At 59.0% G+C, this 57671-nt stretch carries 46 protein-coding genes (1 of these 46 running past the window's edge); 24 read left to right on the top strand and 22 right to left on the bottom strand.

What is annotated here, in order from left to right; genetic code table 11:
* Positions 1–596, bottom strand: the 5' portion of a protein-coding gene (cheR, locus tag ACIPY9_RS23110) for a protein-glutamate O-methyltransferase CheR (RefSeq protein WP_400707093.1). The gene continues 232 nt to the left of window position 1, outside the view; only the first 596 of its 828 coding nucleotides appear in the window; it begins with the start codon at positions 594–596; its stop codon lies off the left edge, out of view.
* A gap of 42 nt (positions 597–638) precedes the next feature.
* Positions 639–1571, bottom strand: a complete 933-nt coding sequence (locus tag ACIPY9_RS23105; protein ID WP_400707090.1) for a chemotaxis protein CheV — start codon at positions 1569–1571, stop codon at positions 639–641.
* 79 nt (positions 1572–1650) lie between these two features.
* Between ACIPY9_RS23105 and flgA the strand changes: the two genes are divergently transcribed.
* The 4 genes from flgA to ACIPY9_RS23085 all read left to right on the top strand — a co-directional run bounded on the left by flgA (position 1651) and on the right by ACIPY9_RS23085 (position 4233).
* A complete protein-coding gene (gene flgA, locus ACIPY9_RS23100) occupies positions 1651–2409 on the top strand; it encodes a flagellar basal body P-ring formation chaperone FlgA (protein ID WP_400707087.1) in 759 nt (252 codons plus the stop codon).
* 160 nt (positions 2410–2569) lie between these two features.
* On the top strand, positions 2570–2887 hold the full coding sequence (flgM, locus tag ACIPY9_RS23095; protein ID WP_400707084.1) for a flagellar biosynthesis anti-sigma factor FlgM: 318 nt from the start codon (positions 2570–2572) through the stop codon (positions 2885–2887).
* Positions 2888–2936: 49 nt separating this feature from the next.
* Positions 2937–3404 carry a flagella synthesis protein FlgN gene (locus ACIPY9_RS23090; RefSeq protein WP_400707081.1) on the top strand — a complete coding sequence of 156 codons (468 nt, stop codon included), beginning with the start codon at positions 2937–2939 and terminating at the stop codon, positions 3402–3404.
* Positions 3405–3486: 82 nt separating this feature from the next.
* The gene (locus tag ACIPY9_RS23085) at positions 3487–4233 is read left to right on the top strand and encodes a flagellar brake protein (protein WP_400707078.1); all 747 of its coding nucleotides are present in this window, start codon (positions 3487–3489) and stop codon (positions 4231–4233) included.
* 94 nt (positions 4234–4327) lie between these two features.
* Here the strand turns inward: ACIPY9_RS23085 and ACIPY9_RS23080 are convergent, their stop codons facing one another.
* From ACIPY9_RS23080 to pobA, 5 genes are all read right to left on the bottom strand, one after another.
* On the bottom strand, positions 4328–5698 hold the full coding sequence (locus ACIPY9_RS23080; RefSeq protein ID WP_400707075.1) for an MFS transporter: 1371 nt from the start codon (positions 5696–5698) through the stop codon (positions 4328–4330).
* A gap of 54 nt (positions 5699–5752) precedes the next feature.
* A complete protein-coding gene (locus tag ACIPY9_RS23075) occupies positions 5753–6994 on the bottom strand; it encodes a glutamine synthetase family protein (RefSeq protein ID WP_400707104.1) in 1242 nt (413 codons plus the stop codon).
* A 225-nt stretch (positions 6995–7219) separates the two neighbouring features.
* The gene (locus tag ACIPY9_RS23070; protein ID WP_400707072.1) at positions 7220–10744 is read right to left on the bottom strand and encodes a glycosyltransferase; all 3525 of its coding nucleotides are present in this window, start codon (positions 10742–10744) and stop codon (positions 7220–7222) included.
* A gap of 426 nt (positions 10745–11170) precedes the next feature.
* Positions 11171–12040, bottom strand: coding sequence for a class I SAM-dependent methyltransferase (locus tag ACIPY9_RS23065; protein WP_400707069.1), 870 nt, complete (start codon positions 12038–12040; stop codon positions 11171–11173).
* A 539-nt stretch (positions 12041–12579) separates the two neighbouring features.
* Positions 12580–13764 carry a 4-hydroxybenzoate 3-monooxygenase gene (pobA, locus tag ACIPY9_RS23060; RefSeq protein ID WP_400707066.1) on the bottom strand — a complete coding sequence of 395 codons (1185 nt, stop codon included), beginning with the start codon at positions 13762–13764 and terminating at the stop codon, positions 12580–12582.
* A 151-nt stretch (positions 13765–13915) separates the two neighbouring features.
* Between pobA and ACIPY9_RS23055 the strand changes: the two genes are divergently transcribed.
* A complete protein-coding gene (locus ACIPY9_RS23055) occupies positions 13916–14785 on the top strand; it encodes a helix-turn-helix domain-containing protein (RefSeq protein ID WP_400707063.1) in 870 nt (289 codons plus the stop codon).
* 36 nt (positions 14786–14821) lie between these two features.
* On the opposite strand, the gene ppnN is transcribed toward ACIPY9_RS23055, so the two are convergent.
* Positions 14822–16195, bottom strand: a complete 1374-nt coding sequence (gene ppnN, locus ACIPY9_RS23050; RefSeq protein WP_400707060.1) for a nucleotide 5'-monophosphate nucleosidase PpnN — start codon at positions 16193–16195, stop codon at positions 14822–14824.
* A 341-nt stretch (positions 16196–16536) separates the two neighbouring features.
* On the opposite strand from ppnN, the gene ACIPY9_RS23045 reads away from it, so the two are divergent.
* The 13 genes from ACIPY9_RS23045 (at position 16537) to ACIPY9_RS22985 (ending at position 31723) form a co-directional block, all read left to right on the top strand.
* On the top strand, positions 16537–17211 hold the full coding sequence (locus ACIPY9_RS23045) for a TIGR04211 family SH3 domain-containing protein (protein ID WP_400707057.1): 675 nt from the start codon (positions 16537–16539) through the stop codon (positions 17209–17211).
* A gap of 371 nt (positions 17212–17582) precedes the next feature.
* Positions 17583–19184 carry a response regulator gene (locus tag ACIPY9_RS23040; protein WP_400707054.1) on the top strand — a complete coding sequence of 534 codons (1602 nt, stop codon included), beginning with the start codon at positions 17583–17585 and terminating at the stop codon, positions 19182–19184.
* Entirely contained in the window at positions 19181–19873 is a 693-nt protein-coding gene (locus ACIPY9_RS23035) for a sensor histidine kinase (RefSeq protein ID WP_400707051.1), read from the top strand. The genes ACIPY9_RS23040 and ACIPY9_RS23035 overlap by 4 nt, the downstream gene beginning before the upstream one ends.
* A 223-nt stretch (positions 19874–20096) precedes the next feature.
* Positions 20097–21425 (top strand): MFS transporter, encoded by a 1329-nt coding sequence (locus ACIPY9_RS23030; protein WP_400707048.1) that lies wholly within the window; start codon positions 20097–20099, stop codon positions 21423–21425.
* Between the two features lie 136 nt (positions 21426–21561).
* Entirely contained in the window at positions 21562–22950 is a 1389-nt protein-coding gene (locus tag ACIPY9_RS23025; RefSeq protein ID WP_400707045.1) for a Bd3614 family nucleic acid deaminase, read from the top strand.
* 159 nt (positions 22951–23109) lie between these two features.
* On the top strand, positions 23110–23982 hold the full coding sequence (gene dapA / locus ACIPY9_RS23020; protein ID WP_400707042.1) for a 4-hydroxy-tetrahydrodipicolinate synthase: 873 nt from the start codon (positions 23110–23112) through the stop codon (positions 23980–23982).
* A 15-nt stretch (positions 23983–23997) separates the two neighbouring features.
* Positions 23998–25167 carry an iron-containing alcohol dehydrogenase gene (locus ACIPY9_RS23015; protein ID WP_400707039.1) on the top strand — a complete coding sequence of 390 codons (1170 nt, stop codon included), beginning with the start codon at positions 23998–24000 and terminating at the stop codon, positions 25165–25167.
* The gene (locus tag ACIPY9_RS23010; protein ID WP_400707036.1) at positions 25164–26423 is read left to right on the top strand and encodes a four-carbon acid sugar kinase family protein; all 1260 of its coding nucleotides are present in this window, start codon (positions 25164–25166) and stop codon (positions 26421–26423) included. The genes ACIPY9_RS23015 and ACIPY9_RS23010 overlap by 4 nt, the downstream gene beginning before the upstream one ends.
* Complete coding sequence (pdxA, locus tag ACIPY9_RS23005; RefSeq protein ID WP_400707033.1) at positions 26416–27438, top strand: 4-hydroxythreonine-4-phosphate dehydrogenase PdxA; 1023 nt, start codon at positions 26416–26418, stop codon at positions 27436–27438. Before ACIPY9_RS23010 ends, pdxA begins: the two co-directional genes overlap by 8 nt.
* A 67-nt stretch (positions 27439–27505) precedes the next feature.
* The gene (locus ACIPY9_RS23000; protein ID WP_400707030.1) at positions 27506–28921 is read left to right on the top strand and encodes a sodium:solute symporter family protein; all 1416 of its coding nucleotides are present in this window, start codon (positions 27506–27508) and stop codon (positions 28919–28921) included.
* Positions 28908–30032 carry an exo-alpha-sialidase gene (locus ACIPY9_RS22995; RefSeq protein ID WP_400707027.1) on the top strand — a complete coding sequence of 375 codons (1125 nt, stop codon included), beginning with the start codon at positions 28908–28910 and terminating at the stop codon, positions 30030–30032. Before ACIPY9_RS23000 ends, ACIPY9_RS22995 begins: the two co-directional genes overlap by 14 nt.
* Positions 30033–30080: 48 nt before the next feature.
* Positions 30081–30767 carry an SDR family NAD(P)-dependent oxidoreductase gene (locus tag ACIPY9_RS22990; protein WP_400707024.1) on the top strand — a complete coding sequence of 229 codons (687 nt, stop codon included), beginning with the start codon at positions 30081–30083 and terminating at the stop codon, positions 30765–30767.
* Positions 30768–30946: 179 nt separating this feature from the next.
* Entirely contained in the window at positions 30947–31723 is a 777-nt protein-coding gene (locus ACIPY9_RS22985) for a DeoR/GlpR family DNA-binding transcription regulator (RefSeq protein WP_400707021.1), read from the top strand.
* A 9-nt stretch (positions 31724–31732) separates the two neighbouring features.
* Here ACIPY9_RS22985 and araD1 read toward each other — a convergent pair whose 3' ends face one another.
* Together araD1 and ACIPY9_RS22975 are read right to left on the bottom strand one after the other, a co-directional pair.
* Positions 31733–32725 carry an AraD1 family protein gene (gene araD1, locus ACIPY9_RS22980; RefSeq protein ID WP_400707018.1) on the bottom strand — a complete coding sequence of 331 codons (993 nt, stop codon included), beginning with the start codon at positions 32723–32725 and terminating at the stop codon, positions 31733–31735.
* 12 nt (positions 32726–32737) lie between these two features.
* On the bottom strand, positions 32738–34054 hold the full coding sequence (locus tag ACIPY9_RS22975; RefSeq protein WP_400707015.1) for an MFS transporter: 1317 nt from the start codon (positions 34052–34054) through the stop codon (positions 32738–32740).
* A gap of 214 nt (positions 34055–34268) precedes the next feature.
* Here ACIPY9_RS22975 and ACIPY9_RS22970 point away from each other — a divergent pair, with 214 nt between their 5' ends.
* Together ACIPY9_RS22970 and ACIPY9_RS22965 are read left to right on the top strand one after the other, a co-directional pair.
* Complete coding sequence (locus tag ACIPY9_RS22970; protein WP_400707012.1) at positions 34269–36011, top strand: IlvD/Edd family dehydratase; 1743 nt, start codon at positions 34269–34271, stop codon at positions 36009–36011.
* A gap of 99 nt (positions 36012–36110) precedes the next feature.
* Positions 36111–36827, top strand: a complete 717-nt coding sequence (locus tag ACIPY9_RS22965) for a FadR/GntR family transcriptional regulator (RefSeq protein WP_400707009.1) — start codon at positions 36111–36113, stop codon at positions 36825–36827.
* A gap of 47 nt (positions 36828–36874) precedes the next feature.
* Here the strand turns inward: ACIPY9_RS22965 and ACIPY9_RS22960 are convergent, their stop codons facing one another.
* The 8 genes from ACIPY9_RS22960 to ACIPY9_RS22925 all read right to left on the bottom strand — a co-directional run bounded on the left by ACIPY9_RS22960 (position 36875) and on the right by ACIPY9_RS22925 (position 47202).
* Positions 36875–39268 carry an RND family transporter gene (locus ACIPY9_RS22960; RefSeq protein ID WP_400707006.1) on the bottom strand — a complete coding sequence of 798 codons (2394 nt, stop codon included), beginning with the start codon at positions 39266–39268 and terminating at the stop codon, positions 36875–36877.
* 27 nt (positions 39269–39295) lie between these two features.
* Complete coding sequence (locus ACIPY9_RS22955; protein WP_400707003.1) at positions 39296–40342, bottom strand: WD40/YVTN/BNR-like repeat-containing protein; 1047 nt, start codon at positions 40340–40342, stop codon at positions 39296–39298.
* 336 nt (positions 40343–40678) lie between these two features.
* Positions 40679–43339, bottom strand: a complete 2661-nt coding sequence (pepN, locus tag ACIPY9_RS22950; RefSeq protein ID WP_400707000.1) for an aminopeptidase N — start codon at positions 43337–43339, stop codon at positions 40679–40681.
* Positions 43340–43352: 13 nt separating this feature from the next.
* Complete coding sequence (locus tag ACIPY9_RS22945; RefSeq protein ID WP_400706997.1) at positions 43353–44186, bottom strand: DUF2797 domain-containing protein; 834 nt, start codon at positions 44184–44186, stop codon at positions 43353–43355.
* The gene (locus ACIPY9_RS22940; RefSeq protein ID WP_400706994.1) at positions 44183–44443 is read right to left on the bottom strand and encodes a YeaC family protein; all 261 of its coding nucleotides are present in this window, start codon (positions 44441–44443) and stop codon (positions 44183–44185) included. Before ACIPY9_RS22940 ends, ACIPY9_RS22945 begins: the two co-directional genes overlap by 4 nt.
* A gap of 28 nt (positions 44444–44471) precedes the next feature.
* On the bottom strand, positions 44472–45344 hold the full coding sequence (locus ACIPY9_RS22935; RefSeq protein ID WP_400706991.1) for a rhomboid family intramembrane serine protease: 873 nt from the start codon (positions 45342–45344) through the stop codon (positions 44472–44474).
* The gene (locus ACIPY9_RS22930; protein ID WP_400706988.1) at positions 45341–46312 is read right to left on the bottom strand and encodes a metallophosphoesterase; all 972 of its coding nucleotides are present in this window, start codon (positions 46310–46312) and stop codon (positions 45341–45343) included. The genes ACIPY9_RS22935 and ACIPY9_RS22930 overlap by 4 nt, the downstream gene beginning before the upstream one ends.
* Positions 46312–47202 (bottom strand): NAD(+) kinase, encoded by an 891-nt coding sequence (locus ACIPY9_RS22925; protein ID WP_400706985.1) that lies wholly within the window; start codon positions 47200–47202, stop codon positions 46312–46314. The genes ACIPY9_RS22930 and ACIPY9_RS22925 overlap by 1 nt, the downstream gene beginning before the upstream one ends.
* 404 nt (positions 47203–47606) lie before the next feature.
* Here ACIPY9_RS22925 and ACIPY9_RS22920 point away from each other — a divergent pair, with 404 nt between their 5' ends.
* Positions 47607–48590, top strand: a complete 984-nt coding sequence (locus ACIPY9_RS22920) for a DUF1853 family protein (protein ID WP_400706982.1) — start codon at positions 47607–47609, stop codon at positions 48588–48590.
* Here ACIPY9_RS22920 and ACIPY9_RS22915 read toward each other — a convergent pair whose 3' ends face one another.
* The 4 genes from ACIPY9_RS22915 to ACIPY9_RS22900 form a co-directional block, all read right to left on the bottom strand.
* Entirely contained in the window at positions 48591–49799 is a 1209-nt protein-coding gene (locus tag ACIPY9_RS22915; protein ID WP_400706979.1) for an MFS transporter, read from the bottom strand.
* A 276-nt stretch (positions 49800–50075) separates the two neighbouring features.
* Positions 50076–51419, bottom strand: a complete 1344-nt coding sequence (locus ACIPY9_RS22910) for an MFS transporter (protein ID WP_400706976.1) — start codon at positions 51417–51419, stop codon at positions 50076–50078.
* A gap of 106 nt (positions 51420–51525) precedes the next feature.
* Positions 51526–52434 (bottom strand): 1-aminocyclopropane-1-carboxylate deaminase/D-cysteine desulfhydrase, encoded by a 909-nt coding sequence (locus ACIPY9_RS22905; RefSeq protein ID WP_400706973.1) that lies wholly within the window; start codon positions 52432–52434, stop codon positions 51526–51528.
* Positions 52435–52592: 158 nt separating this feature from the next.
* Positions 52593–54629, bottom strand: a complete 2037-nt coding sequence (locus ACIPY9_RS22900; RefSeq protein WP_400706970.1) for an FAD-dependent oxidoreductase — start codon at positions 54627–54629, stop codon at positions 52593–52595.
* 201 nt (positions 54630–54830) lie between these two features.
* On the opposite strand from ACIPY9_RS22900, the gene ACIPY9_RS22895 reads away from it, so the two are divergent.
* The 3 genes from ACIPY9_RS22895 to ACIPY9_RS22885 all read left to right on the top strand — a co-directional run.
* The gene (locus ACIPY9_RS22895) at positions 54831–55976 is read left to right on the top strand and encodes a nitrilase-related carbon-nitrogen hydrolase (protein WP_400706967.1); all 1146 of its coding nucleotides are present in this window, start codon (positions 54831–54833) and stop codon (positions 55974–55976) included.
* 3 nt (positions 55977–55979) lie between these two features.
* The gene (locus ACIPY9_RS22890) at positions 55980–57020 is read left to right on the top strand and encodes an AraC family transcriptional regulator (protein ID WP_400706964.1); all 1041 of its coding nucleotides are present in this window, start codon (positions 55980–55982) and stop codon (positions 57018–57020) included.
* A gap of 527 nt (positions 57021–57547) precedes the next feature.
* Positions 57548–57671 (top strand): hypothetical protein (locus tag ACIPY9_RS22885; RefSeq protein WP_400707101.1); only part of this gene is annotated, 124 nt, incomplete at its 3' end.

Genomic DNA, 57671 nt, shown 5'->3' with positions numbered 1-57671 from the left:
GAGCGAAACTCGACACGGCTTCTGATCGGCGGCTTCACCACCCAGCGACCCGGGCTTTTCACATCGAAGTAGCGCTGCAGACGATCCGGCGAAAGACCCCGACCGATTGCCAGGCTGTCGTATTCCCCGGTCTTGCAGTTGGTCAGCATCAGGCTGGACAGGTCGGTGGCCACGATTTGTGCGCCGCCCTTGAGCTGCCCCGGATTGCTTCGCTCGAACTCGTCGATGGACATCGACAGCGAATAGGGTTCCTGACCGGATGAACAGGCCGCCGACCAGATACGCAGACGCTGACCGGGACTGGCCTTGATCTGCTCGGGCAGCACCTTGCTCTTGAGTACCTCAAAAGGATAGGTATCACGAAACCACAAGGTTTCGTTGGTAGTCATTGCATCGACCACCTGCTCGCGCAGACCACTGCGTGGCTGAGACTGAATACGCTGAACCAGCTCCCCCAAGGATTTGATGCCCTGCTGTTCCATCAGCTTGTTGAGACGGCTGGATACCAGGTACTGCTTGTTCTCCCCCAGCAAGATGCCACAGGCCTTTTCCAAAAAGCCCCGGAACTGCTCAAAATCCAAATTACCCGTAGACAAGGTGCCGCCTCTCAATCATGTGAACCACCAGGAACAACGCTCCTAGCTATTATCTGCCGCTTTGATCCGCGCCACGACCCTGGCCGCGAGGTCATCAGGTCGAAATTTCGCGAGGAAGTCGTCAGCACCAACCTTCTTTACCATCGCCTGGTTGAATACCCCTGACAACGAAGTATGCAAGGTGATGTGGAGCTTCTGCATCCGTGGATCATTACGTATGGCAGTTGTAAGGGTATAGCCATCCATCTCCGGCATTTCAATGTCGGAGATCATCATCAGAAACTCTTCGTCAGGTTTCTTGCCCTCTTCGACCATCGCTTTCAGGTAATCCAGCGCCTGGCGACCATCGTTCAAGGCAACCACCTCGACCCCGACCGTTTCCAGGCAACGACTCACCTGCTTGCGCGCAACCGACGAGTCATCGACCGTCAGCACTCGCAACGAAACAGCCTTTTGATGAACCTCTTCGTCCACTACCCCTTGGGACACGCCCTCGGTGATAGGTGCCACCTCGGCGAGAATCTTCTCGACGTCGATGATTTCCACCAACTGGTTATCGACACGCGTCACGGCCGTCAGGTAGTGATCGCGCCCGGTCCCCTTGGGTGGCGGATGAATCTCTTCCCAGTTCATGTTCACGATGCGTTCGACCGAATGCACCAGAAAGCCCTGAACCTTGGTGTTGTACTCGGTGATGATGACGAAGGAGTTCACCAGCGAAATCATACCGGTCGAGCCCGTCGCCATTGCCAGATCCATGATCGGGATCGTGCCACCGCGAATATTGGCCACCCCACGCACAATCCGGCTGGATTTGGGCATGATGGTCAGCTTTGGGCACTGCAGTACTTCTTTGACCTTGAATACGTTGATCCCGTAGAGCTGCTTGCCATCCAGACGAAACAGAAGCAGCTCAAGGCGATTCTGACCCACCAGCTGAGTTCGCTGGTTTACCGAATCCATTACACCTGCCATGCCCGACCCCCCTTACCAAAGCCACCGTTCACCACGCACCAGATTTGGTAAGCGGCACGGGCCTTGCTTTTTATACGCCATGAACGCAAAGACGACAATTTTTCGACACCTGGCATTAGAAACCCGCAGGCTTCTGTGCATGATTGCAGTGCTCTGCCTCGCAGGCACTGCCAACTACGGCCGCGCCGAGAGTTTCACACTGCCTGAACAGCTTATCGGCGTCACTCAAGGGTTTCTTGAGTTCACAGTTGAAGACTATTTATCGACCAACCAGATCGAAGGGCGATATGAAATTCAGGTCCGTCAATTAGATCCTAGGTTACGCATGGGTTTTTGCGACAAGGATTTGACAGCGAAACTGGAAAGCGCAAGGCCAGTGGGCCGAGTGACCGTGCGCGTACGCTGCGAAGGTTCGTCCCCCTGGACCGTGTTCGTGCCGGCAGAGGTCAAACTGTTTCGCAACGTGGTTGTTTCAGTCCGCCCCTTGAGGCGCGACAGTTTCGTGTCGGAGGAAGATGTTGCACTGCGCGAAAGAGATATCAGCAGCCTGGGCCTGGGGTTTCTCTCATCCCTGGATCAGGCCGTCGGACAAAAAGTTGTCCGACCAACGGTCATCGATCAGGTCATGTCACCCGTTTTCCTGGAGCAACCACAGATGGTGCGCAAGGGTGATCAGGTGGTCATCACCGCCCGAAGCGGCTCGCTGTCCGTGCGCATGCCGGGCGAAGCGCTGTCCGATGGCAGTTACAACGAACAGATACGGGTGAAGAACCTGAATTCCAATCGCGTCATCAAGGCCAACATTACCGGCCCGGGTCAGGTGGAAGTTGCCATGTAGATAGATTGAGGCTGGCGTCGAACGCGCGTTTTTCCTAGACTGCGGTGCATATTCCCGCGGTGGAAAGCGCGTTCCGCATGCTTTTCACACAACGCCTAAAGTTTTTTCGTATTGGGCCGAAAACAAGGCAAGCGTCCAATACACCCAGAGGTTTTTCATCATGCCCATAGATTTCAGTCGCCTTGGAAATGCACAGTCCGTCGGGAGCACTTCACGCACCGGGACCGCAAAGGAAGCCGGCAAGACCGATGCCGCCACAACTGCAGCGACTCCTGCAAACATCAAAGGCAGCGGTGAATCCGTTCATCTCAGCAGTGAGGCTCAACAGTTGCAGAAAATCACTGACAAGCTGGGCGAACTGCCAACCGTCAACAGCTCTCGCGTAGCCGAGCTGAAGCAAGCGATTGCAGACGGCACCTACACAGTGGACAGCAACCGCGTAGCCAGCAAATTGCTGAACTTTGAGACCCAACGCTAGCCCTGTGCTCGCGGTGGATATTCTGGACGCTTGAAAACCAGAGCATGCGATGCAAGATACTACTTTGCTTCAGATGATCACCGACGACATGGTCCCGACCCGGCAACTGCTTGAAGTATTGCAGGCCGAGTCACTGGTTCTGCATGGTCGCGACATGAACGAGATGGAACATATCCTGGCGCAGAAACAGGCGCTGGTGATCCAGCTTGAACAGCATGGTCGCAAGCGCAGCCAGGTGCTCACGGCGCTCGGACTGCCTGCAAACCGCAAGGGTCTTCAGGAACTGGCCAGCCACTCTTCAGTCGGCGAGCAGCTTCTCGCGGCTGGCGACGAACTGAACGCGCTGATCACTGAATGCCAGGCTATCAATGAGCAGAATGGTAGCCTTATACAGCTGCAGCAGGTGAACACAGCTCACCAGCTTCGCATCTTGAACGGTGTTGATACCCCGACGCTGTACGATAACCGCGGATCAACCGCAGGAAGAGCAAAACCGCGCCCGCTCAGTCAGGCGTAACTTCCTGTTTCAAGGTTTCATGCGTAGTGGCAGAATGCCTGTTGTTGCGTTGCCGTAGTATTTTGCCTGGAGATGGAAAAACGTGAATGGCTCAAGCGCGGATGATGCTCCGCAGCCCCCAAAGGTTCTGAATACACCTTTGGAAATCGCCGCTAACCTGCGGTTGCTACTTGAACATAATGATCCGCTGATCATTACCTTTCATGAGCGTTCTCAGCGCTTCCAGAGCTACCTGATCGAAGTCGATCGCGACAATAACGTCATGGCACTTGACGAGATGATCCCCCGGGACGGCGAACGTTTCCTGGCCAATGGCGAATCATTTCGTGTCGAAGGCTTCCACGATGGCGTGCGCATCGCCTGGGAAAGCTCGGAGCAGATGACCATCGTCGACACAGAAGGCCAACGCCTCTATCGCGGCGCACTGCCCACCGAAGTCATTTATCACCAGCGTCGCAATGCCTTCCGTGCCGCTCTCAAGCTGGCTCAACTGGTCGACATTGAAATCGGCGGCGACAAGCTCAAGGCCCCGATTGCCGGCAAACTGCTGGATATCTCGGCAACCGGCTGCAAGCTGCGCTTCGACGGTGACGTCTCCGAACGCATGCAACTGGGTCAGGTCTACGAACGCTTCATCGCCAAGCTGCCTTTCGGGGCAATGACCGCCCCCGTCGAACTGCGTTACCTGCACTTTGAAGAGCGTTTCAACACCACCTTCGCCGGCGTACGCTTTCACAACATGAGCGGCCTGGTACAACGCCAGGTGGAACGCTTCGTCTATCAGTTGCAACGTGAAGCCCGCCGCTTCGACAAAGACGACGATTTCTGATTGCCCCCCCGCAGGAGCCAATTCATTCACGAAAGGCCGGTAGATCTGGAATGCCTTCTCGCGAATGAATTCGCTCCTACCGTCCCACCCTCTGTCAGGGCCGGTCGATTTCCTCTTCTTCAGCCACCTTTGCCGGTTTCACCGGCTGTTCGGCGCTGACTTCCTGCTCAGGTTCTGGCTCAGGCTCCGCTTCAGGCTCGACCGTGGCCTGCATCTGTTCCTGAACCACTTGCTCATCGACCCGTGGGTCCAGTGCGACCACCAGAGGCGAGCTGGACATGCTGTCCGGCATCGCCACGTGATGCAGGGGCGCATCGTCCACCTGATGCTTGTGCGTGACGGCCTTGGGCCGGGTAAGCAGGGTCAGCACCAGGGCGATAAAGCTGACAAACGCATAGAGCATGTTGCTGCCCAGCAGCTTCATCAGCGCACCGGCGACCAAGGGACCGATACTGGCGCCGATACCGAAGGTCATCAACAGCATCGCCGTCAGCGACACCCTGCGCTCTCCCTCGACGTGGTCATTGGCAAAAGCCACCGCTAACGGATAGAGGCTGAACTGCACCAGCGACGCGATGAAACCCACCACCACCAGCATTTCCAGCGGCATCTCCGGCAGGACCGCAAGCGGCAAGGCCGCCACCACCAATACTCCCGCAAAGGCTCGCATCAGATGTGCCCGGTCATAGCGGTCGGAAAGCAGGCCCAGTGGCCACTGCACCAGCAGACCGGCCAGAATGCAGAACCCCATGAACATACCGACGTGCTCGGTAGACAGCCCCTGCTGCGCCGCATACAGCGGCGCCAGACCGTAGAAGGCCCCGACAATCAGCCCGGAAGCCAGCACCGTGGTCAGCGACTGCGGCACCCGACTGATGAAAAACCGCGGCTCCAGCGGCGCAGGACGCAAAGGTGCCGGGTGAATGCTGCGGGTCATGGCCACCGGCACCAGGCACAAGGCAAAACACATGGCGATCAGCATCAGAAGCTCCGGACCGAGGCCGGGATGAATCACCAGAATCAGTTGTCCCAACACCAGCCCCAGATAAGACGCAATCATGTAGCCGCTGAAGACCATCCCCCGCTGCCGCGCCGCCGCCTGCTCGTTGAGCCAGCTCTCGATGACCATGTACTGGCACATCATCCCGAGCCCGACGATCATCCGCAGGAACAGCCAGGCCGGCAGCCAGTTGATCAATCCCAACCCCAGCACCGCCGCACCGACAATCCCGGCACAGGTCGCATAGGCACGAATATGCCCGACACGGCCGATCAACCGGTGTCCGACCTTGCCCCCCAGCACCAGCCCGAAATAGTTGGCCGCCATCAGCGCACCGATCCACAGGCCGTCCACCTCATCGGCGGCCAGCCGCAAGGCCAGGTAGGTACTTAACAGACCCGAACCGATCAGCATCATCAGCGTAGCGAAATAAAGACCCTGAAAAGACTTCCAGATTTGGCGCATGGACGTTCCAAAAATAAAGAGCCGCCCGGACAGACGACTCCAAAACAACGGTTCTTAAACCTGGGCACCCAACACACGCCGCTCCCAGGGAGTTATTTCATCAAAAAAGCTGGTCAGCTCCATGTTCTTCGAGGCGATGTAGCCTTCGATGAACTCATGACCAAACAGTTCCTTGGCCACTTTGCTCTGCCTCAGACGCTCCAGCGCGGCATGCAGGGTACAGGGTAACCTCAACGCTTCAGGCACCTCGATCTCGCCTTGAGCCGGAGCAGTGGGTTCCAGTTGCCGCTCAATCCCGTACAGACCCGACGCCAGACTGGCCGCAATGGCCAGGTAAGGATTGGCATCAGCACCCGGCAAGCGATTCTCCACCCTTCTAGCTTGTGCTGCACTGGCAGGAATCCGCAATCCGGCACCGCGGTTGTCATGAGACCAGCACGCATTGTTGGGCGAGGCATAGGGATGACACAAGCGCTGATAGGAATTCACATTGGGGGCAAACAGCGCGGTGAAATCAGCCAGGCAGGCCTGTTGCCCGCCAATGAAATGCCGAAAGGCTGCCGTCGGTTGACCGTGCTCATCACTGAACACGTTACGTCCCGAAGCTGAATCCACCACGCTTTGATGAATGTGCATCGAGCTGCCCGGCACCTGCGCCAGCGGCTTGGCCATGCACACCACCGTCAGGCCATGTTTGAGCCCCACCTCCTTGAGCACGTGCTTGAACAGGAAGGTCTGGTCGGCCAGCAGCAACGGATCGCCGTGCAACAGGTTGATCTCGAACTGGCTGACGCCCATCTCATGCATGAACGTGTCACGCGGCAGCCCCATAGCCGCCATGCAGCGGTAAACCTCATTGAAAAAGGGACGCAGGCCGTTATGGGAGCTGATGCTGAATGCCGATTGCCCCTGCTCGCGGCGACCGTCCAGCCCCATGGGCGGCACGAATGGCTGAACAGGATCGGGATTGGGAGCAAACACAAAAAACTCGAGTTCGGTCGCCACGACCGGCGATAACCCATGCCTGGCGTATCGGGCAATGACCGACTTGAGTTGCGCCCGCGTCGACAGCTCACAACGTTCGCCGCTCAGATCATCGGCATCACAGAGCGCCAGCGCCCGGGGCTGCTCGCTCCAGGGCAGGCGATGGATCTGTTTCGGGTCAGCGACCAGAGCCAGGTCGCCATCATCATTGCCATAAAACCGCGCAGGCGGATAACCGCCCATGATGCACTGCAACAACACGCCGCGCGCCAGTTGCAGACGCCTGCCTTCCAGAAAGCCGGCAGCGGTCATCACCTTGCCGCGTGGTACGCCATTCAGATCCGGCGTCACACACTCCACTTCGTCGATGCCTGCCAAGTGTTGTGCAAGAGAATGGGGGTCATGGCAGGTCATCGTTCAATCCTTTGATTGTCATCGAGCCGTCAGGCGGCAACTCGTACACAATACTCACCGGGCGTTCGGGATATCAAGAATCAATCGTCTCCCCGAAACGCCCGTCACACGCTCCCGACACGCTCAGTCAGGTAGCCAGACAGAACGCCAGGCGTCCATGGCATTTTCGTCCAGCATCCAGTCACGCTGCACCTGCGCCCGAAATGCATCGCCCAACAAGGCGACTGAATCAAGGTCACCCAGATATGCTCGAATCGCCTTCATCCAGCCCTCGAATGTGTTCTTGACCCGAGTCACCGGCAAGTCACCCTGGAACGGCTCCAGATCACTGCAAATAACCGGCACGCCACATGCACCGAACTCCAGCAACCGCAAGTTGCCTTTACAGCGGTTGAACACCGTATCCTGCAAGGGCACCAATGCCAGATCAAGATTCAGCGAAGCCAGCCTGGCCGGATAGGCGCAAAGCGTAACTTCCTTGTGGACCTCATGGAAATGAGGCCGCAGGGAATCCGGACAGGCCCCCAGGCAAACCATTTCCACCTCGCTGCCCAACGTCTTGATGACATCGGCAATCAGATTCAGGTCATCCCACTGCTCATGCCCGCCCACCCAACCTATCCGTGGCCGGGAAGAACAACGACGCTCACCGGCCAATGCAGACCAGCGATCCGGTGCAAGACGAGTCTGCATCACTCGAATATCCGGGTGCAGGCCATCGAAGACTTGCGCCAGGACAGCACTCGACACCACCACGCGGTCCATGCAGGCGAAGGCTCCCCCCATCAACTGCAATGCCAGTTCCGGCGTTTTCTTGTGCCTGCTGAATTCCGGCAAACCCGGCAGATATGAATCGAGGTCATAGACCTTGAAGGCCTGTGAAAACTGTTTCATGCGCTGCATGGACTGCAACTGCGGAGCCTCAAGCTGGCGCTGCAGCACGATAGCGTCGGGAGAATAGCGCTCCAGCTCAACCACAGAGAGCAGACTGGACGACTGTGTGCCGTCGACAAGCCCCGCCGTACGCAAGGCATTGAACGGCTCGATGATCCGCTGCTGCCCACAGGCCGCCTTTTTCACGGGGTGCACAAGCACCGTCGGCAGAGGCGCCCAACTCATGGTCGGGCGCCAGGACAATGCGGTATCACCGAGTCTGAAGGCTCTGCCCGACTCAAGAGAGAAATTGCGATTGTATGCAGAATCCCGTGCCAGCACTGGCAGCCAGCGCTCATACATCCGCTCTTCCTGAGCAGCAACAGGGGGTGCAACTTCTCGATCGCTGATCAGCAATTGAACTCTGGGAGTCCACACATTGAGGTATCCGCCCTGCTGAAGCTTGAGGCACAGGTCGACATCCGACCAAGGCTCCAGTTGCTCGTCAAACCCACCGACGGCCATGAAATGTTCGTGGCGAACCATCAGACATTTATCACTCAACGCCGAGCAGTTCTGGTCAACAAGCAAACGCTGCATATACCCCGCAGCGTCAGCCGGCATATTGCGATAAGGCATCCCCACGGGCCCACCCAACCCCAGCAACATGGCCGCGTCACGTATCTTGCCATCGCCCCCAAGCAATTTCGCACCGACACATCCCACTTCCGGTCGCATGGCATGGTTCAACAATTGCTGCAGCCAGTCATTGCTCATGACGCCGATTCCGGAATCCAGAAACAGCAGGAACTCACCACGACTCTCATGGGCAGCATGATTGCGCACAGCCTGGACAGACTCCTCAGCACCGTACCTGAGGACACGCAAATGATCGGCGCCTAATTGCTCGATACCCGACAGCCAGTTGACGATCATAGGATCGTCATTGCCCTTATCCAGTATCAGCAACTCATAGTTGTTGTAGGGGGTGTGTTCAAGCAGGCTTTCCATGCAACGCTGCGCTTCAGCAAGATGCCCGTCGACAGTGACGAGAATACTGACGGGCGGTTGGCTGGCATGGCCGTAGTTCACTTCATAGCAGCCGGGTAAACGTGAACCGACTCCGGCCTGCTCAAAACCCCGGGAGCGTAAATGGCGCTCGATGACCTGCCGATCCTGCAAGCTGTCCTGCAAATTCAGCGCGCAGCTGGTAATGAACGGTTCACTGACATGCCCAACGCCCTCAAAACCGGCCTGCTCGATCAAGCGCAGGATGTAATCGAACTCAAACGCCTCGGGGTATTGAGCCGCAAAACAGCCCATGGCATCCCAGGTTTGGCGATTGAACCACCAGTGCCGCGTCATGCTGGACGGACAACTCAACAACAAGTCCAGATTCAGGTCGGGACGCAGCAACGGGCTCTGGCGGCCATTGTCGAAACGCATGGTCTCATCGGCATAGAAAGCCCGGGAGTCAGAGGCCTCGGCCAGTTCAAGAGCCAGCATGAGGAAACCGCTCGGAATCACTTCTTCGCCCGCATCCAGCAGCATGAACCATTGAGCAGCAGACTCTTTCAAGGCCGTATTGAGCATCTCCACTCGCTCAACAGCCTCCATTTTCATGACCATCACATCAGCGTGCGGCTCGACAACCAGCGGATCACGAGTCAACACACGAAGCCGGATGTCGGCGGCGACAACACCCTGCAAGGCATGGATGCTGTCGATGGTTTGACTCAACTTGCCCTGGCTGCCTTCGACATCCGTAATCACAAACTCCAGAATGGGGATGTTCTTATCATGAACACGATTCTGGACCAGTCGACGCTGAACACTCGTCAAAACCCTGTGCGAAAGCCATTCAGTGACTTCACATACGTCTGGCCGAGCCTTGTATTGGACAACGGCTTGCTGCGTCACCTTGATGAAACCGTCCAGCGCCGTCCAGAACTCGGCCTCCTGCTGGATCATTCGTTCACGTAGCATCGGCAGGGTCTGGCGAGCCCACTCAAGCTGTTCAGGGGATTGCCCCCACGCGATGCCATACCCCTTGGTTTCACTCTGGCCAATAATCTTCGGTGCATGTTCGTTGGGCAGAATGACACCGATACACCCACACAATGCAGCCTCTCCCGCGAGCGCCGAAGACTCCGTGGAATAAAAATACTCGCACTGCTGAAACACATCGGCCAATTCTTCCCACGAAGCAGGCCAGGTCGACGTGATCTCTATAGAGTCAGGCGCCAGCAAGGCGGGGTCGACTCTGGCCTGGGATCCTCGCCCCTGGTAATAGCAGATTTTTCCCGGAATACGCTTGTCGGCCTGCTCAGGCAAACGGAACACACGCCTGTCGAAAGGCGGCATGAACAAGAGCTGATCATCCGGTTGACCTGGCAACTGCAGGTCATGCGTATATCCGTAGAAGATATCGTCATCGCCATAGCCGTCCACATCAACGGCATTGAGAAAACCCGGCTGGTTGAGGAGATACCTGACCACGACATTTCCGCCCAGTGGATTGCCCGGCACCACCTCGGGGTAAACAACAATGGGTTCTACGCCCTGCTCACGATGCAAGGCCATGATTTCAGAGGTCAGACGGGGGGTCATCAGGCCCGGGTGGACAACATTGGCGCGGACATAAGCCTCATGGCCGGAGCGGATCAAGGCATCGCACAAGGCATGCAGTACGCGAATGCCGGCAGAGTTACGACGATAATCGAATGCAAAGATGTAATAGGGACTGGGTCGCGGGGCATACAAAGAACGGGTCACGAACGTACTCCTGAAAAAGATAGAGGGGCGCCCGATTTTTCAAGCACATAATCGGTCATTTCTTTTGCGCCCACTGGCCCTGCCTAAAATCGACTGCTCCTGTCCCGATGCCTCTGTCTTCAGGATGCCCGGGGCAATGCAGGCAATGAGCTGCGCGCCTGCCAGGTTCTGTACGAAAAGTTTTGAGACGAAGGTCAGGCAAGGCGAAAACGGTCGAGGAACGGTCGGAGTCGCGCTCGACTTTACGGGTTGTAAATGAGCATTCCGATCGGACTCGCGCACGAGACCGTTTTCAACGCAGCATCACCGAGTACCAAGACATTTCATACAAAACCCAAGCAATCGCTATCCCCTGTCCGGGCCTCACGTTACAAGCCTGTTGCCCTCGATTTCAGCACCCCTCAAGAGATTCCGGAAAACCTGTCATCACTTGATACGTTTGGCAATCAACCCGACCAGATTCCCGGTGCGCCATCCCAGGTTGACGTCCAGGTTCATGATTTCATGCACCTGCAAGCCCGCGTACTGAACCAGTTCGCGCAGTGATTGCTCGGTAAAGAAGTTCACATGCTCATGCCAATGCCGCTTAAGGCCGGCCAGCTTCTTGTTGCCGGGGTTTTCACGAATCAAGACCTCATTCGGAACCTCCAGATACAGCAAGGTATGCTCATCAAGAGCCCCGGCTATCTGCTTGAGCAGCTCATGAGGGTAAGGCACATGCTCCAGCACCTGGCTGCATATCACCAGGTCATATTGATGCTGCTCGATCGTTTCCAGACTCACAGCCTCCACACCTTCAACCGTCGCGACCGACGAAATGTCGTAAATGTGAGTGAGTTTGCTGCGGCCTAAAAACAGTGTATTGAGGCCGCTACCACCGCCCCAGTCCAGCACGGAGGGATTGTTCGGCACACGGCTTGCGAGCCAGTTTTCAACATCCCCCACATACTCCGCACGGCCCTCATAATGGGGGCTGGCCTTACCGTAGTTGGGTTCATAATATTGACGCTCCCGGTTATATCGCTCATCGCGGTAACCATGATAAAGCTGCGTCATTTCCTGATCGGAAAAGCGATAGTCCAGAAACAGCACGCCGCACTGCTGGCATTGCAAGGAAGCACACAAGGTATACGCCATACCCTGTTGCAGATCCCTTAACCCCCACTCTTCAGTAATCTCGACAGGCTCATGACCAAATACACGTTTGGCGACAAAAGGCATCAGCACAGCGGGTGAACGGTCAAGCTCAATGCTGGCGCAACAAATGCAACGCTGGGCAATCCGGTCGTTAGTCATGAATTGAGTCTCGATACAAACAAAGGGCTACAAAAGCAATATTCAGTTCTGGACTTAGCGGACACGACATCCACCCTCCACAACCTGATGCCAACCATTTATACAAGGAGAAGAATCGGGAGACAGAACAGCAATTACGTCAGAATGTTTATCTTTGCCCCCTCTGTGCAAGGGCAGCATCGGCCTGATCCGATTGTTGACGCGGGCAGCACACCTCCCCCTTTGTCGACGCAGCTTGAAGCAAGGCTCATCGCTGCTTCTGATCGCCGGTCTTCCCGCCAGAATTACTGCCTTCATGCTCTTCTCTCAGAAAGTCCGAACTGCATCAATATCGACATAATGAGAGCTGCCTGCTTACGCATGCAGCTCTCCGGAACGAGGTGATAATCGCCTGCAGACCTTGTATTACGTGACATCGGAGGCCTGACAAAGAAACGTCAACAACTCGACACATACCCCGATAACAGGGCTGTCAGGTATAGAAAGGCAATACTCATGCCATGGTGGGGAACCATGAGCTCAGTCCATTACTCCGCGCTTTACTCGATCACTTCGTAAGGCAACCCCACATAATTCTCGGCAATGGTCCTGCGCCCGGATTCCGAGCCCACGTAGTAGTCCAGTTCGGTCTGCTGGATCCGCTGGCTGAAATCATCCATGTCAGGAAAGCGGTGCAGCGCAGAGGTCATCCACCAGGAAAAGCGCTCGGCCTTCCACACCCGCCGCAGGCAGATCTGTGAGTATTTTTCCAGCAGGTCGGTGCGACCTTCCCGATAGACGCGGACCAGTATCCGGTAGAGCGTGCTGACATCGCTGGCCGCCAGGTTCAGCCCTTTGGCACCGGTAGGCGGGACGATATGCGCCGCATCGCCGAGCAGAAACAGACGTCCGTACTGCATGGGCTCCACGACAAAACTGCGCAGCGGCGCGATGCTTTTTTCGATGGAGGGGCCGGTCACCAGGCGTTCGGCCAGATGTTCGGGCAAGCGTGTTTTCAGTTCATCCCAGAAGCGTTCATCCGACCAGTCTTCGACGTTTTCATCCGCGCTGACCTGCACGTAGTAACGGGTGCGGGTGGCCGAGCGCATGCTGCACAGGGCAAAGCCGCGAGAGTGGCTGGCGTACACCAGCTCTTCGTTGACCGGCGGAGTATCGGCCAGCACACCCAGCCAGCCAAAGGGGTAGACACGCTCGAAGATCTTCAGGGTATCGGCGGGAATGGACTGCCGGGAAACACCATGGAAACCATCGCAACCCGCCACGTAATCGCAGTCCAGGCGCTGGGTTTCGCCGTGCCGACTGAAGGTCACGTATGGGTGATCGGTGTTGAGTCCATGGAGTTGAACATTCTCGGCGTCATAGAGGGTCACGGCACCTGACGCCGAACGGGCCTGCATCAGGTCGCGAGTGACTTCGGTCTGGCCGTAGACGGTGACAGTCTGGCCCCCCGTCAGGGCTTTCAGGTCGATACGTTCACAACGCCCGTCGAAAGCCAGCTCGAATCCATCATGAATCAGGCCTTGGGCATCCATGCGTTCGCTGACTCCCGCCTCGCGCAGCAGGTCGACCATGCCTTGCTCAAGCACGCCTGCACGGATACGGGACAGAATGTATTCAGGGTCCTTGCGTTCGATGATGACGTTATCGATACCGGCACGTTGCAGCAGTTGGCCCAGCAGCAGCCCGGACGGGCCTGAGCCGATGATTGCGACTTGGGTTTTCATTGTATTTATCCTGTCGTGAGTCTCTGTTAACCATTGGCCAACGAGACGTTTTTGTTTTTGTCTCCTGTATTTTTAATGGATGCATCAGGCATAAGAAGGCACTATCCAGTGCATTATCTGGATTTTTCGAGGTTTTTACGCGGATCCGACCATGCCCAGAACAGCCCCTGCTGCAATTCCGGTCTTCAAGCTGTATGGCGAAACCTCAGCCTGGCCGACGCCCGACCTGATCCACTGCGAGTCGATTCCCGAGCGCAGCAAGATGCATGAGTGGGAAATCAAACCCCATCGGCACAGTGATCTGGTGCAATTGCTGTATGTGCAATCGGGGCGGGCTGCGTTGACGGTCGAAGACACGCTCAGCCAGGTCGATACACCTTCGCTGCAGGTGGTACCGGCATTGAGTGTGCATACGTTCAGGTTTGCCGAAGACATCCAGGGCCACATCCTCAGCCTGGCCCGGCCTCTGGTGGAGCAACTGGAAACAGCGCTGGAGGGTTCGGTACTGGGGAAAGCGCATTGCTATACGCTGGGCATCGACAGCCATCACGTGGAAACCCTGTTCAGCGCAATTGCCACGGAATACCGACAGCGTCGGCCGGGGCGTGACCTGATGTTGCAGTCACTGATCAATGTATTGATGGTCTGGCTCAGCCGACGCGGTCATGACCATGAGCATCGTGACACGCAGGCCCCGGATCGTGGACGCGAGCATCTGCACGTGTTCATGCATCAACTGGAGTCGAGTTTTCGAGAGCACTGGCCCATTGATCGCCATGCGCAGACGATGGGCATCAGTGCCGCGCATCTCAATGCCTTGTGCCGTCGCCTGTGCGGCCAGTCGGCCCTGCAGATCATCAACCAGCGATTGCTGCTGGAGGCCAGACGCAATCTGGTTTACACCACCATGACCATCCATCAGGTGTCCGACAGCCTGGGATTCTCGGAGCCTGCGTATTTTTCGCGCTTTTTCAAACGGGAAACGGGCCTGTCGCCCAGGCAGTTCCGTGCACGGCGCTGAAAGGAAACGGGGCGCTTTGCGAGCGCCCCGAAGGTCTTACGCCACCACCTGATAACACGGCACATAGGCCGCACCACCGGGCAGCTTCATGCGGTGTTGTTCGACGAACGCCTGAAGCAGTTTGTCCAGCGGCTTCATGATCGCCGGGTCGCCATGGATCTGGTACGGGCCATGCTCCTCGATCAGACGGATTCCCTTGTCCTTCACGTTGCCGGCCACGATGCCGGAGAACGCACGACGCAGGTTGGCTGCCAGCTCGTGAGGCGGCACGTCATGGGTCAGTTGCAGTTTCGCCATGTTTTCGTGGGTCGGATCGAACGGATGCTGGAAGCTCTCCTCGATCTTGAGCAGCCAGTTGAAATGGAAGGCATCGTTGCGCTCGCGACGGAACTGTTTGACATCCTTCAGGCTGCGGGCCATCACCCGCGCCACTTCTGCCGGGTCATCGACGATGATCTGATAATGCTTCTGCGCAGCTTCACCCAGGGTCGCGCCGACAAAGGCATGCAGTTGCTGCAGGTACGGCTCGGTGTTTTTAGGGCCGGTCAGGATCACCGGGAACGGTACATCCTTGTTGTCCGGGTGCATGAGGATACCGAGCAGGTACAGGAACTCCTCGGCCGTGCCTGCACCGCCCGGGAAGATGATGATGCCGTGACCGACACGCACGAAGGCTTCCAGACGCTTTTCAATGTCCGGCAGGATCACCAGTTCGTTGACGATCGGGTTAGGCGCTTCGGCGGCGATGATGCCCGGTTCGGTCAGACCCAGGTAGCGACCGCCAGTGATACGTTGTTTGGCATGGGCGATGGTGGCGCCTTTCATCGGGCCTTTCATCACGCCCGGACCGCAGCCGGTGCAGATATCCAGGCTGCGCAGCCCCAGTTCATGGCCGACTTTCTTGGTGTATTTGTATTCTTCGGTGTTGATCGAGTGGCCACCCCAGCACACGACCATTTTCGGTTCTACGCCAGCGCGCAGGGTGCGGGCGTTGCGCAACAGATGAAAGACGTAGTCGGTGATGCCCTGGGAGTTGCTCAGGTCAATGCGCTGGCTGTCCAGCTCGCTTTCGGTGTAGACGATGTCGCGCAGGGCACTGAACAGCATTTCGCGGGTGCTGGCGATCATCTCGCCGTCGACGAAGGCATCTGCCGGTGCGTTGAGCAGTTCCAGGCGAACGCCGCGGTCCTGTTGATGAATGCGGACCTCGAAGTTCTCGTAGGCTTCAAGAATGGTCTTGGCGTTATCGACATGGGCGCCGGTATTGAGAATGGCCAGGGCGCACTGGCGGAAAAGTGTGTAGGTACTGCCTGAACCGGCAGCGCTGAGCTGCTGCACTTCACGTTGAGAAAGGGTTTCAAGGCTGCCTTTTGGGCTGACCGAGGCGTTAATCACTTGTCTTGGGATCATTCTATTTTCCATTAGAGCGATGCAGCCGAAGTTGCATCAGGATGGTGAGCATCGATGACGTTCACGCCTGATGGGTATTCTCTACGGCACTTGGACGGGAAAGCAAACACTGAGCGCCACAGTCGTTGTGTTCAGCATAGTCGCACGGCTGAAACTGTTTGAAATCAACAAATAACGGGCCTTTTGCCATATGGCTGAATTTTGACGCTGCAGGGGGCAAGAGTGAACCTGACCCCTTTCAGAGGGTCTGTTAGCTGATGGACTCACTCGACGGACCCGGACCACAAGGTCAGGAGCCTCAGGGTCTTAATTTCTTATTTCAGACAAAGATAATCATTGCCATGTCTCGTCATCTTTCTGCACTTGTTTCTCGTGCGCCTGTCTTCCTCCATGTTTCTCGTCGGGTGATCGGTACCGGTCTGCTCGGTGCGCTGTTTAGCGTCCTTGTTCCTCTTCATGCCCAGGCGGCCGAAAACGATCGCTGGGTCAGCGATACGCTCAGCACTTATGTGCGCAGTGGCCCTACTGACGGGCACCGTATCGTCGGGACCTTGAAGTCCGGGCAAAAGGTCGACCTGCTCACCACTCAGGGCAATTACAGCCAGGTCCGGGGAGAAGGCGGCGATACGGTCTGGATTCTCAGCAGCGATCTGCAGGAGGTCGCCGGCCCGGCCGAAAGAGTGCCGCAACTGACCCAACAGGTCGGCCAGCTCACCGAACAGTTGACGAGTATCGACAACACCTGGAAAACCCGCGTGCAGGGCATGCAGGAAACCCTGGATTCACGCAAGAAACTGATCGATGAACTGGAAGCCCGCACCCAGTCGCTCAACACCGAACTGGCCGATACCCAGGCGGAGTTGCGTACGACCCAGGCTCGTCTGGGGGATGAGAACAAGCAGGTCATGATGCGTTACATGGTCTACGGCGGCAGCATTGCCGGGATCGGCCTGCTGGTGGGTCTGATCCTTCCTTCCATGACCCGCAGCCGCAAGCGTAATGATGGGTGGGTTTGAGCGCGTCGATATATTGATGGCGGCAGGGAGGCCGCTTTCGCGAATGAATTCGCTCCTGCCAGTCGACATGTGGGAGCGAATTCATTCGCGAAAGAGCCCCCCCTTATTCATCAAAACTTCTCATCCAGAGCCTTTCGTCCGTGCTTAAGTGAATGATCGGACTATAGTTTTCCCATCTTCGGTCGACAAACTAAAGCGTCTTGTCAACTTGCCTGATAGATAGCGGAAAGAACTCCGCGCATGGAAAAACGTTTAATGGCATCTTGCCATTAGTTATCATGCGCACTCCGATAGTTGATGATGAAGCCCGAAATAAAGCATTTTCAGGTTTTTAGACGCACATTTTCACCCTCTGCAAGACAGGAATCTGGATGCTGGCGTACAACCAAAAACGCTTTCTTATCGTCGATGACTTCTCCGACTTCCGCAGTTCGGTAAGGTCGATGCTGCGTGAGCTGGGTGTCAAGGACGTGGATACTGCCGACACCGGCGAGCAAGCCCTGCGCATGTGTTCACAAAAGCGCTACGACTTTGTCTTGCATGATTTCAATCTGGGTGATGGCCGCAAGAACGGCCAGCAAGTGCTCGAAGACCTGATGGTCGAACGGCTGTTGAGTTACGAAAGCGTCTTTATCATGGTCACGGCCGAGAACAGCCAGGCCATGGTCATGAGCGCCCTTGAGTGGGAACCCGACGGTTACCTGACCAAGCCCTTCAACCGCGCCGGTCTGGCCCAGCGTCTTGAAAAGCTGGTGCAGCGCAAGAACCTGCTCAAACCGATCCTGCAGGCGCTCGACCGTCGCAAACCCGCCGAAGTGCTGGCGGCCTGTAATCAACTGATCCAGCAGGACCCTCGTTTCGCACCCCTGTGCCTACGCTACAAGGCCGACGCCCTGCGCGACCTGAATCAGAACGAGCCGCTGGAAAGCTTCCTCAAGACCATCCTGGCCGATCGCGCCACGCCCTGGGCCTATGGCGCCCTGGGCAATCTGCTGCTCAAGCGTGGCAAGGTGAGCGAAGCTCAGGATGTTTTTGAGCAGGCCATCAAGGCGTTTCCGACCATGCCGGCCTTGTTTGACGGTCTGGCCGAGGTGCTCGTGGCCCGTGGCGATGTCAAGCGCGCCCAGAGCGTACTGGAAAACGCCGTGCGCCTGTCGCCGCTGGCAGTGCGTCGCCAAAAACTGCTGGGCAAGCTGGCGCTGGGCAACGAGGATTTCGAGAGCGCTTCCAAGGCCTATCGCCAGGCCGTTTCCCAAGGCCAGCATTCGCGCTTCAAGGACCCTGAAACCAACCTCGGTCTGGCTCATGCCCTGATCAGCAAGGGTGGCGATCAAGGGCTGGATGCGCGGACCCGGGTCGAAATCAATAATGCCCTGGGCGACGTTGCCAAGGAGCACGGTGAGGATGAAGGCCTTCAGGTGCGTACCCGCTTGATGAAGGCTGCCAGCCTGCAGCATTCGGACCCTGAAACCGCCGCCAAACTGACCGAACAGGCCATGACACGCCTGGACAGCATGGGGCAGTTTCTCAGTGCGGAAGCCGCCATGGTCGTGGCGACCCAGCTCAAGCAACTGGGGCAGGCAGACGCTGGCGCCGGCGTGCTCAAGAACTGCGCGGAAATCTACGGCGATGATCCGGTCGTCATGAAAAATATCGCGGCCATGACCGACGATCCTGAAATCCTGGGAGCCAACAAGGCAGCCATCGATCTCAATATCCAGGGCGTGCGCAGCTACAAGGCCGGTAATCTGACCGAGGCGCAGGACCTGTTCCGGCGTGCGCTGGCCTTGCAGCCCAAGAACATCAGTATTGCCTTGAACATGGCCCAGTCCTTGTTGCATCCAGGCCAGAGCCTGGGCGAAGCGGGGCTTGAAGAATGTCGCGCCAGCCTGAAAATGGTCGGCAAGATGCCCGATAGCGATCCACGGTACGAGCGTTACCAGAAACTCAAGGAAAGGGCATTTGGCGCATGAGTGATAAAGAGAACGGACTCGATTTCTCGATGGTGATCGCTTCCACCGTCCATGACATGAAAAACTCTCTGGCAACGTTGACCCAGGCCCACAGCGAGTGGCTGGCACAACTTTCCAGCGAGCAACGCGATGTCCCCGAGCACGGCGTCATCGATTATGAATTTGCCAACCTCAACGGCATGCTGGTGCAACTGCTGGGGATCTACAAGCTGGGCGTCAATCAGCTTCCCTTGCGCCCCGACTATCACGAACTGGATGATTTCATCGAAGCGCAGCTGGCGCATCACCAGGAAGTGCTGTCCAGTCGAGGTATTACGGCCAGCTGTGACATTGATGCCCTGAGCCCGCTGGGCTTTTTCGATCGTGAACTGATCGGTTCGGTGGTGGCCAATATCATCGTCAACGCGATTCGATTTGCCCGTGAGGAAATCGTGATCAGCGCGAGCGAGGAAGACGGGCAACTGAAGATCGTCATCAACGACGATGGCCCGGGGTATCCGGCACATATGATCGAGAACCAGACCGACTACGTTCAGGGCATCAACCAGGGCACCGGCAGCACAGGGCTGGGTCTTTACTTCGCTGCACGTATCGCCCGGCTGCATGGGCGCAATGGCGTACAGGGGCGTATCGAGATTGCCAATGGCGGTGTGTTGGGGGGCGGGAAGTTCAGTCTGTATCTACCGTGAACTCTCTTCGCGTCCTGGCGTAGGAGATTTTCCGAAAAGGCTGGTTTTTTACTGGCCGTCATGCAGCCTTTCGCGAATGAATTTGCGCCCCCAATTGTGCAATTTCACAGTAACGCCACGTCCTGACAGTGCAAATCACCAAAGAGTTTTTGTTGTCGTCCCCCTAAGATCGGGAGTCAGCTGCACGCTGTATAAAAACAACAAGCTCCGAGGATTCACCGCCATGTCCAACCCATCGATTCGGGATGCCGGCGACGTCGAAGGCAATCATGTCTACCGTCGCATTACCCTGCGCCTTATCCCCTTCATCTTCATTTGCTACCTGTTCAACTACCTGGACCGGGTCAATGTCGGCTTCGCCAAGCTGCAGATGCTCGATGCCCTGAGTTTCAGCGAAACCGTCTACGGCCTGGGTGCCGGGATTTTCTTCATCGGTTACGTGCTGTGCGGCCTGCCCAGCAACCTGGCGCTCAACCGCTTCGGCCCGCGTCGCTGGATCGGGCTGATGATGATCACCTGGGGCACGTTCTCCACCTGCCTGCTGTTCGTCACCACGCCGATGGAGTTCTACGTCCTGCGCTTCCTGACCGGCATGGCCGAAGCCGGTTTCTTCCCCGGCATCGTGCTCTACCTCTCGCGCTGGTACCCAAACCAGCGTCGCGGCCGGATCATGGCGCTGTTCATGTCCGCCATTCCGGTCTCCGGCCTGCTGGGCGGGCCGTTCTCCGGCTGGATTCTCAACCACTTCGCGGCAGGCCAGGGCGGCATGGCCGGCTGGCAGTGGATGTTCCTGATTCAAGGCTTGCCGACCGTGGCACTGGGCCTGCTGGCATTCCTGCTGCTGTGCGACAAGGTCGAAGATGCACGCTGGCTGACACCCGAACAGCGTCAGCGGGTCAAGTCCGACATCACCGCCGATGAGCTCAGCCGTCCGGTGATCGCCGAAAAGACCTCTCCCCTGTCGGTACTGACCATGCCGTTTGTCTGGGTGCTGGGCTTTATCTATTTCTGTATCCAGAGCGGCGTGTATGCCATCAACTTCTGGCTGCCCTCGATCATCAAGAACCTGGGCTTCAGCGATGCGCTGGTGATCGGCTGGATCAGCGCCGTGCCGTACCTCATGGCGGGGGTGTTCATGATTCTGGTGGGGCGCTCGGCAGACCTGCGCAATGAGCGTCGCTGGCATCTGGTGGTGCCAATGCTGATGGGGGCAGCCGGTCTGATCATCGCCGCCAACTTTGCCACGGTGCCGGTCATCGCCATTCTGGGCCTGACCATCGCCACCATGGGTGCCTTGACCGGCCTGCCCATGTTCTGGCCACTGCCCACCGCCCTGCTCAGCGCCAGCGTCGCAGTCGCGGGGCTGGCACTGATCAACTCGATCGGACAGATGGCGGGCTTCCTCAGCCCCTATCTGGTGGGCTGGATCAAGGACCAGACCGGCTCAACCACCATGGCACTGTACTCCCTGGCCGGCCTGACCATCGTCGGCAGCCTGGTCGCCCTGCGCATCAGCCGCCAATCGAATGCCAAGGCACCGGCCACCGCGTAAACCTTGCCTGCGATGCCAAAAGCCAGACTCAGTGTCTGGCTTTTTTATTTTTCAGACTTGCTCAACCCAGAACCGATGGCTATGTAGAATCAAACGGTTTCGTCCTGTGTGCTCATCTCGGATCTGGAGAGCTTGAATGGATGTGTCTCGTTATATTCTGTTACTGGCTTTGATGGAGAAAGTCAGCACAGGCAAGGATGTGGCGTATCTGGTATCGAATGAAAGAATCGTTGCCAAGGGCGTCAAAGGCGACAAGGCATACGAAGAGCCGATTGTGAACATGTTGCACAATCATTCATCTCCTAAAGGCATGATTGTCGCATCCTATATTCCTACGGACATGTGCTTGGGTCTGCTTTGGCAAAAAGGACTGCAACAGGTAATCTACGTAGAAAACTTTGTTGCCAAAACTATTTCACTGAAAGATGACGTAATTTCCGACCCTGTCCTTCTAGAAGTAGACGAGGACGCTTCATTTGATATTGCTTCTCGGATAGAAGGAAAAAACTGGAGAGCTTTGAAACTAAAACTCAATACTTTCCCAACAACTCAGTCGTTATTCAATCAATGGCGCAACTTGCTCAACGATCCACAGACACAACGCAGCCTTAAAGCAGAGGCTATCTACGTCAGCCGTCGCTGCAACAATATTTATAAAAAACGTGTGAGTAAGAAAGCTGAAATCAACATGCTCACACGCATATCCACCAGCATTCCGATGCAGCCAGGAAACGACGACACAGAGCAGGAAAAGAAGGATCGGGTATGGATGAAAATTGCCTATGCCCTGGCCGCGGCGGCACTGCCTGACCACAGAACCAAGCTAGAAGAAGACAAAAAACCTTCTTTGTTACCGCATGGTCATAACGTTGCCGCCATCATGGTAAGCCCAACAGACCTCATTCTTGGCTGGGGCGTCAATATCAAAGACCTGAATGGCTGCTTCCATGCTGAAACGTCGATGATTCTGGCCTACTTGGCCAAGAACAATGCCAGCAAACTACCAGAAGGAGTACGTATCTACTCCACTCTGGCACCTTGCCACATGTGTGCAGGCCTGATCACCACACTAGGCGTAAATATACCGGTTGTTGTAGGCCATATGGACCCACGTATTAAAGACAGCACACTCGACAAGAAAAAGAATGGCTCCATACAACGTATGACTAACATGATGCCAATCACCGAGAAACCTGTTGTGGAACGCTTTGATCCAAGAAGAGGACCTCCTTCTCCTTCTGAGCATGCTGTATGGGTCAAGAAATTCCTTATCGAGAAAGGCCAATTCCCCACGGCGGCGGACTGGCTTGCTTCAGAGCACACAAAGGCAGAAGAAGAAAAAAAGAAAGGTATCGGTGTCACTACATTCCTGAGGACAGCCCCTCCCAAACAACTCTTTAGCTACAACCTGACCAGCCTTCAAGAGCTCCTAGATGCATGTGTAGGAGACCCCGGCGAAAACAAAATCCTGAAACGCGGCATTGACCTGATCGAAAAAATCAAAACGAGCGGTCTGATTCGCTAAACCACTCCTAGCAGGCGATTGTTCAATCGCCTGCTCCCCCATCTCCCCGCTCGTCCTCGTCCCACACCTCACCTTTTGAAAAAACCGATCAAAACCTCTTGCCACAAATGATCGATTCAATCACTATCAAGCCACTAACAATAAAACGAGAATATGGCCATGCAATTTCGCGGCATCATTCCAGCTCTGGTCACGCCCTTTACCGATGATCAGCAACTCGATGAACAAGCCCTTCGCGGCCTGATCGAAAACCTTCTACAAGCCGGTGTCCACGGGCTTTTCGTGCTGGGCACCAACGGTGAATTCTTCACCCTTTCCGAATCCGAAAAACTGAAAATCGCCCGCATCACCGTCGAAGCGGCAGCCGGACGTGTGCCTGTAGTCGTGGGCACTGGCGCTTTCGCCACCCACGAAGTGATTGAAATGAACAAAAAAATGATCGATGTGGGCGCTGACGCCCTGTCGATCATCACGCCGTACTTCAATGCCATCAGCCAGTCAGAGCTGATCAAGCATTACACCGCCATTGCCGACGCCTCCGAGCTGCCGCTGATGATGTACAACATTCCGGCCAAGACCGGCATGTCGATCGGCATCGGTGCCGTGGCGACCCTCAGCCAGCACCCGAAGATCAAAGGCATCAAGGACAGCGCCGGAAACTTCGACGCGCTGGTGCAGATGATGAAATACCGCAGCGATGACTTCGCGGTGTTCGCCGGCACCGACTCGCTGATCTACTGGAACCTGCTGGCCGGTGGCGATGGGGCCGTGGCGGCCACCGCCAATGCCGTGCCGGATGTGGTCATGTCGATCTGGAACAACTTCCAGGCGGGCAATCACGAAGCCGCCCGCGCTGCACAGGAAGCCCTGCGTCCGCTGCGCGATGCCTTCGCGCTGGGCACCATGCCCGTGGTGCTGAAAACCGCGACCCGACTGCTCAATGTCCCGGTCGGGCCTTGCCGTGCCCCGGTCCAGCCGCTGGATGCCGCCGCGCTGGAAAAACTCCAAGGCCTGCTGGCCGTGTACCGCTAAGCCGGAGGAAATCCCATGTCCGCCACTTATCACTTCCAGACCGTGAAACATGTGGTTCACGGGCCGGGCAGCCTCGATCTGCTTGCCGAAAAACTGCCGCTGCTCGATACACCGCTCAAATCGGTGGTGCTGGTCACCCAGAACGCCATGCACAACCTCGGTGTCACCCAGCGTGTCACGGAACAGCTCCGTGCGCAGAACATCGCCGTGCATATGCTCGATAACGTCGAAATCGAACCGACGCTTGAGAACATCGAGCGTGTGTTCCGGGAAGACGTTGCGCCCCACGCACCCGATGCGTTGATTGCCATTGGCGGCGGCAGTGTGCTGGATGCGGCCAAGCTGTTTTCGGTGATGCTGACCAACGACACACCGCTCAAGGAGCTGCTGGGCATCGACAAGATCAGTCATCCGGGCAAGCCCATGGTGCTGGTGCCGACCACTTCGGGTACCGGCTCGGAAGTCACGCCCAATGCCATCGTCACCCTGCCGGATGAAGAGCTGAAAATCGGCGTGGTCAGTCGCCATCTGCTGCCGACGCTGGTGATACTCGACCCGTTGCTGACCCTGAGCCTGCCACGCCCGATCACCGCCGCCACCGGGATGGATGCCTTCACCCACTCGCTGGAGTCCTTCATTTCCACCAAGGCCAACCCGATCAGCGATGCCTTTGCGCTGGAGTCCATGCGGCTGATTGCGGGCAGTATCGTCGAGTCCTATCAGCAACCGGAATCGATACGGGCACGCGGCGACATGCTGCTGGGTTCGATGTACGGAGGCCTGGCACTCACCGCGGCCGGAACCGCCGCCGTGCATGCGCTGGCCTATCCGCTGGGCGGCAAGTTCCACGTCACCCATGGCGTGGCCAACGCCATGCTGTTGCCACATGTCATGGCTTTCAACCTCGACAGTTGTGCCGAACGCCTCAAGCGCGCCGCGCTGGTGTGCGGCCTGGCCAGCCATGAAGACAGTAACGAAGTGGCGGCCCACAAACTGATCGAGCAGATCCGTCAGTGGACCCGGGTCCTGAACATCCCTCAGAACCTGCGGGACTTCGGTGTGGCAGAAGAGCATCTACCGGACATGGCAGTAGCCGCCTCCAAAGTCACTCGCCTGATGATCAACAACCCCAAGCCTCTGAGCCTGGACGATATCCAGCAGCTGTACCGGTGCCTGCTGCCATGATTCGCGCCGACTTTCCCGGCCTGTTGATCCTCGCCGACGATCTGTCGGGAGCCGCCGACTGCGCAGCGGATTTTGCCGCACGCCTCGATACCCGAGTGGTGCTGACGCCCGAAGGGTCGCTGGCGGCCAAGGTCGTCGCCATCGATGTGGACTCCCGTCGCCTGCCCCCGCATCAGGCGGCCGAGCAGCACCGCATCGTGTTGCGTCAACAGCATGCGACGACCATGGCGCTGTACAAGAAAATCGACTCGACCCTGCGCGGCAATGTCGCCAGCGAAATCGATGCACTCCAGCAAGTGCGAGGCCTGGCGCTGGTGGCACCGGCCTTTCCGGACATGAAGCGCACCACCTGCCAGGGTGTGCAATTGCTCGATGGCGTGCCGGTGGATCAAAGCGATGTGTGGCGTAACGAAAACCTGCAAGGCACCAGCAACCTGCTGGAACTGTTGATCAAGCAGGGCCTGCGTACCCAATGGCTGGGCCTGGACGAACTCCGCGACACCGAGGCCCTGAAAATGGCCCTGCGGACCGCGCTGGAAAACGGTGTACAGGCACTGGTCTGCGATGCCGAGCGGGACAGCGATCTGCAACAGTTGGCCGAAGTGTCGGCCCCGTGGCATGACCGGCTGTTCTGGGTCGGTTCGGCAGGCCTTGCCCGGCACTTGCCGCAGGCATTGGGTTTGCCAACGGCTCGACCGATCCAGGTAACGCCGCGCTCTCCCGTGCTGACCGTGGTCGGCAGCATGTCCCGGCACTCTCAGTTACAGGCCGACACACTGGCGCAATCCAGCCCGCAATACAGCCTGACGATAGCTCCGGGCACGTTGCTGGACGGCAGCGCACACGCCGAACGCGATGCACTGCAACAACAATTGAAAGATCGGTTGAGTGCAGGTCACGACGTTCTGGTGCGTCTGGATCAACAACAGCGTAACCCGACGCAGGCCGTAGCGCTGAGCGACGCTCTGGCCCACTGGCTGGCACCGGCCCTGCCCCATGCCGGTTCGCTGATCGCCACCGGCGGCGAAACGGCCCGGGCGATTCTGGTCGAGGCCGGTATCGATCACATGACCCTGTCGGGCGAGCTTGCCACCGGCGTGGTGCTGTCCCGGGCGCAACTCGGCGAACACACGCTCAACGTGGTAACCAAGGCCGGAGGTTTCGGCAACTCCGACACCCTGCTAGCGGCCTGGCGACAACTGCACGAACCGGTTTCGACCGGCACCCCTTTCAAAGAGGAAGCTCCCTATGTCTGAACGTCCTGTCATTGGCATCACCATGGGCGATGCCGCCGGGGTGGGTCCAGAAATCATCATGAAAACCCTGGCTCACACCTCGGTCTATGAAACGTGCCGTCCGCTGGTCATCGGCGATGCCAGACGCCTTGAAGATGCCAACCGCATCGTCGGCGGCAACCTGCGCGTCAACAGCATCGCCAGCCCGGCACAGGCACGTTTCGCCCAAGGCGCGGTGGACTGCATCGATCTGGGCCTGATCCCGTCCGACCTACCTTACGGCAAGTTGTCGGCCATCGCGGGGGACGCAGCCTTTCGTTACATCGAGCGCACGGTGCAACTGACCGAGGCCGGTGAGCTGGACGCCATCTGCACCGCACCGCTGAACAAGGAAGCGCTGCATGCGGGCGGGCATATCTTTCCCGGCCATACCGAAATGCTCGCGCACCTGCTGGGTGTCGAAGAAGTGTCCATGATGCTGATGACCCCGATTCTGCGGGTCATTCACGTCACCACGCATATCGGCATCATCGATGCCATCGCCCGTATCGAACCCGGCCTGGTGAAACGCACCATCGAGCGTGCCCGGGAAACCCTGACCCGCGCCGGTATCGAGAACCCGTTGATCGCGGTGTGCGGCATCAACCCGCATGCCGGGGAAAACGGCCTGTTCGGCTATGGCGAAGAAGCCACCAAGATCCAGCCCGCCATCGACGAACTGCGTGCCCGTGGCTGGCGCGTCGAAGGCCCTCTTCCCGCCGACACGCTGTTCTTCCGCGCCGGTCGTGGCGACTTCGATGCCGTGGTCGCCATGTACCACGACCAGGGTCATGGCCCGGTCAAGGTCATGGGCCTGGAAGCCGGCGTCAACGTGACCATCGGCCTGCCGGTGATCCGCACCTCCGTCGACCACGGCACCGCGTTCGACATCGCCGGCAAAGGCATTGCCGACGAACGCAGCCTGATCGAAGCCCTGCGCCAGGCCGTGGAGCTGGCCACCCGTAAACGCGACACCCGCAATTCCATCGCCGTCTGAGTACAGAACCGGACCAAGACGAGCGGCACCCATAACGCGCCAAAAAAACAATAATGGAGCGATACCGATGGATACCTTCAACGCGCAAGACACCACGATCATCGTCAGCATGGTGATCGTCTATATCGCAATCACCACCTGGATGAGCATGCGCATGCGCAGCAAGACCAGCGAGCAATACATGGTCGCTGCCAGGACCATGCCTGCCATCATCGTCGGCATCCTGATGATGTCCGAATTCATCGGAGCCAAATCCACGGTCGGCACCGCACAGGCCGCCTTTGAAAGTGGTTTTGCCGCCTCATGGTCGGTGATCGCCGCCGCCATCGGCTTCCCCTTGTTCGGCCTGCTGATGGCCCGCAAGCTCTACAGCTCCGGGGAATTCACCATCTCCGGCTTCATTGCCAAGAAATACGGCACCTCCACCAAGCTCGCGGTGTCGATCATCATGATCTACGCACTGTTGCTGGTGAACGTCGGCAACTATGTCAGCGGCGCGGCGGCCATCGCCACGGTGCTCAAGATCAACCTGACCACCGCGGCCTTCATCACGGCCATCATCAGTACCCTCTACTACGTGTTCGGCGGCCTCAAGAGCGTGGCCTACATGAGCATCCTGCACACCGCCGTGAAATACGTCGGGGTCATGATCGTTCTGGGTGTCGCGCTGCACATGACCGGCGGGTTCAAGCCGGTGATCCAGAACATGCCGGAACACTACTTCACCTGGGATGGCACCATCGGCGGCTCGAAAATCATGGCGTGGATCATCGGCACCGTCGGTGCGATCTTCTCCACCCAGTTCATCATTCAGGCCATTTCCTCCACCCAGAGCCCTGACGCCGCCCGCCGCTCGACCTTCTACGCCTCGCTGCTGTGCATTCCGATCGCGCTGGCGCTGGGCTTCATCGGTGTCGCTTCCAAATACCTGCACCCTGACATGAACAGCCTCTATGCGCTGCCGGTGTTCCTGCAATCGATGAATCCGCTGATGGCGGGTGTGGTCACCATCTCGCTGGTCGCCTCGATCTTCGTCAGCGTCAGCACCGTGGCGCTGGCCATTGCCTCGCTGGTGGTCCGCGACTTCTATGTACCGTGGCGCAAGCCCTCGGTGGATCAGGAGTTCAAGACCACACGCCTGATCGCGCTGGTGATCGGTTTCGTGCCCCTGATCTTCGTGTTCTTCGTGCCGGAAATCCTTAACCTGTCGTTCTTCACCCGTGCCCTGCGTCTGTCGATTGCCGTGGTTGCCATGGTCGCCATCTACCTGCCCTTCTTCGGCTCGGGCCGTGGCGCGACACTGGGCCTGATCGCATCGTCCATCACCACCAGCGCCTGGTACCTGTTGAACAACCCGTATGGCATCGACAACATGTACATCGCTCTGGTGACACCGGCCATCGTGATTGCCATCGAACACATGCTGCCCAAATCCGCCCAGGTCAAACGTCAAGACGCCGAGGTCCCCAATGCCAATCAATGACATTCGCCAGGACGCTTTCCTGCCGACGCCCTACGCCCAGAACCATGCCGCCAACCTGCATGAACTGGCCGACGGTACGCTGCTCTGTACCTGGTTTGCCGGCACCCAGGAAGGCATGGCCGACATTTTCGTCCTGCTGTCGCGCCGCGACCCGCAGACCGGCGTGTGGAGCGAGCCGGAAAAGATGTCCGAAGACACGACCCGCTCCGAGCAGAACCCGATCCTGTTCCAGGCACCCAACGGGCCGCTGTGGCTGATCTGGACGGCGCAGGTTTCCGGCAATCAGGAGACGGCGATCATCCGCCGTCGCCTCTCTCGGGATCAAGGCAAGACCTGGGGCGCCATCGAGACCTTGTTCGACGAAGCCGGCACCTTCGTACGCCAGCCGCCCGCCGTACTGGACAACGGCGACTGGGTACTGCCGGTCTGGTACTGCATCACGGGGCCGGGCGAGAAATGGATCGGCAACCATGACGTCAGCGCCGTGATGATCTCCAGCGATCAAGGCGCGACCTGGTCGCGGCATGACGTACCGGACAGCACCGGCAGCGTTCACATGAACGTCCATCAGCTACCGGACGGCACTCTGCTCGGGCTGTTTCGCAGCCGCTGGGCCGACTTCATCTACAGCAGTCGCTCGAGCGACCGTGGCCGCACCTGGAGTGTGCCGACGCCCACCGAACTGCCGAACAACAACTCGTCGATCCAGTTCGTCAGGCTGGCCACCGACGAGCTGGCACTGGTCTACAACCCGGTGAGTGCCGAAGGCCATAACCAGCGCCGTGCTTCGCTGTACGACGAGATCGAGGACGAAGGCGATGATCGAGTCACACCGGGCGCACGCAGCGACGGCCGAACCGCGATCTGGGGAATCCCCCGTGCGCCGATGAGCCTGGCGGTGTCGCGGGACGGTGGTCACAGCTGGCCGACCCGCCTGGATATCGAGCTGGGCGACGGCTTCTGCCTGACCAACAACTCACAGGAAAAACTCAACCGCGAGTTCTCCTACCCCAGCATCATCCAGTCTGCCGATGGTAGCCTGCATGTCGCGTTCACCTACTTCCGGCAGAAGATCAAGCATGTGCACCTGCCGCTCAACGCCATTCGCTGACAGTCCTGCGCCGGCTTTCGGGTCGGCGCCCCTGTGGAAAACCTGACCATGCCCGACCCGATCGAATCCGTACTTGTGACCGGTGCCAGCTCCGGCATCGGCCTGGCCATTGTCGAGCGCCTGCTTGAACAAGGCTTGCAGGTCACCGGCCTGAGCCGACGCACACCGGACCTGCAACACCCGAACTTCACCTGGATCGAGTGCGACCTCAATGACTTCAATGCACTGGACAAGGCGCTGGAGCAGACGTCACGCATTGACGCGCTGGTGCATGCCGCCGGCTTCATGCGCACCGCGCCGCTGGGCCAACTCAACGATGCCGATGGCCAGGCCATGTGGCATCTGCATGTGAGCGCTGCCAGCCATATGGTCAATACGCTCTACCCCAGGCTCAAATCCGGTGCCCGACTTGTGCTGATCGGCAGCCGTACCATGCAAGGCGCGGCCGGGCGCAGCCAGTACGTCGCCACCAAGGCCGCACTGCAAGGCCTGGTCCGTTCCTGGGCCATGGAGCTGGCGCCACGGGGAATCACCGTCAACCTTATCGCCCCTGGCGCCACCGAAACCCCGATGCTGCTCGACCCCGCCCGCAGTACAACGCCCCCCAACAAGCCACCCTTGGGACGCTTTGTGCAGCCCCATGAAATTGCCGGGCTGACCGCCTTCCTGCTCGGTCCGGACGCCGGGGCCATCACTGGTCAAAGCCTGGTGGTATGCGGCGGTGCGTCGTTGTAAGGTTGCATCTCGTTTTCATGTGTTAGGCTCTGTACGAAATGTATCTGCGCTCGGTGATGCTGCGTTGAAAACAGACTCGGAATGCTCATTTACACCCAGTAAACTCCGCTTCCTCGCCTGTTTTCGCCTTGCCTCACCTTCGCTCGAAAACATTTCGTACAGAACCTAGAAGAGCTTGAATGAAAGTCGCCAATCGTCGCCAATCGATACTCGAACTGGTTCTCTCCGGAAAATCCAACGTGGATGAACTGTGCGCCCAGCTCGGCGTTTCGGAAGCCACGGTACGGCGCGACCTGACAGCCCTGGCCGAAGACGGCCTGATCGTCCGGACCTACGGCGGTGCCGCGCATATCGGCCAGCGGGAGCCGGAAACCTCGATCGAGGAGCGCAGCCGCCAGCACAGCCGGGAAAAGATGGACATCGCCCTCGCCGCGCTGGCGCACATCAACGATCACGACACCCTGTTTCTCGAGGGCGGCACCAGCACCAGTGCATTGGCCCACGTGCTCAATCAGCGGCGTGGCCTGCATGTCATCACCAACAACCTGACAGCACTGAGCGATCTGGCGCTGATCCCCGAAGGCCGGGTCACGGTGCTGGGGGGCACGTTGCGTCCGTCGAGCATGTCGACCTACGGCGTGGCTGCACAGGCGGCACTGGAACACCTCAGCGCCGACAAGCTGTTCGTCAGCGCCGATGGTGTGGTGGCGGATCTGGGCCTGTGCGAAGCCAGCGCCGAGCAGGCCTATCTCAAGGAGAACATGCTGGCTCGCGCTGCGCAGATCTTCGTGCTGGCCGACTCCACCAAGCTGGGGCGCGCCCGTCAGCAGCACTGGACGCCATTGCGCCAGCCCTGGACGCTGATCACCAACCCGGTGGACGACGAATCCCTGCTGGCACCGTTCAGGGCACGCAAGTCGATTCAGGTGGAAATCGCCCTGCCACAAAAGGCCTGATGTCCTCCCTCAAAGCTTGCCGATGGCACCCGGCTCGAACACCGCTTCGCTGGTGGCCAGCCCGTTGATCAGTGACTTGCCAAACTCCGGCTGACTGATCTCGAAACGATCCCCCGGTCGTGTCCGCACACCATCGGCAAAGGACAGCGTCGCGGTGCCGAAGAAGTGCACATGCACATCGCCCGGACGCAGAAACTGGTTGTACTTGAAGTGGTGATATTCCAGGTTTTCCAGGCTGTGGCACATATTGGCCTCGCCGCTGAGAAACTCCTTTTCCCACAACAGCTCGCCATCGCGCCAGATCCGGCTGGTACCCGCCAGGTGTTGCGGCAGATCACCGACCCGCAGCTCAGGCCCGAATGAGCAGGCCCGCAGCTTGGAATGGGCCAGATACAGGTAATTGCGGCGCTCCATAACATGGTCGGAAAACTCGTTGCCGATGGCGAAACCCAACCGGTACGGCTTGCGATCATGGCCGATCACATACAGGCCGCTCAACTCCGGTTCTTCGCCGCCATCCTCGGCAAAGGGTGGCAACGTGAAGGACGCTCCCGGACGCACCACAATGCTGCCATCGCCCTTGTAGAACCATTCCGGCTGCACGCCCGCCTGACCGGCCTGCGGCTTGCCGCCCTCCACTCCCCATTTGAAGATGCGCATGGTGTCGGTCATCGACGCTTCGTCACCCGCCTGCTGGTGCATCTTGTCCCGCGCCGAAGCGCTGCCCAGATGGGTCAAGCCGGTGCCGCTGACCAGCAGGTGCGCGGGATCCGGATGATCCAGTGGTGGCAGAACCCGGACCTCGCGCAGCAGTTGCGCATAATCATGCTCGGAACCCAGCCCTTGCAGATCCACCTGCCGGGCCAGCGAGGAACCCGCCTCGATGGCCTTCAAGGCCAGCTCACGCACACTCTCGGCCCCCAGCACTTCACGCACCTTGTCACCGTCCACCAGACCGACCCGGCGCGGACCATGACTCAACTCGAACTGTATCAACCGCATAACACTCTCCTTTCAACGATGGGTCGAAGCGCTGGCCGAAAACTCGGACTCCGGCAACACATGCCGACGCTCCAGGACGCGATAGACAATGCCGGTCAGCACCAGACCGAACACCATCACGCCGGACAGGAAGTACAGGCCCGACGCCAGATTTCCGGTGATTTCCTTGAGTGCACCGATCACGAACGGACCGATGTAACCACCCAGATTGCCCACCGAGTTGATCAATGCGATGCCGGCCGCGGCACTGGCTCCGGCAAAGAAACGCCCCGGCAAGGTCCAGAACACGGCCGTGCAGGAAAACAGCGAGAACGCCACCAGACACAGTGCGGCCAATTGCGCTGCCGGCAAGGTCAGCCAGGCACTGCTGAACAGACCGATGGCACCCAGCACATAGAGCACCGCCAGATGGCCGTAACGGTCGTTCAGGCGATCGGAACTGCGGGGCACGATCAGCAGGCCGATGATTCCGAAAATGTAAGGCACCGACGACACGAAACCGGTGGTCAGGTCGCTGCCGCCAAACTGCTTGATCAGGGTCGGTAGCCACAGGCCAAGGCCATAGATGCTCAATGTCACCGGCAGGTAGAACAACGCCAGCAGCAGAACCCGCGAGTCCTTGAGGGCATGCAAAGGGTTGCCATGACGCGTCTGACCATAGGTTTCCAGATCGTTTTTCAGTTCACCCGTCAGCCAGTCCTTCTCGGCCTGGCTCATCCATGACACCTGCTGCGGGCCGTCCGGTAACCAGCGTAGCACCGGCCAGGTCAACAGGATCGCGGGCGTGCCGATGACGATGAACAGCCATTGCCAGCCATGCAGCCCGAGGATGCCGTCCATGCCCAACAAACCGCCGGACACCGGACCGGTGACCATCATCGCGATCGGTTGCGAGAGGATGAAAAAACCGAGGATCTTGCCGCGATGGCGAACCGGGAACCATTGGGTGATGTAGTACAGCACGCCGGGGAAGAACCCTGCCTCGGCGGCACCCAGCAGAAAGCGCATTACATAGAAACTGTAAGGCCCCTGCACGAACGCCATGCCGATGGTGATCGCCCCCCAGGTGATCATGATCCGGGCGAACCAGCGGCGTGCGCCGAACCGCTCCAGCATCAGGTTGCTGGGGATCTCCAGCAGAAAGTAACCAATGAAGAACAGCCCGGCACCCAGCCCGTAGGCGGCATCGCCGATGCCGATGTCCGCGCCCATGTGCAGCTTGGCGAAGCCCACGGCAGAGCGGTCCACATAGGCGATCAGGTACAGCAGGATCAGGAAGGGAATCAGCTTCAGGGTGATGCGACGTATAAGCCTGAGTTCCTGGCTCATGAAGGCGGTCTCCGTTTTGTTTTTGTTATGGAACCTGCGGGGATCGCCTCTGCCTTTCCGCACTGCTTCAGCAGCACGAACGACAGGGTCGTCCCTCACTTGCGACCGACTATATAGTATTACTATTTAACCTGACAACTCTTCCAATACGGGATATTTAGGCTTACCTTAGCCAAAAGAAACACGATTAAGTCTTACAATAAGAGAGCCGATCATGTCTGATTCCAATAAAAAAACGACCCTGCGTTCTGCCCAATGGTTTGGCACCGCCGACAAGAATGGCTTCATGTACCGCAGCTGGATGAAGAACCAGGGCATTGCCGATCACCAGTTCCAGGGCAAACCCATCATCGGCATCTGCAACACCTGGTCGGAACTGACTCCCTGTAACGCACACTTCCGGCAGATCGCCGAACACGTCAAACGCGGCGTAATCGAGGCTGGCGGCTGGCCTGTCGAATTTCCGGTGTTTTCCAACGGCGAATCCAACCTGCGCCCCACCGCGATGTTCACCCGCAACCTGGCCAGCATGGATGTCGAAGAAGCGATTCGCGGCAACCCCATCGACGGCGTCGTGCTGCTCACCGGCTGCGACAAGACCACCCCCGCCCTGCTGATGGGCGCTGCCAGTTGCGATGTCCCGGCCATCGTCGTCACCGGCGGGCCGATGCTCAACGGCAAGCATCAGGGCAAGGACATCGGTGCAGGCACTATCGTCTGGCAGATGCACGAGTCCTACAAAGCCGGGCAGATCGGCCTGGATGAATTCCTCTCCGCCGAAGCCGGCATGTCCCGCTCGGCGGGCACCTGCAACACCATGGGCACGGCTTCGACCATGGCCTGCATGGCCGAAGCGCTGGGCACTTCGTTGCCGCACAACGCCGCCATTCCGGCCGTGGATTCCCGTCGATATGTGCTGGCACACATGTCCGGCATGCGTGCGGTCGAAATGGTCCGCGAAGACCTGCGCCTGTCGAAAATCCTCACCAAAGAAGCTTTCGAGAACGCGATCCGGGTCAATGCCGCGATTGGCGGTTCGACCAACGCCGTCATTCACTTGAAGGCCATCGCCGGACGCATCGGCGTGGACCTGGAGCTGGATGACTGGACCCGCATCGGCCGCGGCATGCCGACCATCGTCGACCTTCAGCCGTCGGGACGTTTCCTGATGGAAGAGTTCTACTACGCCGGCGGCCTGCCCGCCGTGCTGCGGCGCATGAATGAAGCCAGTCTGCTGCCCAATCCCGAAGCACTGACCGTGAACGGCAAGAGCATTGGCGAAAACACCCGCAATGCACCGATCTACGGCGAAGACCAGGTGATCCGTGCCCTGGACAACCCGATCCGTGCCGACGGCGGCATCTGCGTGCTGCGCGGCAACCTTGCCCCGCTGGGTGCCGTGCTCAAGCCTTCGGCGGCGACCCCCGCCCTGATGCAGCATCGCGGGCGAGCCGTGGTGTTCGAGAACTTCGAGATGTACAAGGCACGCATCAACGACCCGGACCTGGAGGTCGATGCCAGCTCGGTGATGGTCCTCAAGAACTGCGGCCCCAAGGGTTATCCGGGGATGGCCGAAGTCGGCAACATGGGCCTGCCGGCCAAACTGCTGGCGCAAGGCGTGACCGACATGGTGCGGATTTCCGATGCGCGCATGAGCGGCACGGCCTACGGAACGGTGGTGTTGCACGTGGCACCGGAAGCCGCAGCGGGCGGGCCTTTGGCGGTGGTACAGGAAGGAGACTGGATCGAACTCGACTGCGCCAGCGGCAGGCTGCACCTGGACATTCCCGAGGCGGAACTGGCAGCTCGTCTGGCTGACTGGCAAGCACCGCAACAGTTGTTGGCTGGCGGCTATCGTCAACTTTATGTCGACCGGGTGATGCAGGCCGATCAAGGCTGCGATTTCGACTTCCTGGTCGGTTGCCGGGGTGCCGAAGTCCCTCGCCACTCGCACTGATCCAAGATAATGGCGGGAAGCCATAACCACGGCCCCCGCCCTCTCGGTTGTGCAATGTTATGATGCGCGGCATCTCTGCCAGGATCGACTTGCGTTCACATGGATTACCGAAAGCCTTCCGACCGTAAAAGCATGCACTCGCGCATTGTCCAGGAACTGGGCATGCAGATCGTTTCCGGGCGTTTCAAGCCTGACGAAAAACTGCCTGCCGAAGCCCTGCTCTGCGAGGAATACGCCGTCAGCCGCCCGGTATTGCGCGAAGCCACGCGTGTATTGGTCGCCAAGGGTCTGGTGTACTCACGCCCGCGTGTCGGCACGGTGGTCAAGGCTCGACGCGAATGGCACCTGCTCGATCCGGATGTGCTGCATTGGGTGATGCAAAGCTCGCCGCAGAACGAATTCTTCAACCTGCTGACCAGCGTGCGCGCCGTGATCGAACCGGCGGTGGCCGCCCTGGCCGCGCAGCATGCCACCGATGAAGAAATCGCCTCGATTGGCGAAGCCTACCAGCGCATGGAAGACGCCCCGACGCCCGAAGCCCTGCTGCAACCGGACCTCGACTTTCACAGCCGAATCGCCGACGCGACCCACAACGACCTGCTGGCCCATCTGTGCAACATGCTGTCGCTGGCACTGCGTGAAGCGCTCAAGCACTCCAACCAGCGTCCCAACCTGCATGAACTGGCCTTGCCACGACACAAGGCCATTCTCACCGCCATCCAGAACCGCGACGCTCTCGGTGCCCGGCATGCCACGCTGGTGCAGCTTGACGATGCGCGCAATGCGTTGAGTGTGGTGTTGGGGGTTCGCGAATAAATTCGCCCCCACAGAACTTGTAGGAGCGAATTCATTCGCGAAAAGACTCAATGTGAAAACAACGAATGCCCCACCTGCCCGGCCATCTTCTCCGGCTTGATCAGGAACCGCGCCAGCGCCGGCAGCAGCCATAGCGCACCGAACATGTTCCACAGCAGCATGAAGGTCAGCATCAGGCCCATGTCCGCCTGAAACTTGATGGCCGAGAAAATCCAGGTGCACACACCGATTGCCAGGCACAGCCCCGTGAACAGCACCGCCTTGCCTGTGGACTTGAGGGTTTCGTAATAGGCCTCCTGCAACGACAACCCGGCCCTCAGGAAACTCTCCAGCCGGCTGTAGATGTAAATCCCGTAATCGACCCCGATCCCCACGCCCAGCGCCACCACCGGCAAGGTCGCAACCTTCACGCCGATGCCCATGAACGCCATCAGCGCATTGCCCAATACCGACGTCAGCACCAGCGGCAGCACGATACACAGCGTCGCCGCCCAGGAACGGAAGGTGATCATGCACATGGCGGCGACGCAGATATAAACCAGAATCAGGATGATCAGTTCGGACTGCTTGATCACCTCGTTGGTCGCGGCCTCGATCCCGGCATTACCGGATGCCAGCAGGAATTGCAGGTCCGGCGTGTTGTTCTCCTTCGCAAAGTCCTGCACCGCATGCACGGCGCGATCCAGGGTTTCAGCCTTGTGGTCGTTGAGAAACACCAGCAGCGGCGCCAGCGAGCAATCGTTGTTGTACAGGCCGTCGGCACGGGCGATGGAGCTGTTGAGCACGTCCTTGTTGCGCGACAGCGACTCCCATTTCAGGTTGCCCTCGTTCATGCCCTTGATGACCTGTCTGGAAACGGTCACCAGCGAGATGGCCGACTGCACGCCGGGCGTGTTCTCCATCTTCCAGGCCAGCTCGTTGATGGCCGACATGGTGGGATAGGCCGAACAGCCTTCACGCGGGGTCTTGACCATCACCACCAGCACGTCCGAACTGGTGGAGTAATGATTGATGATGAAGTTGTTGTCCTGGTTGTAACGTGAATCGGGCCGCAACTCGGGTGCGCCCTGATCGAGATCGCCGATCTTCAGGTTCTGGCTGTACCAGAGGCCGCCACCGAAGGCCAGCAGCGCCAGAACAATGGAAACCGGGGCAACTTTAGGGCTGGCAAAGTTCGACAACAGACGCCAGAACGGATGCTCGGACACCGCATCCTGCTTGCTGCGGCTCACCGCCCGTTTACTGATCCCGACATAGGAAATCGCCACAGGCAGCAGAATCAGGTTGGTGAACACGATCACCGCCACACCGATCGATGCGCCGATGGCCAGTTCGCGAATCACACCGATGTCGATGATCAGCAGCGTGATGAAGCCCACGGCATCCGCCAGAATCGCAATCATCCCCGGCAGGAATAATTGACGGAAGGTGCGGCGCGCAGCAGTCAGGGCATTGTCGGCTTCGCTGGACTGCAACGCGATGCCGTTGATTTTCTGTACGCCATGGGAAATACCGATGGCAAAGATCAGGAACGGCACCAGCATCGAATACGGATCGATGCCGAACCCCACCACATGCATCAGCCCCAGTTGCCAGATCACCGCAATGAGCGTGGTGCTCAGGACCGCGATGGTGCTGCGGATGCAGCGCGTGAACCAGACCAGCAACACCAGCGTAATGGCAAACGCGACACCAAAGAACATCACCACCATGAACAGGCCGTCGATCAGGTCACCGACCTTCTTGGCAAAGCCGACGATATGAATCTTGATGTTCGGGTTCTGCGCCTGGTACTTGTCGCGGATCTTTTCTTCGAGCTGATGGGAGAACTGCTGGTAATCCAGAGCGAGCAACCTGCCCTGGTCCGCCGGGTCCGGATAGGCCTCCAGCAGCGGGACATCGATGATGCTGGACTTGAAATCGTTGGCGACCAGCCGTCCCACCTGCCCGGACTTGAGCACGTTGTTGCGCAATTGGTCGAGGCTGTCGTCCGAACCGTCGTAGCTCTGCGGAATGACTTCGCCGCCGGCAAAACCTTCTTCGGTCACCTCTGTCCAGCGCACGCTGGGGCTCCACAGCGACTTGAGGCCGGAGCGATCCACGCCGGAGATGTAGAACACCTCGTCGTTGATCTCCCGCAGGGTTTCCATGTAATGACTGGAAAAGATATCGCCGTCCAGAGCCTCGACGGAAATACGCACGGTATTGCCCAGGTTCGCCAGATCATTGCGGTGCGCCATCATGTTCTGGATGAACGGATGATCCAGCGGAATCATCTTCTCGAAACTGGTCGACGGCCTGACCTGAAGAGCCTGCCAGAACAGAAAGACGCTGGTCAGCAGACACAGCAGGATCACCGTCGGGCGATTGTTGAAGATCAGGCGTTCAAGGAAGGTGGCCTTGTCGCCCTTGTGCTGCTGCGCATGATGAAGGTTGGTCATGCCTGAATGTCCCCGCCCTGAAGGTTCTTATTGTTGGGTCGTCTCGGCACCCGTTGGCGAAGCGACGCGCACGCCACCCTGCCCGACCAGAATCAGATTGCCCCGGTCATTGGTGGTCACGCCCGACAGCGAAATACGGTCGGGGCGATTGAAGATCTCAAACGTCTGGCCATCATCGGTGCTGCGCATGACGCTGCCGCCGTTGCCCACCAGAACCAGCGAACCGTCGGCCAGCAACGTGGCATTGGCCAGCCCGAACTCCAGCGGCCCGCGTGCCGCATTCAAGGGGATGGTTTCCCAGTTGTCGCCAAAATCGGTGGAACGAAACAGATTGCCACGCAGGCCATAGGCCAATAGCGTCGAAGGCTGAGCGGTGCCCGTCACGCCGAACAGCGAGCCTTGATACGGGCCTTCGAGTCTTTCCCAGCTCTGCCCGTCATCATGGGAGCGAAACATGCTGCCCGCCTCGCCAACGATGAACAGACCCGCATCCTTGACCTGAGCGATGCCGTTGAGGTGGTACTGATCTTCGTTATCGAGCCGGTCGCTGACATCCTCCCAATGCTGGCCGCCATCGGTGGTGGTCAACAGCGCACCATAAGCGCCAACGGCAAAACCGTTGTTCAGGTCCTTGAACCAGACATCCAGCAGCGGGGCCTCGCGTTTGAGGTCTTCAAACTGTTTGTTCCAGGTCTTGCCACCATCGTTGCTGGCCAGCACCTGTGCATCGTGCCCGACCGCCCAGCCATGCTGCTCATCGACGAAATACACCGCCGTCAGCAATTGGCGAGTCGGAACCCTGGCCTGGGTCCAGGTCTTGCCCTGATCGTCGGAATAGAGAATATGGCCATGGTCTCCCACCACCACCAACCGCGCCCCGGCGTGGGCCACGTCCAACAACAAACCGCGTGCGGCCTTGGCCGACTCGATGGAGTAGAGAACGTCAGTGGAAGGCTTTGCAGGATCGGAAGCAGCTTGCGAAGGCATGGCAGCCGTAGCGGCCAACAGCGCAGCGCACAGCGTGAGGGACAGACCCGCGGATGATCGGGTGCGCCGAATGAAAGGCTCACTCATGGACTTCTCCCGTTATTGTTATCAGGTTTTATGTAGGCCGGAGTGCTCCAGGGTCTTTACGAAATGTTTTCGAGCGAAGGTGAGGCAAGGCGAAAACAGGCGAGGAAGCGGAGTTTACTGGGTGTAAATGAGCATTCCGAGCCTGTTTTCAACGCAGCATCACCGAGCGCAGATACATTTCGTACAGAGCCCAGCCTTACCCTTTTGGAAGCAGCCACATCCTAGTCAGCTTTTCAAATGCCTGACAATCGGCATGTCGTTATCTTTTGTTAAGCGGGGAAGTCTTCGCGAATGAATTCGCTCCTACGTAGGAGCGGATTCATCCGCGAAAAAGCCTTACTCGGCCAGGCTCTTGCTCACGACCTCGAACACATCGGACGACAGTTCGCCGGAACTGCGAATGCGCTCCAGCTCACCTTTCATCAACGCCTGACGGGCGCGGTCGTATTTGCGCCAGCGGGTCAGCGGTGCCAGTTGGCGCGACGCGATCTGCGGGTTGAAGCCGTTGAGTTCGATCACCAGATCTGCCAGGAAGCGATAGCCGGAACCGTCCGCCGCATGGAAGTTGATCAGGTTCTGGCCAGCGAAGGCACCGATCAGGGCGCGAACCTTGTTCGGGTTCTTGATGTTGAACGCCGGATGCTGCATCAGCTCTTTGACCCGTTGCAGGCCACCCGGTTGAGTGCTGCCTGCCTGGACGCTGAACCACTGATCCATGACCAGCGGGTTGTCCTTGAAGTTCTCGGCAAACACGGCCAGGGCCTTGGCGCGCTCTTCGGTGAACGGCGAGTTGACCAGCACGGCCAGCGCGGTCAGGCGTTCGGTCATGTTGTCACTGGTGTCGAACTGATCGATGGTCGCGGCCAGCACTTGCGGCTTGCCGCTGAGCATCAGGTACGACAGGGCGATGTTCTGCAGACTGCGACGGGCGAAATGCTCGGCTTCGGCGATGTATGGCGTGGCTTTCGACAGCTCGCGATTGGCCTGATAACGCGCCCAGAGGCCGTCGAACAGGTTGTCGGCAATCTGCTGGCGCGCAAACTCACGGGCCGCATGGATGGCATCGACATCCGCCACTTCGCTAATCTCGGTGAGGTACGCCTCCCCCGGCAACGAAAGCATTTCCGCGACCATGGCCTGATCCAGTTGCTTATCCGCCAGAACGGTGCCCAGCGCTGTTACCAGGCGTTGATCCATGACCAGCGGCTGACCTTGCTGGTGCTGGCCGATCAACTCCTGCAACACCTGCACCGACAGTTGCTGGCCAGCATCCCAGCGATTGAAACCATCGCTGTCGTGCTGCATCAGGAACATCAGTTGATCGCGATCGTAGGGGAAGCTGAGCTTGACCGGTGCCGAGAAGCCGCGCAGCAGCGATGGCAGCGGTTTTTCAACGATATCGACGAAGGTGAAGGTCTGCTCGGCTTCGGTCACCGACAGCACGCGGGAAGTCGCACCGGCCGCCGCTTCGCCGGACAGACGCAGGGCGATATCCTTGCCTTGCTTGTCCAGCAGCCCCAGTTCGACCGGAATCACGAACGGCTGTTTCTCTTGCTTGTCCGGTGTCTGCGGGCAGCTCTGGCGGAAGGTCAGGCTGTAGGTGCGTGCCGCAGCGTCATAGGACTCGCTGACGGCCAGACGTGGCGTACCGGCCTGGCTGTACCAGCGCTTGAACCGGGTCAGGTCAACGCCATTGGCGTCTTCCATGGCCTTGATGAAGTCGTCACAAGTCACCGCCTGACCATCGTGGCGCTCGAAGTACAGGTCACTGCCCTTGCGGAAGCCTTCGGCACCCAGCAGGGTGTGGATCATGCCGACGACTTCGGCACCCTTTTCATAGACGGTCAGGGTGTAGAAGTTGGAAATCTCGATAAAGCTGTCCGGGCGCACGGCGTGAGCCATGGGGCCTGCATCTTCCGCGAACTGGTGAGTGCGCAGGTAGGCAACGTCCTGGATGCGCTTGACCGTGGCCGAATTCATGTCCGCCGAGAAACCGGAATCGCGGAACACCGTGAAACCTTCCTTGAGCGACAGCTGGAACCAGTCGCGACAGGTCACGCGGTTGCCCGACCAGTTGTGGAAGTATTCGTGAGCCACAATGGCTTCGACGCGCTGGTGAGCGGCATCGGTTGCGGTTTCGGCACGGGCCAGCACGGCGCTGGAGTTGAAGATATTGAGGCCCTTGTTCTCCATGGCGCCCATGTTGAAGTCGTTGACCGCCACGATCATGAAGATATCCAGGTCGTATTCGCGACCGTAGGTTTCCTCGTCCCAGCGCATGGACTTCTTCAGGCTGTCCATGGCGTGCTGGCACTTGTCGATGTTTTCCGGCTCGACGTAGATGCGCAGGGTGACGACCCGCTCGCTCATGGTGGTGAAGGTATCCTCGACACACCACAGATCACCGGCCACCAGCGCGAACAGGTAGGCGGGCTTCATGAACGGATCTTCCCAGGTCGCCCAGTGACGACCGTCATCTTCCTGGCCGCTGGCAATCGGGTTGCCGTTGGACAGCAGAACCGGGAAGTCATGCTTGTCGGCGCTCAGGGTCGTGGTGAACTTGCTCATCACGTCCGGGCGGTCGAGGTAGTAGGTGATCTTGCGGAAGCCTTCGGCTTCGCACTGGGTGCAGAACATGCCGCTGGACTTGTACAGGCCTTCCAGCGCGGTATTGGTTTCAGGATGGATGCGCACGGTACTGTCGACCGTGAAACGCTCGGCCTTGGGGTGCAGCGTCAGATGGTCGGGCGTCAGTTGATAATCGGCAGCCGTCAGCTCGACATCGTCCAGTTGCAGCGACACAAGCTCCAGAAGCTGGCCATCCAGCACCAGCGGCGGCAGGCCTGCGCCCCGCTCCGGGTTACGACGCATGACCAGTTGTGCATGAACCAGAGAGTGGTCGTCGAACAGCTCAAAGGTCAGGTGCGTTTCGTCAATGAAGTACTCGGGCGCCTGATAGTCCTTCAGGTAAATCATTTTCGGTTGCTCGGTACGCATGCTGGAGTCCTTATTACTGATGCACGGCCAGTTGATAGGCCGTGTACTTGCGAATATTGATCACGCCGGTGTCGAAAATCAGGTATTGGCCCTTGATCCCCAGCAGCGTGCCCTCGGCAATCGGGTTCTTGTCCAGATTGAAACTGACGATCTTGGTCGGATATGCCTCGACCGGATAACGAAACTCCACAGGTTCGGCATCGTGCAGCAACTGAATGGCCTGCAAGCCGAATCTATCCTGCAACTCCTGTAATCCGGCAGCACAACTGTCGAACAGTTCCTGACGGATGGCCTTGAGGTCGACCGGCTGGGCATCGCCCTTGAGCAAGGCGCGCCAGTTGGTCCGGTCCGCCACCTGACTGCGCAGCAGGTCTTCGACGAAACCGGACTGCTGCCGGGTCGCCACGCGCAGGATCGGCAGAGCCTGGCTCGCCCCCTGATCCAGCCAGCGGGTCGGCAATTGCGTCGCACGGGTGATCCCGACCTTCACGCCCGATGAATTGGCGAGATAGACGATATGGTCGGTCATGCAGAATTGCTCGCCCCAGGACGGGTCCCGGCAGGTTCCCTGATCGTGATGGCACTTTTCCGGGCTCATGATGCACACGTCGCACTGAGCCAGCTTGAGCATGCAAGGGTAACAATAGCCCTGGCTGTAGCTGGACTTGGTCTTGCGACCGCAATGGCTGCAATGGATCGCGCCCAGATATTCCAGGCGCACCGTCTTGCCGATCAGTGGGTTGACCGGGATTTCGGCATCGCCCAGGCGAAAGCCGTATTGCACGAACGACGCCGCATCCTGGCGCGCCGACATCTTGTTGACTGCTCCGCGACCAATCTCTATCAATGGATGGCATCCGACTTGAACAGGATGTTCGGCACCGGCTCGGACTTGGACGCACATTCCTGCGGGCCCATGTAGCCAATACGCTGGTCTTCCGGCAGGTTCTGCGCTTCCCAGGCGATCAGCGCCTGCAAGGACAGCTCGCGCTGCTCCTGAGTCAGCTTGCGGCCATCGGACCATTTACCGATTTCCACGGCCAGTTTCAGGCTCTCGTAGATATCGGGGGTGATGTTGTCGATCATTTCTGCAAAAGAGGACATAAGGTGCTCCAGAAAATAGTGGGCAATTTCAGGTTCTGCGGCGGGCAATGGCTCCGCCCAAAAGCCCCGTGATACAACCGATGATCAAACCGCCGACATGGGCGCCGTTGGCAATCTCTCCAAAACCGAGCAGGCTCACCAGCCCGGACAGGCACAACACCAGCCAGACCAGCATCATGATCAGCACACCACGGGGCATGCGATAGACAGGATTCGGGGCCAGAAGCTGGAAAATCCAGCAGTGGCCAAGCAATCCATAAAGCACGCCCGACAATCCGCCAAACAGGCTCGGGCCGCCGAAAAGATATTGAACGATGTTGGAAACCGCAGCGAACAGCAGCGTCAGCCCCAGCAGGTGCCAACGGCCCTGACGCAGCTCGATGCGCCGCCCCAGTTCCCAGTACCACAGGCCATTCATGGACAGATGCAGGATGCCAAAATGGATCAGCATAGGGGAAAAGAGACGCCACCACTGCCCTGCCGCCAGGCTGTCGGCCAGGGGCACGAACATCGCGTACTCACCCTGGACCCGAAAATCCAGAAAGGTCAGCCAGCGCAAAGTGTCGAGGTTCTCTCCCAGCAAGGTGAACCAGGCAACGATCAGGGTCGCCAGCAGCACCAGTGCAGTCAGCGGGCTGCCGAGCACCTGTTGAATGAAGCCTGGACGCTTCACCGGGGTCAGCGCAGTACCCGGTGGCAACTGATAGGCGTCGTCCCCCTCGGGAAAACGCTCATACAGCGCGCGTACATCCTCGGCCAGTTGCCCGACATTCGGGACCCAGAGCACTTGTTCGCCGGCCTCTTCACTGACGCGATGAGGCACACCCAGGCGTGTAAGAAAACCGATGAACCCTGTCAGATCAGTGCTCAATGGCACGCGCAGCGCGGCAGCAGGCGTCATGCTGAAACCTCCGGTCGCTGAACATCGACCCAGACAAATTTATTCGGGTCGATCTGCGTTTCCTGATCCAGTCGATAGGCCACCAGCTTGCCGTACAACACGGCGCTGTAATCCAGGCAGGCCAGGTTCGGCCGGATCGGGGCCGGTATGCCGCTGCGCCAGTAATGACCGACGAACAGCAGTGGTTCGTTAATGCCGTAGCGCAACAGGGCGTTCTTTTCCGAAGTGGACAGCGGCGTCTTGGCTACGCCTTCGGGCAAGGCGTCGGGCTGGAACACCACGTCGCCGTAAGTCTGCGGGTCGTCTTCCCAGAACTTGGTACGAAAGAAGGCACGGGACAGGCCGTCGCCGCCGGTGAGCGTCAGACCGTGGGGCAGGCGCATGTCCGTGCCACGCAGCAGACGATTGAACACGCCACTGGCAAAGCTGCCCGGCACGGCCGAAGCCTGGACGAAATGTTTGTCGATACAGCCATTGCCATGCAAGCCGCGCAGCGGCTCGATCAGGCTCGGGTCCCAACAGGCGTGCACCACCCGAAAGCGACCGGCATCGATATACAGCGGCAGCTCATAGAACCATTGGACAAACTCGTTCCATTCCGCCGGATATTGCTCGAACTGCGCCAGTGTCTCGCCGATCAGGCGTGCATGACGCGGCGTGTGCTCGCGCACGAAACGCTGCCCGCCCTCGGACAAGGCGGGTGTCACCCAGCCCAGCGCATTGAATTCATGGTTGCCCATGATGCAGTAGGCCTGCCCGGCCTGGACCATATCGCGGACGATATGCAGCGCCTCGCGAATCCGCGGGCCACGGTCGATGATATCGCCCAGGAAAATCACCTGACGCTCGGGATGGCGCCAGACACCTGCCTGATAACGGTAACCGAGAAGCTCCAGCAAGTGCTCAAGGGTATGAGCACACCCGTGCACGTCACCGATCAGATCGTAGCCACGCGCAGGATCGAGCATCAGTCGCCTCCGGCACCGAGCCTGCTGCCCCAGCCAAGCTTGGTGCGACAGACTTCGTAATAGTTGTGATCCAGAGGGTGAATCAAGCGCAGCTTCTGCGACTTCTTGCTGACGGTAATGGTGTCGCCCGGTGCGCAGGTGAAGTGGTTCTGCCCGTCACAGGACACCTGGGGATAGATCGTCATGTCCTTGGAGACGACGATTTTCAGCTCGCTGTTGCCGTCCACCACGATGGGGCGACCGGACAGGGTATGCGGGTACATCGGAACAATCACGATGGCATCGAGCTTGGGGTGCATGATCGGCCCGCCTGCCGACAGCGCATAGGCGGTCGAGCCGGTGGGCGTGGCGACGATCAGGCCGTCGGCCTTCTGGCTGCAGACGAACTGGCCATCGATATAGATCTCGAATTCGATCATCCGTGTGGACTTGCCAGGGTGCAGCACCACATCGTTGAGTGCATCGCCCTGACCAATGGCCTCGCCATGACGACGGACCTCGGCCTGGAGCAGAAAACGGTTTTCCACCAGATAGTGGCCTTCCAGAACTTCAGCGACCTTCACTTCCAGTTCGTCAGGACGGATATCGGTCAGAAAACCCAGGCTGCCGCGGTTGATGCCCAGCACCGGCACATTGTGCCTGGCCAGTGCCCGCGCCGCGCCCAGCAGGCTGCCGTCGCCACCGACCACGATGACCATGTCGCACACCTCACCGAGCATCTTGCGGGACGAGGTCTGCAGACCGTGACCGGGCAGCACTTCAGCGATGGTATCTTCCAGAATGACGTGCAGATGCCGGTCCAACAGGAATCTCTTGAGTCGGCGGACGGTATCGAGCACCTGAACACTGCCCAGACGACCGATGATGCCGATATTGCGAAATTGCTCCATGGGGCTCCTGCTGCGGGTTCGATACGGCTTTAAAGAACCGGATTATGGGCGAAAGCGCCGGGTAGCGGCAATGTATGCCGCCTTCATGAATGAATTCGCTCCTGCCGGGGGACAATCTGTAGGAGCGGATTTATCCGCGATGGGCCGGAACATCCGGCACATATCTGTCAGTCTTCGCGAATGAATTCGCTCCTACCGGGAGGCAATCTGTAGGAGCGGATTTATCCGCGATGGGCCGGAACATCCGGCACATATCTATCAGTCTTCGCGAATGAATTCGCTCCTGCCGGGAGGCAATCTGTAGGAGCGGATTTATCCGCGATGGGCCGGAACATCCGGCACATATCTGTCAGTCTTCACGAATGAATTCGCTCCTGCGGAGAGAGGAAGGCTATCCTCGGTACATGACTCTATTTCCCGACCTGATCGACCTCCCCCGCCAGTTGCGCCATCCCGAGGTCCGCGACCTGGCCTGGGTCATGCTCGCCCCGCCCATGCTCGACCGGACGCCCTGGCCGCAACGCCACCCGCTGACCGGCAGCGACTGGGTTCAGGCCCCGCGCCAACTGGAGGACTTCCTGCGCCAGCTGGATCGTGACGGCAGCCCACTGGAACACTGGCTGTCACTCAGCGCGACGCGCAGGCTGGGCCTTTACTACGAACGCCTCTGGCAGTTCGCGGTGCATCATGCGCCGGGGGTCGAGATCATTGCCGCCAACCTGCCGATCCGCCAGGAAGGCCATACGCTGGGCGAGCTGGACATGCTGCTGCGTGATCGCGATGGCGTGCATCATGTGGAACTGGCCATCAAGCTTTATCTGGGGCCGCAGGATGGCGACGGCCGCGATACCAGCCAATGGCTGGGGCCGGGTTGCCATGACCGGCTGGATCGCAAGCTGGCCCACCTGAGTCAGCACCAGTTGCCGATGTCCGCTCGCCCGGAGAGCCGGGCCATGCTGTCAGGGCTGGGTATCGAGTCCTTCACCGCCGAGCTGTGGCTGGGAGGCTATCTGCTGTATCCCTGGCCAGGTCAGGCCCGATCACCCACAGGGGTTCACAGTCAGCACCTCAAAGGACGCTGGCTGCATCAACGTGACTGGGAAGCGTTCATTGCACAAAGCCCGGCCGGTCGCTGGCAGCCCTTGCCACGCCATTCCTGGCTGGCACCTGCGCATTACGCGCAAGCCTGGAGCCACGAACAATTGCAGGACTGGCTGAACCAGCTCGATCCGCTGGCACCGGCACAATTGCTGGTGCGTCTGAATCAGAACGCCCAGGGCGAATGGGAGGAAAGCGAACGCCTGTTTCTGGTATCGGACATGTGGCCCCATCTGGCCGACACCAGTAACACGCAGGACGCTGTCATCCTTTCGCCCCCGCCGGCCTGATCAGCGGGTCTTGGGCAGAAAGATCGTCAGGATGCCCAGCAAGGGCAGGAACGAGCACAGGTTGTAAACGAACAGGATGCCGTGGCTGTCGGCCAGATAACCGAGCAATGCCGCGCCGATCCCGCCGAAACCGAACATCAGGCCGAAGAATATCCCGGCGATCATGCCCACGTTGCCCGGTACCAGCTCCTGGGCATACACCACGATGGCGGAAAACGCCGAGGCCAGAATGAAGCCGATGATGACGCTCAGCACACTGGTCCAGAACAGGTCGGCGTAAGGCAGCGCCAGGGTGAAAGGTGCGGCGCCCAGAATCGAAAACCAGATCACTTTCTTGCGGCCGATCCTGTCGCCAATCGGCCCACCGAAGAAGGTCCCAGCCGCCACGGCCCCCAGAAACAGGAACAGATGCAATTGCGAACTGGCCACCGACAGGTCGAACTTCTCGATCAGATAGAACGTGAAGTAGCTGGTGAGGCTGGTCATGTAGAAGAACTTGGAAAACACCAGAAACGCCAGGATACCCAGCGAAACGATCACTCGCTGCCTCGACAGGCCATGGGTCGCCGCCTGGCCGGCCTTGAGCCTGAACAGGTTCAGGTGGACGCGGTACCAGCGGCTGATGGCGTACAGCAAACCAAGGGAAAACAGCGCAAACAAACCGATCCAGGCCACATTGCCCTGACCGAACGGAATGATGATCGCGGCCGCCAGCAACGGGCCGAACGCCGAACCGGTATTGCCGCCAACCTGGAATGTCGATTGCGCCAGGCCAAAACGCCCGCCGGAAGCCAGCCGGGCAATACGCGAAGCCTCGGGGTGAAAGGTCGAGGAGCCGATGCCGATCAGCGCCGAGGCCAGCAGAATCAGAGGAAAGCTGCCCACCATCGACAACATCACAATACCGATCAGCGTACAGATCGAACCCAGTGGCAGAACCAGCGGGTTGGGGTGTCGATCGGTGTAATAACCGACCCAGGGTTGCAGCAGGGAAGCCGTGATCTGGAAGGTCAGGGTAATCAGCCCGATCTGGGTAAAACTCAGGTCGTAACTGGCCTTGAGCATTGGATAGATCGACGGCAGTACGGCCTGAATCAGGTCGTTGATCAAATGCGCCAGGGCAACTGCACCAATAATGCGCATCACCAATGGGCTGGTCTGAGGAGTCGTCGAAGCCGTGGAAGAGCCCGGCTGGGCGCTGATCGCCATGCATTTCATCCGTAAAAAATGGTTTTGGAGTGCCCTCAGTCTGATATTACAAAATGTGTCATAACAGACGAGGGCCGCCAATGTGCCATTTTTCAGTGCATCCGTGGCATTTTTTGTTGTAAATACGGGACACGCCAGTAGGAGCGAATTCATTCGCGAGGCGTCATTGAAGGCGATAGATGCTCTTCAGCTTCACGGGGCTTTTCGCGAATGAATTCGCTCCTACAGAAGGGCTTTTAAATCATGATGTTGCGTTTTTTGTGGGCAGCGCTCCGCTCATTCGCGAACCAGCCCTGACAACTCCCTGCCCTTCCCTGTTACTGCCACATCATGCAGTGAAATCCTCGACGTTTCCGGCAGCGCCAGCCCGCCCATCAAAGCCAGCGCCGACACGACAATCAGGTAAAACGCAGGCGACAGGTTGCTGCCGGTGGTGCTGATCAACCACGTCGCCACCAGCGGCGCGGTGCCACCAAACAGGGTGTAAGCCATGTTGTAAGTGATGGCCGAAGCCGTGTAACGGGTACGGGTCGGGAAAGTCTCCGACAGCAGCGCCGCCGTGACCACGCCGCACAATACCGCTCCGACAGCCAGCAACATCACACCCAGAATCGACGCCGCAAACGACCCCGAACTGGCCATCAGGAACGACGGAAACACCACCAGCATCAGCAGTATGCAAGCCGTGACCACCGTGGCGCGTCGCCCGACCCGATCGGAATAAGCACCGGCCAGCGGACAGATCGCGGCGGCAAACAGCAAGGCGATCAACGACACCAGCAACGCCGTGGCCCGACTCAAGCCACCCGCCACTTGCAGGTAAGTGGCGAAATAGGTGGTGAACATATAGAACGACAAGGCCGTCAGGGAAATGAATGCCCCCAGGCAGCAAATGGCGGCGCCATGATTACGCAGGGTTTCCTTGAGGGGCGAGTGAGCCACTGCATGCTCCTGCTCCACAGCCTGAAAAGCCGGGGTTTCGTCCAGTCTCCAGCGCAGGTAAAGCCCCACCAGCCCCAACGGTGCCGCGATCAGAAAAGGCAGACGCCAGCCCCAACTGCTCATGGTGTCCGCCGACAGTAACGCTTCCAGCGCATACGCCACCACGGCGGCGGCAGCAAAGGCCGAAAAGGTCGACACCGGCAGGAAGCTGCCATACCAGGCGCGTTTGTTGTGCGGAGCATGCTCCATCAGGTAGGCACAGGCACCGGCATATTCACCGCCTGCCGAGAAGCCTTGAGCACAGCGGATGATGGTCAGCAGAATCGGAGCCGTCACGCCGATGGCCGCATAGGTGGGCAACAGACCAATCAGGGTCGTGGCCCCCGCCATCAACAGAATGGTGATGGCCAGCGTGCGCTTGCGACCGATCCTGTCTCCCAGCATGCCAAAGAAAATCCCGCCCAGCGGCCGGAAGGCAAAAGCCACGGCAAACACCGCAAACGTCTTCAGCAGCGCGGCACTGGTGTCGGTGCTGGGGAAGAATTGCAGGGCAATGGTGGTGGCCAGAAATCCATAAACCGCGAAATCGAACCATTCGACAAAATTACCGATGGCGGCAGCCACGATGACTTTTCTCAACGTCGCAGGATCGACGTGTTCTACAGCGGTAGTTGTCATGCTGACCTCGGCCATTTTGATAGGGAATGGACCGATTATCGAGACAGCAATGCTTGCGCCTTGCTCTGAAAGTGTCGCTCACGTATTCAGGGACGACGCCTCCGGTTCAAAGCCCCATCGCCCGCCGCCCCTGCAAGCCGCCGGTATGGACAAAAATCAGCCGAGTGCCCGGGCTAAAGCGTCCGGATGCGACTTCATCATGCAGGGCCAGAAGCGCCTTGCCGGTATACAGAGGCTCCAGAGGAACACCGCTCTGCGCTTCGCTGATGTCGATAAAATTCAGCAAATGCGCATCGGTTCTGGCAAAGGCACCCCGGCTGGCATCAAACAGATGATAGCGGTGGAAATCCCCCACCAGCGCCGCCACATTCTGCGCGACACCATGATCGTCCGGTACGGCCAGAGCGCCATGCACCGGACGGGTTCCCGCCTCTGCCAGCACCAGCCCGGCCAGGGTCGTCCCGGTGCCTGCCGCCAGCCACCAACCGTGATGATCGTCCCACCCCAATGACTGCAACTGGCCCTGAACCAATTCAAGCAGTCGGGCACAACCCAGGGCACCGGGCATTCCACCGCCACCTTCAGGGATCGGATACAACTCGGGATACTGCGCTTGCCATGGCGACCAGAACCCCTCTTCATGCCGGGCGCGATACCCGGCATACCCCAGCCAGTGCAATTGCATGCCGAAGGTTTCAAGGTCGATGACGGTAGGCGTCTGCTGCGCATGCCCCCGCAACAACCCCACCGTGGGAAAGCCGAACCGCTTGCCTGCCGCTGCCAGAGCGTGAAGATGATTGGAGTGCGCGCCCCCCAGGCTGATCAGCCCAGCCGCCCGTTGCTGGACTGCGCAGGCCAGATGGTCGGTGAGCTTGAACCATTTATTGCCACTGATCAGCGGGTCGATCAGATCCAGACGCAGGATCGCAACCTCGATGCCAGCCTGTTGCAGCCAGGGCAGGTTCAGAGGTTCGAGGGGCGCTGAGGGTTGCCAGGCAAGTGCGTCGTCGATCATGGGGCGGCAGTCTAACAGCCGACGATGACTGTAGGAGCGGATTCATCCGCGAAGACGCACTGTCAGACGGCATGACTCTCGCGTACTTCAGCCCCCCCTTCGCGAATGAATTCGCTCCTACCGATGCCGCATATTCAGGAATAGCGCCGTCGCGGTATCTACAATGCCGCAGCCAATCGCGAACCCTGATCAATCGCCCGCTTGGCATCCAGCTCCGCCGCAACATCTGCGCCACCAATCAGGTGAACGCTCTGCCCTGCATCGACCAGCCCGTCATACAGTTCACGCAACGGGTCCTGGCCGGCGCAGATGACGATGTTGTCCACCGGCAGCAGTTTCTCCTCGCCTTCGCCGATGCGGATATGCAGACCGGCATCGTCGATTTTCAGGTACTGCACGCTGTTGAGCATCTGCACCTGCTTGTTTTTCAGGCCTGTGCGGTGAATCCATCCGGTGGTCTTGCCCAGGCCGTCACCGATTTTGGTGTCCTTGCGCTGCAGCAGGAACACCTGCCGCGCCGGGGCATGAACTTCGGGCCTGATACCCGCCACGCCACCACGGGCCTGCAAGGCTGTATCGATGCCCCACTCCTTCCAGAAAGCATCACGATCCTGGCTGGTGGAAACGCCCTGATGGACCAGGAACTCCGACACATCGAACCCGATCCCGCCCGCTCCGATGACTGCCACGCTCTTGCCCACTGGCTTGCGTTGCAGAATCACGTCCAGGTAGCTCAGCACCTTGGGGTTATCGATGCCAGGAATGGCAGGCGTACGCGGGACGATTCCGGTGGCCAGCAGCACTTCGTCGAAACCGCCATCCAGCAAGTCCTGCACAGCCACACGAGTGTCAAGACACACTTCCACACCGGTGCTCTGCAGCTTGTGCTTGAAGTAACGCAAGGTTTCATAGAACTCTTCCTTGCCCGGCACACGCTTGGCCACATTGAATTGCCCGCCAATCTCACTGGCCGAATCGAACAGCGTCACCTGATGCCCGCGCTCTGCCGCCACGGTTGCAGCAGCCAGGCCGGCAGGCCCTGCGCCCACCACGGCGACTTTCTTGATCTGCCGTACAGGCAGGTAATTCAGCTCGGTTTCATGGCAGGCACGCGGGTTGACCAGGCAACTGGTCAGCTTGCCGCCAAAAGTATGGTCCAGACAGGCCTGGTTGCAGCCGATGCAGGTATTGATCTCGTCGGCACGCCCCGCAGCCGCCTTGTTGACGAACTCCGGATCGGCCAGAAATGGCCGGGCCATGGACACCATGTCGGCATCGCCTTCGGCCAGAATCTGCTCCGCGATCTCGGGGGTATTGATGCGGTTGGTGGTGATCAGCGGGATTTTCACTGCGCCCCGCAGTTTGGCAGTCACCTTGCTGAAAGCGCCACGTGGCACCTTGGTGGCGATGGTGGGAATCCGCGCTTCATGCCAGCCGATACCGGTATTGATGATCGTCGCACCGGCCTGCTCGATGGCCTTGGCCAGGGTGACAATTTCTTCCCAGGTGCTGCCGCCTTCAACCAGGTCCAGCATCGACAGGCGGAAGATGATGATGAACTCCGCCCCCACGGCTTCGCGCACCCGGCGCACGATCTCGACCGGCAGGCGCATGCGGTTTTCGTAGCTGCCGCCCCAGCGGTCAGTGCGATGGTTGGTCTGCGCGGCCAGGAACTGGTTGATGAAGTAACCTTCGGAGCCCATGATTTCCACGCCGTCATACCCGGCACCTTGAGCCAGGGTCGAACAGGTCACGAAATCCCGGATCTGCTTTTCAATGCCCTCTTCGTCCAGTTCCTTTGGCGTGAACGGGTTGATCGGTGCCTGAAGAGCGCTGGGCGCGACCTGCTCGGGGCTGTAGGCGTAACGTCCGGCGTGCAGGATCTGCAGGCAGATCTTGCCACCCGCCTCATGAACGGCCTGCGTCACGGTGCGATGCTGATGCGCTTCTTCGTCCGTGGTCAGTTTCGCTGCGCCTTTATAGACCCCACCTTCCTTGTTGGGCGCGATCCCGCCGGTCACCATCAGCCCGACGCCTCCTCGCGCGCGCTCGGCAAAATACGCGGCCATCCGCTCGAAACCTCCGGGACGCTCCTCAAGACCGGTGTGCATCGAGCCCATCAGGGTACGATTGCGCAAAGTCGTGAACCCCAGGTCCAGCGGGGCCAGCAGATGCGGATAGCGAGTGGCAGTCATCGGAACACTCCATCGGTTTCATCACGGGAAACGAGAGCCTCTGCGTGCCCTCTTGTTTTATTGCGGGCTATTTCTGCGCCGTTCATGACCTCAACAGTAAAGAGCGAAACCGCCTCGCTCAATGACCGAAAGTGACAAGTTATTGATCCAAACGTGCAGGCAGGATAGTGTCCTGTCTTGCCCCCTGTTCAATAGTCTTTTATGCGTAAACTCTTCGGCATCTGCCTCGTCCTGACGAGCGTAGCGCTCCTTGTCAGTTATGGCCTCTGGACCGAACAGCGTCCGGCAGGGCATTACCTGTCCGATCTGCGCATTCGCCTGGCCATCAACGCAGGCCAGCCCGGCGAACGCGGTAACCTGCTGGGGGTGGAACCCGAGCTGTTCCCTACCGATTACCAGAGCCTTGAACAGCTGCATCGCAAGCTGGCGGCTTACCTGCAACAGGCCCGTGAACAGGGCCTGATCAACCCCAGGACAATCGTTGTGCTGCCCGAACATGTGGGCACCTGGCTGTTTGTGCGCGGTGAAAAGAATCAGCTTTATCAGGCCAGTGCCAGGGATGAGGCCATGAGCTGGCTGCCCTGGAGCAACCCGCTGGCGTTCATCGCCGCCATCGTTCAGGCAACAGGTGAGAACCGCCTGGAAGATGCTTATCTGCGCATGAAAGCACACAGCATGGCGCAGGATTATCAAAACTTGTTCGGCGGTCTTGCCAAGGAATTCGGGGTCACGCTGGTGGCCGGCAGCATCGTGCTGCCAGAACCGTATGTCGAAGAAGGCCAGCTACGGACAGGCCATGGCACCTTGTATAACAGCAGCCTCACCTTTGGCAGTGACGGTCAGCCAATGGGTCAGCCCCAACGCCAGCGTTATCCGGGCGCCTACCAGCATGATTACGTTCAAACCGCCCGCAATACGCCCTTGAACGTCATCGACACACCTGCGGGCCGCCTGGGTGTCCTGATCGGCAGCGACAGCCTGTATCCGGCCAATTATGCAGAGCTGAACACCCGCGGCGTCGAGCTGATTGCCGTGCCCGCCTTCGTGGCCGGCAAGAGCAGTTGGGTCAGCCCCTGGCGTGGGTTATGGGACAAAAGTGCTGCCACGGATATCGATCTCAGGGCCGGAAGCCTCAGCGAGGGCGAAGCCTGGCATGCTCTGACCCTGACCGCTCGTCCTCCCCACAGTACGGCACGGGCAGGTGTCAGCGTGTTTCTGCGTGGACAATTCTGGGATCAGGGCAGCTCAGGCCACAGTTTTGCCAGCTACAACGGCCAGACCCTGGGTGAACAGCCGTTCGAGAACCGCACCCTGAGCGGTGCTCGTTTGATCAATCTCTGGCTATAGAACATGCCCAACCTGACGATGCGCCTGGGTGATCTCTCGGTCGGTTTTGTCCAGAGCCTGGCCGAAGCCGTTCGCAGTTTCGATCAGGATCCTGCTCCCCTGCTGGAGCAATACGGTCTGGATACTGCGCGCCTGAGTGAAGCCGGCGCACGCTTGTCGATCCCTCGCTACATGCGTCTGGGGCATGCGGCCATTCAGCTTACCGGGCAACCGGGGCTGGGCCTGCGCATGGGCCAGGTCAGCCGTATCAGCCAGGCCGGCCTCGCAGGCGTCACGGCAGCGCAAGCCCCGACAGTGCGCGAGGCCGCACGCGCCCTGATCCGGTTCGAAGCCCTGTATGGCGCCAACTATCGCGGGCAATCCAGTTTTCATGAAGACGCTGACGGTGCCTGGCTGCGCTTCTACTCCATCAGCCCTTACAACGCTTACAACCGCTTCGTGGTGGATTCGATCCTGTGTGGCTGGATCACGCAACTGTCTGCACTGGCAGACAAGCCCTTGCGCGCCCAGCGGGTCGAGATCGAATTCGAGGCACCGGCCTATGCTGCCCACTACAGCGCCTTGAGCGACCAACCGATTGTCTTTGGTGCCACCACCAACCAAGTGCGCCTGGATCAGGCAACGCTGGCACTGCGCAACCCGGCACACTGTCCGAGCACCTGGCGGCATCTGCTGCAATTGTGTGAAAAGGAACTGGAGCAGTTGACTCGCACGCGCAGTCTGCGCGAACGCATCATTCAGTTGCTGGGACCGCTGTTGAACGGAGGGAGAGAACCGGATCTGGAGGAAGTCGCCGCACGCCTCAAGCTTCCGACCTGGACGCTGCGTCGCAAGCTGGCCGATGAAGGCACCCGCTTTCGCACCATTCTCAATGACACACGTCGCGATCTGGCGATGACTTACATTCGCGACACCGAACTGGCGTTCGGAGAAATCGCTTACTTACTGGGTTTTGCCTCGGCCGAAGCCTTTCAACGCGCCTTCAAACGCTGGAGCGGACAGACGCCGGGAGAGTTCCGCCGCAGCCAGCGTCAAAGCGCCTGATGCCCTTCACAGCTCGGTAGCGTCGTCGGCGGGTTCCAGCGGGTCCAGTTCAAACGCGCGGGATTCGAGCAGTTCTTCTTGGTATTCGTCCATGTTTCAGTCCTTTTGAGTGATTGTCTGAGTGGAAAGATTGAAATAACTGACCACACGGTCAAGAGTAAAGTGCCGACATGAAATAAAAAAGTCTGCATTGATAAAAAATACGAGTTTCATGGCCAAGGATTTAAGCCCCTGAAGGGAAGCATTTGGCACATCGCCACAGGAAACCTTGACTTGGCAGCATGTCCCGCCATAACCTCCAGCCCATGAACCCAATCAAGCAATACTTCGGCCAGATTATTATTACCGTCATTCCAGTCATGGCGGGTTAGCCGACGTTTGCAAAAAACCCGCCCTGGAGGCGGGTTTCTTCTGTCTCCCGGGCCACTTACGAACCAGGAGTCAGACATGATCGCCATCCCACGCCCTATCGTTCTTCTCGTTGTGTCTTGCCTGATCGTCATGTCTCTGAGCATGGTGACGACGCAATGACCGACCTGCTCAATCATTACGCCCGGAAAATCCTCACCTCCCGCGTCTATGACGTCGCCGTCGAAACCCCGCTCCAGGGCGCTCGTCAGCTGTCCGAACGGCTGTCCAACCAGGTGCTGC

Source organism: Pseudomonas sp. NPDC089734 (genome assembly GCF_044748865.1).
Classification (GTDB): Bacteria; Pseudomonadota; Gammaproteobacteria; order Pseudomonadales; family Pseudomonadaceae; genus Aquipseudomonas.
Note: the sequence above shows the minus strand (reverse complement) of the source record. Positions and strands in the feature narration are given on the sequence as shown.

Coding starts and splice junctions, on each gene's coding strand:
- ACIPY9_RS23105 (WP_400707090.1), bottom strand. CDS start 1,571: ATGGCAGGTGTAATGGATTCGGTAAACCAGCGAACTCAGCTGGTGGGT.
- flgA (WP_400707087.1), top strand. CDS start 1,651: ATGAACGCAAAGACGACAATTTTTCGACACCTGGCATTAGAAACCCGC.
- flgM (WP_400707084.1), top strand. CDS start 2,570: ATGCCCATAGATTTCAGTCGCCTTGGAAATGCACAGTCCGTCGGGAGC.
- ACIPY9_RS23090 (WP_400707081.1), top strand. CDS start 2,937: ATGCAAGATACTACTTTGCTTCAGATGATCACCGACGACATGGTCCCG.
- ACIPY9_RS23080 (WP_400707075.1), bottom strand. CDS start 5,698: ATGCGCCAAATCTGGAAGTCTTTTCAGGGTCTTTATTTCGCTACGCTG.
- ACIPY9_RS23075 (WP_400707104.1), bottom strand. CDS start 6,994: ATGACCGCTGCCGGCTTTCTGGAAGGCAGGCGTCTGCAACTGGCGCGC.
- ACIPY9_RS23065 (WP_400707069.1), bottom strand. CDS start 12,040: ATGACTAACGACCGGATTGCCCAGCGTTGCATTTGTTGCGCCAGCATT.
- pobA (WP_400707066.1), bottom strand. CDS start 13,764: ATGAAAACCCAAGTCGCAATCATCGGCTCAGGCCCGTCCGGGCTGCTG.
- ACIPY9_RS23055 (WP_400707063.1), top strand. CDS start 13,916: ATGCCCAGAACAGCCCCTGCTGCAATTCCGGTCTTCAAGCTGTATGGC.
- ppnN (WP_400707060.1), bottom strand. CDS start 16,195: ATGATCCCAAGACAAGTGATTAACGCCTCGGTCAGCCCAAAAGGCAGC.
- ACIPY9_RS23045 (WP_400707057.1), top strand. CDS start 16,537: ATGTCTCGTCATCTTTCTGCACTTGTTTCTCGTGCGCCTGTCTTCCTC.
- ACIPY9_RS23040 (WP_400707054.1), top strand. CDS start 17,583: ATGCTGGCGTACAACCAAAAACGCTTTCTTATCGTCGATGACTTCTCC.
- ACIPY9_RS23035 (WP_400707051.1), top strand. CDS start 19,181: ATGAGTGATAAAGAGAACGGACTCGATTTCTCGATGGTGATCGCTTCC.
- ACIPY9_RS23030 (WP_400707048.1), top strand. CDS start 20,097: ATGTCCAACCCATCGATTCGGGATGCCGGCGACGTCGAAGGCAATCAT.
- ACIPY9_RS23025 (WP_400707045.1), top strand. CDS start 21,562: ATGGATGTGTCTCGTTATATTCTGTTACTGGCTTTGATGGAGAAAGTC.
- dapA (WP_400707042.1), top strand. CDS start 23,110: ATGCAATTTCGCGGCATCATTCCAGCTCTGGTCACGCCCTTTACCGAT.
- ACIPY9_RS23015 (WP_400707039.1), top strand. CDS start 23,998: ATGTCCGCCACTTATCACTTCCAGACCGTGAAACATGTGGTTCACGGG.
- ACIPY9_RS23010 (WP_400707036.1), top strand. CDS start 25,164: ATGATTCGCGCCGACTTTCCCGGCCTGTTGATCCTCGCCGACGATCTG.
- pdxA (WP_400707033.1), top strand. CDS start 26,416: ATGTCTGAACGTCCTGTCATTGGCATCACCATGGGCGATGCCGCCGGG.
- ACIPY9_RS23000 (WP_400707030.1), top strand. CDS start 27,506: ATGGATACCTTCAACGCGCAAGACACCACGATCATCGTCAGCATGGTG.
- ACIPY9_RS22995 (WP_400707027.1), top strand. CDS start 28,908: ATGCCAATCAATGACATTCGCCAGGACGCTTTCCTGCCGACGCCCTAC.
- ACIPY9_RS22990 (WP_400707024.1), top strand. CDS start 30,081: ATGCCCGACCCGATCGAATCCGTACTTGTGACCGGTGCCAGCTCCGGC.
- ACIPY9_RS22985 (WP_400707021.1), top strand. CDS start 30,947: ATGAAAGTCGCCAATCGTCGCCAATCGATACTCGAACTGGTTCTCTCC.
- araD1 (WP_400707018.1), bottom strand. CDS start 32,725: ATGCGGTTGATACAGTTCGAGTTGAGTCATGGTCCGCGCCGGGTCGGT.
- ACIPY9_RS22975 (WP_400707015.1), bottom strand. CDS start 34,054: ATGAGCCAGGAACTCAGGCTTATACGTCGCATCACCCTGAAGCTGATT.
- ACIPY9_RS22970 (WP_400707012.1), top strand. CDS start 34,269: ATGTCTGATTCCAATAAAAAAACGACCCTGCGTTCTGCCCAATGGTTT.
- ACIPY9_RS22965 (WP_400707009.1), top strand. CDS start 36,111: ATGGATTACCGAAAGCCTTCCGACCGTAAAAGCATGCACTCGCGCATT.
- ACIPY9_RS22960 (WP_400707006.1), bottom strand. CDS start 39,268: ATGACCAACCTTCATCATGCGCAGCAGCACAAGGGCGACAAGGCCACC.
- ACIPY9_RS22955 (WP_400707003.1), bottom strand. CDS start 40,342: ATGAGTGAGCCTTTCATTCGGCGCACCCGATCATCCGCGGGTCTGTCC.
- pepN (WP_400707000.1), bottom strand. CDS start 43,339: ATGCGTACCGAGCAACCGAAAATGATTTACCTGAAGGACTATCAGGCG.
- ACIPY9_RS22940 (WP_400706994.1), bottom strand. CDS start 44,443: ATGTCCTCTTTTGCAGAAATGATCGACAACATCACCCCCGATATCTAC.
- ACIPY9_RS22935 (WP_400706991.1), bottom strand. CDS start 45,344: ATGACGCCTGCTGCCGCGCTGCGCGTGCCATTGAGCACTGATCTGACA.
- ACIPY9_RS22930 (WP_400706988.1), bottom strand. CDS start 46,312: ATGCTCGATCCTGCGCGTGGCTACGATCTGATCGGTGACGTGCACGGG.
- ACIPY9_RS22925 (WP_400706985.1), bottom strand. CDS start 47,202: ATGGAGCAATTTCGCAATATCGGCATCATCGGTCGTCTGGGCAGTGTT.
- ACIPY9_RS22920 (WP_400706982.1), top strand. CDS start 47,607: ATGACTCTATTTCCCGACCTGATCGACCTCCCCCGCCAGTTGCGCCAT.
- ACIPY9_RS22915 (WP_400706979.1), bottom strand. CDS start 49,799: ATGGCGATCAGCGCCCAGCCGGGCTCTTCCACGGCTTCGACGACTCCT.
- ACIPY9_RS22910 (WP_400706976.1), bottom strand. CDS start 51,419: ATGACAACTACCGCTGTAGAACACGTCGATCCTGCGACGTTGAGAAAA.
- ACIPY9_RS22905 (WP_400706973.1), bottom strand. CDS start 52,434: ATGATCGACGACGCACTTGCCTGGCAACCCTCAGCGCCCCTCGAACCT.
- ACIPY9_RS22900 (WP_400706970.1), bottom strand. CDS start 54,629: ATGACTGCCACTCGCTATCCGCATCTGCTGGCCCCGCTGGACCTGGGG.
- ACIPY9_RS22895 (WP_400706967.1), top strand. CDS start 54,831: ATGCGTAAACTCTTCGGCATCTGCCTCGTCCTGACGAGCGTAGCGCTC.
- ACIPY9_RS22890 (WP_400706964.1), top strand. CDS start 55,980: ATGCCCAACCTGACGATGCGCCTGGGTGATCTCTCGGTCGGTTTTGTC.